Below are 55620 nucleotides of genomic sequence, written 5' to 3' on the forward strand. Positions count from 1 at the left end.
GCAGAGGAAGACGCCGACCCCAAATCACGCACCGTGCCAGCAGAGGAAGACGCCGACCCCAAATCACGCACCGTGCCAGCAGAGGAAGACGCCGACCCCAAATCACGCACCGTGCCAGCAGAGGAAGACGCCGACCCCAAATCACGCACCGTGCCAGCAGAGGAAGGCGCCGCGCCGGAGTCACGCATCGTGCCAGCGGGCGAAGGGTCCACGCCGTCACGCGGATCGGACGCGGGAACTGCCACCCCACGCGACGCGACAGCCGCTTGGACGGCCGCCGGTGCTGCCCAATCACCGGTGAGTGCGGGCAGGTCGAGGGTGTCGATCCGGCCGTCCGGCGAGACCAGGAGCGCGAATCCGGGCGTACCGGGAAAGAGATAAACGAGTGCGTCCGCACCCACCGAACGCAGCGCCGCTCCGACCTGCTCGACCGTTGGCGGCTCGAACAGCGTGGCCTCACGCGCGAGCACCTGCAGGGCCCGGCGACGCGCATCACTGGGCATGACCGGCGTTCCCGTACGCCAGTCGCCGCCCGCCGCCGGGGCAGGGTCGGCGCTCCACTCGTCGGCGAGGTCACCCGCGTCCGCCGCCCGCAGCAGGTCGGGCACCGTGCCGGCGACCGTCGCCGCGTGCAGCACCAGCCCGCGCCCGGTCTCCAGGGCCTGCCACGCCCCGGCCCGGTCCCCGGCGTTCAACGCGGCCCGCGCGACCTGCAACGCGTCGGCCGAGCTGCGCCGGGCGGTTGTCATCGCGTCGTGCGTACCGGATTGCAGCAGCACCTGCCAGGCCCGCGCCCGCAACGCCAGCCGCCCGGTCTCGGCCGCGGCGGCCGGGTCGCCGTCGGCCGCTTGCAGCGCGGCGAGCGCGATCCCGATCTCGGCGGCCCCGCGCTGGCCCGGCTGGGCGGCGGCGATGTTGAGGGCTTCACGCAGGGCGGCGACCGCCCGGCCGAGGTCCCCGGGCTGTGGGGCGTGCTCGTACAGCGCGGCCAGTCCCATGCCGTACTGGGCGAGGTGGCGGCCCCGCAGCATCTCGCCGGCCGGTTCCCGCATGGCGACCGCGATCAGGTCGACGCCCTCGCGCACCATGTCGAAGCGGTCGACGGCCCGGCCGGCCAGCACAAGCGTGCTGCCCGCGCTCATCCGCATCATCGCCGCGATCGGCTCGCCCGCCCGCCACGCGACCACCACGTCGCGCGCGTAGCCGGCCGCCTTCAGCCAATGCTGCCGCGCGCCGCCGCGCAGGGCGAGCAGCGCGTGGGCGGCGGCGAGGCTGCGCAGGATCTGCACCCGGGCGGGCTCGCCGGGACGGGTCATGGCCAGCGCGTCGCCGAGGATCGCCGGGGTGTCGGCGGGCAGTGCCGCGTCGGTGATCTCGGCCCACATGAGCCGGGCCTGGGCCAGGCTGAGCAGCAGCTCGTACCGGTTCGGGTCGTCGGCGGCCTCGTGCCGCGCGTCCCGCAGCAGGTCGAGGCTCCAGCGCAGATCGGCCAGGTCGCCCCGCATCTCGAACCGCATCATCAGCGCGGTCGCGACCGACGCGGCCAGCGCGACCCGGTTCATGTCGTCGAGGCCGGTCTCCTCGAGCGCGTCGTGGGCCAGGGTGATGGCCCGGTCGAGCTGGGCCGGGTCGCCTCCTCGATAGTGCAGGCGCCAGACGATCGAGGTGGCCAGCTGGGCGGCCGCCGCGGCGCGCACCTTCGGGGTGGCGGCCGGATCGGTGACCACCTCGTCCAGGAGGTCGATCGCGGTGTCGGCCTGCTCCCGGCTCATCAGCTGGAACGCCAGGTGATAGGTCACTTCGGCGCGCTCGGCCGAGCCGCGGGGCAGGTGCTCGAGCGCTCGCCGTGCGAATGCCTCGGCCTTGTCGGCGTCACTGCGATTTCCCGTACGCCGGGCCCGCTCGGCCAGCATCCGGGTGAGCTGGGCGTAGGCGATCCGGCGCGACCCCGGGTTCAGCAACGGCAGGGCGGCCTCGATGTCGGCGATGATCTCGTCGATGGGCGCCATCCGCTCGTTGGTTCGCGACGCGTGTTCCAGCCGCGCGCTTGCCCGCACCCAGCGCGCCTCGGCCCGCATCGCCGGCTCGAGGCCCGGCTGCGCGACGAGCCGGTCCGCCGCTCGTACGGTGGCCTCGGTCTCGTGCCGCCGGAACTGCACCACCATCGTGAGGTAGTGGTACTGCTCCAGCATCGGCGCGGGCAGCTGACCGAGGTCCGCCCCGGCCAGGATGCCGGCCGCCGCGTCCAGGTCGTCCGTCGTCGGCTCGGCGCCGGAGTTGACGACAGCATCGGCGAACGAGACCGCCAGCAACGGATACCGCGACCCCTCGGCCCACCCCGCGCGCAAAATCTCCAGCGCCCGCCGGTGATCGCCGGGATCGCCCCGATGCCGGAACCGTTGCTCGTACAGCGAGCCGTGTCGGTGCCAGAGCGAGGGCCGGTCGGACTGGTCGGTGGCCAGCACGGTCAGCACGGCCCGCTCGGTCGCGGCGAAGTCGTCGTCGCGATGCTCCTTGCAGTAACGGGCGAGGTATCGATGACCCAGCTCGTTCATGGCCTGCGTCCACTCCGCCGAGCCGGGCGGGAAGCGCCGCGCGGCCTCCCGCATGACGTCGATCGCCCGGTCGAGGTCGTCGCCCCGGTCCCGCATCGTCAGCGCCTCGGCCACGATCTGCAGCACCGCCGATTCGAGCTCCGGGGCCCCGCCCTCCCACTGGCGGAGCAGGCTGAGCGTCTTCTCGCCGGCCCGGACCGCCTCGTCCAGGTCGCCGGGGGCCGACCACCGTCCCGGCATCATCACCGCCTGCGCCGCCCGCAGCACGTGCAGCATGGCCCAGATGTAGAGCATCTCCTCCTCCGCGTCCCGCGGGAGCGGAGTCATCCTGGCGATGGCCGAGTCGATCACCTCGGGCGGCGTGTCGATCCCCAGGTCGTCCAGCCCGTCCAGCCAGTCGTCACTCATGTCCAGTTCTGACGGACAGCAGCCCGCCCACTTCGGTACGCGACGAGACGCCCAGCTTGCGCAGGATGTTGGACACGTGCACGGCCGCCGTCTTCGGCGAGATGTAGAGGCGGCGGGCCAGCTCCGCGTTGGTCAGGCCCTCGCCGATCAGCACGGCCACCTCGCGTTCGCGTGGAGTGAGCGCCTCGGGCCCGGTCGGCGCGTCGGCGGTCAGTCCGAGCCGGGCCCGCAGCTGCTCGAGCTGGGCCACCCGCCAGCCCAGCCAGCCGGCGAGCAACGGCGTGGCCAGGGCGGCCTGCTCGGCGGCCTCGGCCGGGCGGTCGGTCGCGAGCAGGCAGCGGGCGGCCCCGACCCGTACGGTGCCCTGGGTGGCCGGACCCAGGATGTGGGCGTCGACGATGGACAGGTAACCCTCGAGCGCCTCGGCGGGCCGGCCGTGCGCCTCCGCGAGCTGGGCGCCGACCAGGATGCGATAGGCGTCCCACACCTCCGCGTCGAGCAGGTCGGCCGCCAGCGCGTCGAGGCGGTCGAGCGGCAGGCCCAGGTCGAGGGCGGCCGAGACCAGGTCGTGGGCTTGTTCCCCGCTGCGCCAGGCCTGCTCGGCCAGCTCGGTGACGAACTGCGCGAGGGTGGCCTCGGCCCGGGGCAGGTCGGCGCGGCGGCAGGCGACGTGGAACTCGAGGCCGGAGATGACGGCGGGCGGGTTGTTGGGCAGCGCGGCGAGGTCGGCGGTCACCTGGTCGACCCGGTCGAGCTCGCCCGCCTCGAGATAGAGCCCGGCCAGGAAGACGCCGTGGTAGTCGGCCCAGCGGCCCCGGCGGCGATAGTTGCGATCCTGGTCGCGGCCCTCCTCGAGCGCGGCGATGGCGGCCCGCAGGTCGCCCTTGCGCACGGCGAGCCGGGCCCGGCCCTGGAAATACGTGGCGACCGAGAGCGACTCGAAGCCGGCCCGTTCGGCGTCGACCCGCATCCGTTCGAGGGTCTCGGCGTGCTCCTCGGGCGAGGCCGGCTGCTCGCCGTAGAACAGGTTGTTGAGGGCGCGCGCGGCCAGCACCCACTCCCCCGCCTTCTCGGCCTCGTCGACCAGCGCGGTCAGGATCTCGCGGCCCTCGGCGGCGGTGGCCGGGCGCTCGGTGAGGGCGCCGCCCTTCTCCATCAGCGCGGCCAGCCGCACCGCGGGCAGGTCGAACTCGTCGGCCAGGGCCAGGGCCCGGTCGGACCAGAGCACGGCCGTGTCGAGCTCGTCGCGCATGTTCTCCGACTGCGCGATCGCGGTCATGGCGCGGGCCTGGTCGGCGCCGCGGGGCAGCTCGGCGATCATGGTTTCGATGTCGTCGGTCAGGGCCCGCATCTCGTCGAACTCGCGGGACTCCCACGACAGCCGGACCAGCAGGTAGAGCGCCTCGGCCCGGTCGCTCGTGGCGGCGGCCAGGTCACGCCAGCGGCGGCCGTAGCGCAGCGCGTCGTCGAGCAGGCCGGCCAGCCAGGCCGCGCGGGCCGCCCCGGCCAGCAGCTCGGTGTCGTCGGGCACCTCGTCGAGGCCCATCTCGGCCAGTTGCAGGGCCTGATAGGCCGAGCCGATCGATAGATAGAGCGCGGTGCCCCGGCGGGCCGCGGCGACCAGGTCGTCGTAGCGGCCCGCGCCCCGGGCGTGATGCGCGACCATCGCCGGGTCGGAGCCGCCCGCGCCGAGCAAAACGTCGAGCGCCGCCTCGTGCAGCCGGCGGCGCTGACGGCCGAGCATCTGGTCGCCGATCGCCTCGCGCAGCAGCGCGTGCCGGAACGTGAACTCGTCCTCGCCCGACTCGACCAGCACCCCGCCGGTGACCAGGTCGCGCAGCACGGCGATGAGCTCGTCCTCGCCGGTGGCGGTGACCGCGGCCAGCAGGTCGAACGGGATGCGGTGGCCGAGCACGGTGGCCGCCTCGACGATGCGGTGGGTCACCGGGTCGAGGTCGTCGACCTGCCGGCGCAGCACGTCAGCCAGGCTCCACGGCAGCGGCTGCTCGACCAGCGCCTCGACGTCGTAGCCGGGCAGCGCGCGCAGCAGCTCCTCGAGGAAGAACGGATTCCCACCCGTACGGGCGTGCAGTGCCGTGGCGGCGCGCAGCGGGGCGGGGGCGCCGGTGGCCGCCGCGAGCAGTGCCGCCGTCTGCGAGGGGGTCAGGCGATCCAGCCGTACGTGGGTGACGGCGTGCCGGCGCTCCGTGCGGGCGAGCAGGCCCGCGACCGGCTGGCGGCGGGTCACCTCGTCGGGCCGGTAGGTGCCGATGAGCAGCCGCGGGCCGCGCTGGTCGGCGATCCGCTCGAACAGGGCCGCGCTCTCGGAGTCGGCCCAGTGCAGATCCTCGAAGACGACGACCGCGGGCGCGTCCCCGATCAGCTCGTCGAGGATGGCCAGGCCGGTGTGCAGCCGCTCGACGGGACTGCGGGTGGCGTCGGCCAGCTCGGCCAGCCGGGCCTCGCCGACCTCGGTACGGTCGTCGATGGCGTCGAGCAGCACCTCGTACGGCCGGGAGAGGGAACCGGGCTCGGCGTGACCGACCAGCACGACCGTGGTGGCCGGCAGCGTGCTCAGCAGCTCGTGGACCAGGCGCGTCTTGCCGATGCCGGGCTCGCCCGCGATGATCGCGACCGCCGGCTCACGCGCGGAAGCGAGCCGCGCCAGGCGGCGCAGCTCGCTCTCTCGGCCGATCATCACCGGGCCGGCGCCGCCACGGAAGGGTCGTATGCCGACAGGCTACCGGTCGGGCGTCCGCGGGCCGCCAGGTTTTTCGCCGCCCTGCGGGCCTTGCGGGCGGCGCGGGCGCTGGTCAGCAGGCGCTCGCGGTCACGCTCGGCGATCAGCTCGCGGTGGTGCTCGTTGGCCAGGGTCAGCATCAGGTCGGGGTGGATCATCATGACTCGCTCCTCGGTGTTGGCTATGCACCAATCCTCGGCTCCGCAGCGAGTCACCACATCGGAAGCGCCTTCCTATTTCCCCTGGTCGGGGCGCGTCTAGGTATACCTAGAGACGGCCTTCATCAACGTACGCCAGAAGGCCTCGGCCTCGATTCCGACGGCGATCTGGGCGTTGTCGGCCCGGCCCGTACGGTGGTGCAGGTCGACGACCGTGGCGCCGCGTGTGTAGGTGCCGGTGAGCTCGATCGCCAGGGGCGCGGTGACGGTCTGCACCAGCGCGGGGTCGAGCACGCAGGCCACGGCGACCGGGTCGTGCACGGGCGGGTCGGCGAGCCCGAAGTTGCGCAGGTAGGCGCCCGCGAAGAACGTCATCAGCTCGGCGCAGACCCGCCCCGTACGGGAATCAAGGCCGTGGAACTCGCCGATGATCTCGGGAGTGGCCCGGACCTGATGCGTGACGTTGAGGCCGATCATGGTCAGGGGCAGGCCGGAGCGCACGACGATGTCGGCCGCCTCGGGGTCGGTGACGATGTTGAACTCCCCGTACGGGGTCGTGTTGCCGCGCTCGGTCGACCCGCCCATGAACACGATCCGGCGTACGCGGGAGTGCACTTGCGGATGGGTGCGCAGCAGCAGGGCCACGTTGGTCAGCGGGCCCAGCGCGACCAGGGTGACCGGCTCGGCCGACTCCGCGAGCAGCCGCCGCATCAGCTCGATCGCGTGCACGTCGGCCACCGGCGCGACCGGCACGTCCAGGTCGGGGCCGTCGAGCCCGGACGTGCCGTGGATGTCGGCGGCCACGGTCAGCTCTCCCAGCAGCGGCCGGTCGCAGCCCGCGGCCACCGGAACGTCGGTCGCGCCGGCCAGGGCCAGGATCCGCTGCGCGTTGCGGGTCGTCTTGTCGAGGGTCTGATTCCCGGCCACGGTGGTCACACCGAGCAGCCGGAGCCGGGAATCGCCCGCGGCGAGCAGCAGGGCCAGGGCGTCGTCATGCCCCGGGTCGCAGTCGATGATCACGGGGTGGGGCATGGGACTCCCTCGTCGTCGTTACTCCGCTCCGAGGTCGCTGTGCTTGTCGAAGCCGATGTAGAGGCGCGCGGCCGCGTTCGTGCCCAGCGAGCCGAGCGTCTCGAGTTCGCGCAGGCGCAGCAGGGCCGGGTGCTGAGCGTACGCCTCGGCCGCCGCGGCCAGCCGGCGCAACGCGTCGACCTCGGCGTCGGCCCGGATGCGCTTGGCCTCCGCCGCCGCCTCGGCCGCCACCCGCTCGGCACTGGCCTTCGAGTTCGCCTCCAGGGTCTCGCGCTCGGCCCGCGTGCGAGCCTCGACCATCTGGGCCTCGGCCACGCGCTGGGCCGTGAGCACCCGGTTCATGATCTCTTGCAGGTTGCCCGGGAAGACCAGGTCCTTGACGTCGGCCCGGACGATCTGCACGCCGTAGCCGGCCGAGACGCCCTCGACGTCGCGCAGGATGTCCTCGCTGAGCTGGTTGCGGTTGGTCAGGATGGCCTCGAGCGTCATGGAGGCCAGCGAGCGCCGGGCGGCCAGCTGCACGTCGCTGTAGATGCGGTCGGCGTAGTCGGCCACCTGCTCGACGGCGGCCCGCGGATCGACCACCCGGAAGTGGGTGACGATGTTGACCCGGACGGCCACCTTGTCGGCGGTCAGGATCTCCTGGCCCTTGATGTTGAGCTCGCGCTCGCGCACGTCGATCGGCACGATCCGTACGGTGGGCACGCGCCGGCCGGTGAAGCGGCCGCGCTTGGGCAGCTCGTAACGGCCCGGCTCGAGCACCTCGTCGAACCGGCCGTCGCTGTAGCGCAGGCCGCGGAATCCGCTGTGGACGATCACCTCGGGAGTGTTGGACATGGTTTCACCTCTGAAAAAGCGTTGGGGTGGCCCCGGAGCGGATCCGATGGGAAGGATCGGTCGCCAGGAGGGCAGCGAATCAGCGTGGTTTGATCGCCAATGCATCCGCTGCGGAGGCGCTTTCTTCTGAGCCCGCCGGGGCCAAGATCAGAGTGACACCGATCGCGGTGCGCCACAACGCATTTTCAGCGCTCCCCCGCGTAGCGCATGACCGCGTCGATCAGCCGGGCGGTCGAATCGTCGGTCAGCGAATAGAACAGATAGCGGCCCTGGCGACGCCGGCGCAGCAGGCCCGCATCGACCAGGTTGCGCAGGTGGTGAGCGACGGCCGACTGGTGGGCGCCGATCGCCTCGGCCAGCGCGGTCGGCGTCTTCTCGCCGTCGCGCAGCAAAGTCATGATCTGCAACCGGCTCCCGTACGCCAACCCGCGCAACGCATCGACCGCGCGATCCAGCGCCCCCGCAGGGAGGCCACCACCTGGCCCATCCAGCGCCGGCTCCTCCTCCGCGCGCCCGGGCACGGCCGTCAGGCGGGTTTCGGTCATGCCGGGACCCGCTTTAGCCCCGCTCGCATGCGCAGCCGCGTGCCCATCCAGGACACCAGCAGAATCCCGGTCGCCGTCAGCGAGATGCTCGCCCCCGCGGCCACGTTCCACTGCGTCGACACCCACAACCCGGCCACCCCGCTGCCGATCCCGAACAGCACCGCCAGCGCCGTGATCACCGCCAACCGATCCGACCACAACCGGGCCGCCGCGGCGGGCGCGACGATCAGCGACAGCGCCAGGATCGTCCCCACCGCGGGCACCAGCGTGACCACCACGACCTCGATGGTCAGCAGCAGCACGATGTCCCACGCCCCGAGCGACACCCCGGAAGCCTGCGCCCCCGCCCGGTCGAAGGCGATCTGGGTCAGCGGCCGGGCCCCGGCCAGCAGCACCAGCGCCACCACGGCCAGCACGAGAGCGGTGGTCAGCAGATCTTGCGGGCTCACGGTCAGGATCGAGCCGACCAGGAACGAGGACAGGTCACGGCTGAACCCGCTCTGCGTGGCGACCAGCGCCGCCCCCAGCGCGAACCCGGCCGACAGCAGCACCCCGGTGGCGGCGGCCGCGTCCTGGCCCCGGCGGCGGGTCAGCGCGGCCACCCCGAGCGCGACGACCGCCCCCGCCACCACGCCGCCCAGCATGATGTTGACGCCGATGATGGACGCGGCGACCACGCCCGGGAACGTCGCGTGGGTCAGCGCCATCGTGAAGAACGACAACCGGCGCAGCACGACCTGCACCCCGATCAGCCCGCCGAGCGCACCGGCCAGCACCACCTCGGCGGTCGCGCGGTGCAACGCGTCGTCCCACCAGTTCATGTGCGTGCTCCTGCCGAGCGGATCAGCCGTACGGGAATCAACAACAGGTAGAAAGCGACCAGCAGCAGCACGACCGAGGAGGCCGACGTCAGCGCGACGCCGTATTCGAGCGAGGCCGTCCAGCTCAGCAGCAGGCCCGCATAGCCGGCGCCGGCGATCAGCACGGTGCCCAGGACGGCCATCACGGCCAGCCGGTCGGACACCATGCGGGCGGCGGCGGCCGGGACGATCAGCAGCGCGACCACCAGGATCGTGCCGACCGCGCGGACGGCGGCCACGACGACGAGGGCGACGATCACGTTGAGCCACAGGTCGATCCACGCGATCCGGTAACCGGCGGCCGCGGCGCCCGCCGGGTCGAACGTACGGAAAATCATCACCCGCGCGCCGATCAGCAACGCCACCAGAACGACGGCGGCCAGCACCGCGGTCTCGGCGAGCTGCTGCGGTGTCACGGTGAGCAGCCGCCCGAACAGGAAGGACGTCAGGTCCGAGGTGTACGAGGACCGGCGCGAGACCAGCACGACGCCGATCGAGAACATGGCCGTGAGCACGACGGCCGTCGCGGCGTCGTCGCTGATGCGGGCGCCGCGGGTCAGCACGGTCAGCACGACCGCGGTGAGCAGCGCGGCGACCAGCGCCCCGAGGAACACGCCCTCCAGGCCACCGGCGACGAAACCGATGACGGCGCCCGGGAAGACCGTGTGCGTGAGCGCGTCGGAGACGAAGGACAGGCGGCGGGCGTACACGAAAACGCTGACGGGACCGCAGATCAGGGCCAGCAGCGCGATCTCGGCCAGCGCCCGGCCCATGAAGGGCAGCTGGAACGGCTCGATCACAGCACTGCTCTTTCCCCGTACGCCTTCCGCAGCGGCCCGGCCGTCAGGGTCTCGTCCGGTGGACCGGCCGCCCATTGCCGCCCGTTGACCAGGCACACGAGGTCGGCCAGCTCACCCGCCATGGTCAGGTCGTGGGTGCTGATGACCAGGGCGGTCCCCTCGGCGCTGAGCTCGCGCAGCACCCGGACGATGGCCTCCTGGCTCAGCACGTCGACCCCGTTGAACGGCTCGTCGAGCAGCAGCAGCCGGGGCTCGGCGGCGATGGCCCGGGCCAGCAGCACCCGCTGCTGCTGGCCGCCGGAGAGCGTGCCGAACCGGTGACCGGCCTTGTCCGTCAGGCCGACCCGATCGAGCGCGTCGGCGACGGCCCGGCGGTCCTCGGCGCGGGCGGGTCGCCACCAGCCGATCCGGCGGTAGCGACCCATCATGACGACGCGGCGGACGCTGATCGGGAAGTCGGCGTCGAGGCTGTCGGTCTGCGGCACATAGCCGGCCCGCCCGCGGGCCGACTTCGGGTCGCTGCCGAACACCGCGGCGTCACCGTGGAGAACGTCGACCAGCCCCAGCATCGACTTGATCAGCGTCGACTTGCCCGCGCCGTTCGGTCCGACCAGAGCCAGCCGCTGCCCAGGGTGCAATGTGACGTCGACGTCGGTCAGGGCCGGCTTGCCCTGATAGCCCAGGCTGACCCCGCGATACTCCACCGCCGTGCTCATGCTCAGCCGCCCAGACCCGCGACGATCACCTCGGTGTTGTGCCGCTCGGCGCCCAGATAGGTGCCCTCCGGCGTGCCCGGCTCACCCAGGCTGTCGCCGTACAGGGCGTCCTCGCCGCCGATCACCTTGACGCCGGCCTGCTGCGCGATGGCCTCCACGGTCTTGGGCGGCAGCGAGCTCTCGGTGAAGATGGCCTTCGTCCCGGTCGCCTTGATCCTTGCCACGAGGTCGCTCAGCTGCTTGGCCGAGAGCTCGGCCGAGGTGTCCAGGCTCGGAATGGCCGACCCGACGAACTCCAGCTTGTATCGATCGATGTAATACCCGAGCGCGTCGTGGTTGGTCACCAGCTTGCGATCGGCCGCCGGCAGCTTGGCGAAGGCGGCCTCGTTGTCGGCGTCCAGCTTGTCCAGTTCTTTCCCGTACGAGGTGAGGTTGCTCGCGAACGCACTGGCCTGGCTCGGGTCGGCCGCGGCCAGCCCCTTCTCGATGTTGGTAACCATGATCTTGGCGTTCCGCGGATCGTGCCAGATGTGCGGATCGTGCTCATGCCCGTCCTCCTCGGCGTGCTCCTCCTCGCCTTCTTCGTGCTCGTGGCCGCCCTCACGCAATTTCACGCCCGCGCTGGAATCGACGACGTCGCCCTGGAATCCGGACGCCTCCACGGTGCGGTCGAGCCATTCCTCGAGCCCCACGCCGTTCTTGACGACGACCTTGGCCTCGGCGATGGCCTTGATGTCGGCCGGGGTCGGCTCGAAGTCGTGCGGGTCGACATTCGGCTTGATGATCTGCGTCACCGAAACCGCGTCCCCGCCGATGTTGCGCACGAAGTCGGCCACCTCGGGAGTGGTCGCCACGACGGCCAGTTTCGGCGCTGCGCTGGCCTCGGTGGCTCCCGCCTCGGCTCCGTCGCCGGACCCGCAGCCCGCCAGGACGACAGCGCCCGCCGCCGCTACGGCGATTCCCAGCAGGCTCTTCCGGTTCTTCATCATTCCGCTCCCGTCGCTCAGGAGCAAAACGATAATCGTTTCCACTATTTATGCCCTAATGGCGAGATGGCCATTCGTGCATGGTTCCCGGACCCGTTTCAGTGGGGCGGGGCCAGGTCGGCCAGAAAATACTTCTGCATCATGTGCCAGTCCTCGGGATGCGCGGCGATACCTTCCGCGTACGCGTCGGCCAGCGCCTGCGTCATCGCCGCGATCTTCTCCCGCCGGGTGCCCTCGGCCGGCACCGGAATCTCCGGGTGCACCCTGATCCCCATCCGCCCCGGAGCCGTGAACCACAGGTTCACCGGATGCAACGCGCAGCCGGTCAGCACGGCCAGCGCGGCCGGCCCGGCGGCGATCCGGGTCGTCTCGCCGAAGAAATCCACCGGCACCCCCGAGGCGCTGAGATCCCGATCGGCGACGAGGCAGACCGTACGGCCCGCCCGCAGCCGCCGGGCCAAGGTCCCGACCACGGATGCTCCACCGTCGTGTGGCAGCACTTCCATCCCGAGCCTGCGCCGATAGTCCCAGAACCGCTCGGCGACCGCCGCGGGCTTGAGATTCTCGGCCACCGTGGTGAACTCGATCGAGAAGGCCGCGACAAGCCACGCCCCCGCATGGTCGTAGTTCCCGGTGTGACCGAGCGCCATCACGGCCCCCCGCTCCGACCCGATCGCGGCGGCGAGGCGCGCCCGGTCCTCGTCCGCGATGTCGACACTGTCCACGATGCGGCTCCGGTCCCACCTGTTCAGCCGGAAGGCCTCGCAGTAATACCGCATCGCCGACCGCATCCCCCTGCGCGACATCGCCGCCAGCGCCTCCGGCGGCGTGTCCTTGCCCAGCACCCGCAGCAGATTCGCCTCCAACTGCCGGACCCGCGCGCCGCGCCGCTTCCACAGCCGATCGGCGACGCGGTCGAACAGCCAGTAGGCCGCCCGCTCCGGCATGGCCCCGATCAGCGACCAGGCAGCCCCGTAGCCCCACACAAGGGCCCGGTCCCTAACGTTCATGCGGATACTGAACCAGTTCGGGCAGCGAGGAGCGAGTGGTCTCTTGAGCGTGATTCAGATCGCCGACTACGACCCCGCCTGGCCGGCGCCCTTCGCCGAGCCCCTGCAGGAGCTGGGTTTCGTCTTCCGGCGGGACAATCCCGAGCTGACCAAGCGCTACTTCCGCGAACCGCCGGGCACCCCGCGCACCCACGTGCACGTGCGACGGCTGGGCAGCTTCAGCCAGCAGTTCGCCTTGCTGTTCCGCGACTACCTCCGGGAGCATCCCGCGGCGGCGCGGGCCTACGCGGCCGAGAAGCGGCGGCTGGCCGACGAGTTCCGCGACGACCGGCACGGCTACACCGATGCGAAGGACCCGTTCATCTGGCGCACGATCCAGCAGGCGGACCGCTGGGCCCAACGCGTGGGATGGCGCGAGGGGCCCAGCGACGCCTGAGCTAAGGGTTGAGCCTGCGGAAGACCGCGCCGCAGACGTCGACGCAGTGGGCCAGCACCACGTCGGCGGTCAGCCGTTCGCCGAGGGTGAAGGCGAAGACCTCGCGCTCGACCCGTTCGACCGAGTCGACCCACTCCGCGGCCGCCAACTGCTGCTCGAACAGGTCGCTGCCGGGGTGGGACAGGTCGAAGACGGAGAGCATCCCGTCGTCGAAGCCGAGCGTCCAGTCCTCGCCGTCGCGGGTGGCCAGCGAGAGGTATTCCGGCAGGTCGGTCAGGGCGGGATCCTGGGGCAGGCGCGCGACGGCCGAGGCCACCGCGGCCTGCCCGGCCAGGATCTCACCCGGATAGCTGTAGGCGCCGTTGCTGCCGCGGTTCGGCACGACGCCCTTCACCTCAAACGACCGGCTCATACGCCCATTCTCCGGCGAAGGGCCAGAACGCCCCGGTCGACGCGTGGATCTGGAACGGGATCCGGTTGCGGCGCAGGCAGTCCAGCAGGTCCTGCGGGATCCCCTGCGACCCGTTGGCGTGCGGCAGGAAGTGCCACAGCACGTTGTCGACCTCGCCGGTGTCGAGCAGGCTCCGGTCCTGGTCGCATTGCTTGAGATACGACTCGGGGTGGCCCGGTTCGCCGGTCTTGACCTCGTGCAGGTTCGTCGGCGGGCCGGTCTCGAGGAAGTCCGGCTCGCGGGCCGAGTTCGGCCTGGGCCGCCCCGGCATCGGGATCCGCGCCGCCTTGCCGCGCGTGCCCTGGCGACCGGCCATGATCACGGTGGCGAAGTAGTCCTCGCCGGCCTCCCAGCCGCGCAGCCACGGTGTCGCCGCCGCGCCCGGCACCGCGTCGGTGAGCGCGTCGGCCAGCCGCTTGAGGCTGTTGCTGCTCTTGCGGGCCATCCGCAGGATCACCGCGTCGGACATGCCGGCCGCGGTCAGCTTGCCGTAGTCGCCCAGCATGATCGCGCGGATGGTCAGCGTCTTCACGCTGTCGGCGATCTTGTCGTACTTGGCGACGAACGTGATCACCTTGTCCAGCCGGTGCAGATACCGCAGGACGAACTTGGCCGCCTTGCCGGGAATGGCGACGGCGTCACCCACGTACGGGACCAGGCCCATGATGCTCAGCCCGGCGCCGACCCAGTCCGACTTGATCAGGGCCGCGATGGTGTCCCGCAGGTCGGCCAGCCCGCCCAGCACCCAGCCGACGACCGGGATCAGGCTCAGCCCGCCCGAGCACAGATAGCCGGCCAGCCACGCCATCGAGTCGCGGGGCGAGAAGTCACCGGCGATCAGGCCGACGACAAAATCGGTCACGTACGTCCACTTGCTCACCCGTTCGTCCGCGACCACCGGGTCCAGGCCCTGGTCCTCGGCGTGGGCGACCTCGTAGCCGTCGGCGATCCCGTCGCCGTCGGTGTCGGCCCGGACGGGGTTGGTCAGGTGCTCGCTGATCTCGGCGCCGTCACTGAGGCCGTCCCCGTCGGTGTCGGCGTTGGCCGGGTCGGTCTCGCTGTCGTCGGTCTCGGTGCCGTCCGGGATGCCGTCGCCGTCCGTGTCGACGTCCGTCGGCGTGGTCTCCACCGGCGCGGTGGGCTCGCTGACCGGCGGGGGCGGGTTGTCCGCGACCAGCGGGTCACGGCCCTGCGCGACCTCGGCCCCGTCGGCCAGGCCGTCGCCGTCGGTGTCGGGATCGGTCAGCCTGGTGCCCAGCTCCTGCTCGCGCAGGTTGGTCAGCCCGTCCCCGTCGGTGTCCTCGGCTCCGTCGACGACGCCGTCGCCGTCCGAGTCGGGGTTGTTGGGCCGGGTGTCGGTGGCCAGCCGCTCGATCTCGGTCTTGTCGGTCAGCCCGTCACCGTCGGAGTCGGCGATCAGCGGGCTGGCCCCGAACCGCAGCTCGGTCAGGTCGGCCACCCCGTCGGCGTCGTGATCGCCGGCGTAGGTCAGCCCGAACCGGCCCAGCACCGCGAACCCGTGCTTGCGGGCCTGCGCGGCGGCCTCGGTGGCGTCCTCCGGGTCGGCCTCACGCAGCTGCGCGTCGGCTTCCTTGAGCGCGCTCTGGGCCTTCTTGATGTCGTCGAGCGCCGCGGTCAGTCCGGCCGGCGCGGGCGGCGCCGGCTTGATGATCTTCCACGGGTTGACGATGGCGTCGGCGTCCTGGATCGACGCGTCGGCCAGCAGCCGTACGCCGGTGAGCGTGCCGACGAGCGCGTCCAGGAACGGCTGCTTCTCGTCGGCGTCGTCCTCGAGCTCGTCGAGCAGCGGCTCGAGATGCCCGTACGTGGCCTTGGCGTCGATGTCGCTCTTGAGGCGCGCGCCGTCGAAGTAGCGCGCGTCCAGGTCGTCCACGACCGGCTGGAGGATCTCGCGCACGTCCTCGCCGTCGAGGTACGGGCGCACGCGCTCGGCGGCCTGGCGGATGTAGGTGGGTGCGTCCCGGGTGTACTTGGCGGCCGGGATCTTCTTGACCGCGGCCTCCCAGTCGAGGTCGCTCGCGTAAGCGGGCGTGGCGACCAGGAACGTGGAAACCATCAGCGCGGCGGTGCCGGCGACTGCCGATCTTCGGGCACGACTCATCAGAAACCTCCCCGTGGTTGCCGGGAAGGCTATCGATGCTCATCACTACAAGCAATGGATTGTCGTCTATGTTTACTTCTGCTGCACCGGCGGGTGAGCACGGCCAGGAACAGCCCGATCCCGGCCGGCCCCAGTGCCTCCACCCCGCAACCCGGGCCGGCCGTGAGCAGCACCGCGACCAGGCACCAGGCGGAGACGGCCCAAGCCGGCGCCCCCGACCACCGCAGCCGGTTCTGCTGCGCCGCCGAGAGCATCCAGCCCCGCCGCACAAGCCGGGCCCCGGCCGCCCGCGCGGACCAGCCTGTGCCGGAGCAGCGCGGTCAGTCCGGTGTAGACGACCAATCGGTGGCCGCCCTTCAGATAGGCCACCTCGACCGGGCGGGCCGTGTGGTCGCGGTTGGCTCCGCGGCGGATCCGCCACCGGGCGACGCCGATCACGCCGAGCGAGGCGAGCGCCAGGGCCAGATGAAGCAGCAACTCCTGCGCCGCGGACAGCCCGGTCATTCCGCCGTCGTCGCAAGATTCTGCAACGGTCAGCCGCGGGCCCGGAGCCGGCCCAGCTCGATCGCGCCCAGCAACTCGGCTCGCGGGCCCAGCGTGCTCTCGACGACGGTCATGTTGTCGGCCACGGCCGGGGGTGACTGCACGGCCAGCACCTCGCGGATGCCCGCCACCACGTGCGCGGCGGCCGGGCCCAGGGTGCCGCCGACGAGCAGCAGCTCGGGGTCGAGGAACGTGCACAGGTGAGCCAGCGGGCCGCCGAGCGCCCGGCCGACGTCGCCCAGCATCCGCGCCGCGCCCGGGTCGCCGGCGGTGGCCAGGCGGGGCAGGTCGGCGAACGTGATGGGCGCGGCATACGCGGCCTGGGCCGAGGCGACGACCCGATCCCGTACGCGGAAAACCAGACAGCCCCGGCCCCCGCACGCGCACAGCGGCCCCTCACGGTCGACCTGCAGGTGCGGCAGCTCGCCCGCGAAACCCCGGGCACCCCGGGCCAGGGCGCCGTTGACGATCAGGGCGCTGCCGAAGCCGTGACCGGTAACGATCAGCGACACCGCGTCGGCTCGCCCGCGCAGCGCACCCCGGTACAACTCGCCCAGCGCCCACACGTTCGCGTCGTTCTCGAGCACCACCGGCAGCCCGTACTCGGCCGACAGCACCGCCGCCAGGTCGCCCGGCTCGGTGATCAGGAAGCTGGGCGCGTCCCCGTCGGCGAGCGACCGCCGCTGCGGGGCGCCGCGTCCGGTCAGATAGGGGGCGGGGACGCTCATCACCACCGTACGGAGGAAGTGGTCCTCGCAGCCGTCGGCGATCGCGATCACCTGCTCGATCGCGCGGCGCGGATCGGGCTCGGCCAACGCGACGTCGCCCATGACCGTGCCCTCGACGTCGGCGCAGGTGGCCCGCAACCCGACGCCGTCCCAGCTCACCATGCCGACGAGGGTGGGCGGGCCGCTCAGCCGGAGCACCCTCGGACGGCGGCCGGCGCTCGCCCGGGCCCGGGTCACCTCGGTCTCGACCAGGTCGCCCGCGGCCAGCAACCGCCGCACGGCGCTGACCACGGTCGGCGCGGGCAGCCCGAGCGCCTTCGCCAGTTCGCCGCGGTCGGTGCCGGGCGAATAGGCGACGTACTCGCGGACCCGCTGTTCGGTATCCATTACCGGCATCCTCTGCTTACACTCGGCAAAGAGCCAGGAAATACAGATGATTTCATCGCTATTGGCCCCGCGGACCGCGCAGCCCCGGCTGGCCGCCCTGCTGCTGGTCACCGGCACGGCCGCGCTGTCGACGGACACCTACATCGCCGCGCTGCCGTCGATGCAGGCGTCACTGCAGACCTCGGCCTCGGTCGTCCAGCTCACGTTGACCTTCTTCATCGCCGGCATGGCGGTCGGCCAGTTGTTGTCGGGCCCGGTCAGCGACGCGCGCGGGCGACGGGCCATCGTGCTCGGCGCGTGCGTCGTCTTCACGATCATGTCGATACTGTGCGCGATCGCGCCGACCGGCGGGCTGCTGGTCGCCGTACGGGCCGTGCAGGGCGCCGCGGCCGGGGTGGCCACGGCGGTCGGGCGGGCCGTGGTGACCGATATCTATCGTGGTCGCGAGGCGGCGGCGCTGTTCGGCACGTTGTCGGCCGTCGGCCTGCTCGCCCCGGTCCTGGCCCCCGCCATCGGCGGCGTGCTGCTGACCTTCGGCGACTGGCGGGTCGTCTTCTGGTTCCTGACCCTGGTCGGGGTGGCCATGACCGTCGCCGCCACCGTCGCCCTGCCCGAGTCGTTGCCGCCCGAGCGCCGGCATCCCGGCGGCCTGGCCAACCTGCTGCGCCGCTCTCGTGACCTGCTGACCGACCCGCACTTCGCCGTGCCGGTGCTCGTGCAGTGCCTGACGGTGGCGGGCTTCTTCGTCTACATCGGCGGCTCGTCGTTCGTGCTGCAGGAGGACCTGGGGCTGAGCGCGCGCGAATACACGATGCTGTTCACGGTCAACGCCCTGACCATGGTCACCACCAGCGTGATCTTCCGGCTGCTGGTCAAGCGTACGGGCGCGGTTGTCCTGCGCCGCTGCGCCGTGGTGCTGCAGACCGCCGCGGTGCTCGTCCTGTTCCTGATCACCCTGCTGGCCGCCGGCCACCGGCCCCCGCTCACCGTCGTCTGGACCGCGCTGGCCCTGATGACCGCGGGCCTGGGCCTCTACTTCCCGTCCAACGCCGCCATCGCCCAGAACGCGGGCCGCCGCTTCTCCGGCACCGCCTCAGCCCTCAGCGGCGGCCTGCCGTTCCTCACCGGCGCCCTGACAACCCCGCTGACCGGCGCCTTAGGCAGCCAGACGGTGATGACGATGGCGCTGTGCATGGCGACCGGCTTCCTCCTGGCTGCCGTCGTGGCCGCGCTGGGCCGCCGCTACACGGTCGAACCGGTGGACTGAGTCGCTGTCCGTCAGGTTCTCACCGATGGACGAGATCCGGCGGCTCCAAGCGGAACTGTACCGAGCGTTCGTGGAGCGCGACCTGGCCACGCTGGCCGCCATGCCGGCCCGCGTCGCCGAGTTGCGCTCCCGGCTGCCCGCGGAACTGGCCGGCAGCGACGAGTTCGCGCACCTCGAGGGGACGGCCGACCTGGGTGCCGCGGTGGCCACCGGCCGCGCCGAGCGGGTCGACACCGAACTGGCGCGGCTGATCGACGGCGGGGTCTTTCCGGGCCTCTCCAGCAACACCCTGCGCCGGCTGCACCTGCACGCGGTCGGCGGCCGGATGACCCCGGCTCAGCGGGCGGCCCTCTTCACCTGGCTCGCCGTCGCCACACACGACCATTCCGAGACCGCGGAACACCTGCTCCCGTACGCGGTTGAGCACGCGCGCGCCGCGGTTCGCGTGGCCCCGGACGGCGACGTCCACCTCCCCCAATACCTGGTGCTGCTGGCCACCCTCCTGCTCGACAGCGCCGACCGCACCCGGACGGCTCCCGGCTGGCGCAAGTGGCTGGTGCGCCCGTCGATCCGCCCGCTCGCCGGAGCCGACGCCGACCAGGCCGAAGCCGTGACCGTGCTGGAGCGCGCGGTCGCCGAGGCCGCCGAACCCGGCCACGCCTACTGGGCCATGGCCGGCATCGAGCTGGCCCGCCTCTACCGCCGCCTGGGCCGCGACAGCGATTCCCGTACGGCGGGTCTGACCGCTCTTCGCGGCCACGCCTGGCGCGTGCTCCTCCAGTCACACACCCCCGCCGCGGCAGCGGCAGTGGGCCGGGCCGTCACCGACGCCATGCTGGTCGCCCGCTGGCATTGCGAGGACGGCGACGCCGAGGGCGCGGCCCTGGCCCTGGACGCCTGCCGCGGCCTGATCCTGCACTCCGCCAACGAGTTCCGCGACGTGCCCACGCGACTGACCGCAGCCGGCGCCACCGACCTGGCCCAGGCCTGGCGCGAGCACCCCGGCCGCCTCGACGACGTCCCCACCGCTCTGCGCCGCGCCACCCTGGACCACCTGACGGGCCCCCGCCGGCTGTTGGATCCCCCGCCACTGCCCGAGGTCCGGACGGCACTGCGAACCCTCGGCGCCGACGCGCTGATCTACCTCATTCCCGGCACCGCGGTGCTGCTCCCCGCCTCGGGCCCGGCCCGGATCGTGCCCCTGCCCGAGCTGGGCACCCCGCCCTCCCCCGGCACCGACTGGCCGGAGGCGGCAACGCGGGACCTCGGCGCACCCGGCGGCTCACCCGTCCTGGATGCTGTCTGCGACTGGGCCTGGCCCGCCTTCGCCGCCCCGATCCTGACCCGTTTCGCGGACCTGGACCGCCCGCCCCGCCTGATCCTGGTTCCGATGGGCGATCTGGCCCGCGTTCCCTGGCACGCCGCCCACCACGAGTCCGACGGCTACGCCTTGGAAAGAGCAGTCTTCTCGTACGCCCCCTCGGCTCGACTGCTGTGCAGTGTCGCCGCCCGCCTCCGCCCGCAACCCGATCCGGCGCCGGTGCTGCTGGTCGCCGACCCGCCGACCTCCGCCCCGCCCCTGCCCGCCGCCCGCGCCGAGGCCCAAGCCCTGCTGGCCCTCTATCCCGAAGCCCACCGCCTGGGCCGCCTGCCCTCCCCCGACGGCCTCGGCCGCCCCCAGGAGATCCTCGACTGGCTGGCCACCCATCCCGGCGGCCGGCTCCACCTGGGCTGCCACGGCACAGTGGTCCTGGACGCCCCCGAGGAGTCGTCCTACCTGCTGCTGGCCGCCGACGAGCGGCTGACCGCCGAACACCTCCTGACCGCCCCCGCGATCAACCCGGCCATGGTCGTCCTGGCCGCGTGCAACACCGCAGTCTCCGGCCGCGGCTACGACGAGGCGTTCAGCCTGAGCACCACGTTCCTGACCGCCGGCGCCGCCACGGTGATCGCCGCCCAGTGGAACCTCCCCGACGAGGCCACGGCGACGCTGATGCTCCGCTTCCACGAGGCCCTGCGCACCGAGCCCCCGGCCGACGCCCTCCGCACAGCCCAACTGCAGCTGCTCGACCACCCCCTCACCCACTGGGCCGGCGTCATCCACCTGGGCCGCTAAATTGCCGCGGTGACCTTCCTCGATCGTTACCTGCGCGGCGACCACGAGCAGGTGTGGGCCGACCTCCGCGAGCTCGGCCCAGAGGCGCGCACCGACGACGCCCGCGCGGTAGCCATCGAGACCATGCGCCGTGTCCGGCGCAACGTGGAGGCCGTACGGGCTCGCCTCGACGCGGCCGGGTACGCCTTTCAGGAGCCCGATCAGGCGCACGTTCCGCCAACGCCCGAAGCCGATGCCGAACTCGACGTCTTCGAACAGCAGCACGGCCCGCTCCCGCTGTCGCTGCGTGCCTTCTACGAGATCGTGGGGACGGTCAACTTCATCCAGTCCTGGGATCAGCTGGTTCAGCAGCGCCGGCGCGAGCAGTCGGCCGATCCGGTGCCCGAGATCCTCTACGCCGGCGAATTCGATCCCCTCGCCGTCGAGGCGCCTGTGTGTGCGTACGCGAAATGGAAGTCGCCATTCAACCGGCGAGCCTGGCCGTTGGCGTTGGACGAGTGTCACAAGGCCAACTACAGCGGCGGCGAGAACTATGCGGTGCTGCTGCCCGACGCCGGCGCCGACTTTCGCATTTACGGGATGATCTCGAACGAGGAGGACATGTTCGGCGACTGGTTCGTCGACTATCTGCGGGAGACTTTCCGGGGCGGTGGCTTTCGCGGGACGGTTGACGGCGACGAATTCGGGATCGTCGGGCGGAGGCTGCCCGAGCTGCGGATCACCCGGGAGCTGGCGGAGGGGCTGGACTCGTTGTGAGTCCAGCCCCTCGGTGATGCGTACGGGCTAAGCGATCTTCTTCTTGTAGGCCATCATCGCGAAGGCGTAGGCGACGAGCAGGAGGCCCACACACCAGGCGAGGGCGACCCAGATGTCGTTGCCGACCGGTTGCTGGTCGAACAGGGCCCGGATCGAGTTGACGATCGCGGTCACCGGCTGGTTCTCGGCGAAGGCGCGCACCGGGCCGGGCATCGTCTCCGTGGGGACGAAAGCCGAGCTGAGGAAGGGCAGGAAGATGATCGGGTAGGAGAAGGCGGAAGCGCCGTCGGGGGTCGACGCGGTCAGGCCGGCGATGATCGCGAGCCAGGTCAGGGCCAGCGTGAAGATGGCCAGGATGCCGGCCACGGCCAGCCAGTTGAGGATGCCGGCCGAGGTGCGGAAGCCGATGCCCAGCCCGACCAGCAGGATCACCACGACCGAGATGGCGTTGGAGACCAGCGAGGTCAGCACGTGGCCCCACAGCACCGATGAGCGGGCGATCGGCATCGAGTGGAAGCGTTCGAAGATGCCGCTCTTCATGTCGTTGAAGAGCCGGTACCCGGTGTACGAGATGCCGCTGGCGATCGCGATGACCAGTACGCCGGGCATCAGGTAGTTCACATAGTTGTCGGTGTTGGCCTCGATCGCCCCGCCGAACACGTATCTGAACAGCAGCAGGAAGGACAGCGGCATGATCGTGACCGTGATGATCGTGTCGAGGCTGCGCGTGACGTGCTTGATGGAGCGGCCGAGCATCACGCTGGTGTCGCCGAGAACGTGGGTGGTCATGGTCAGGCCTGCTTTCCGACGACGGAGAGGAACACTTCCTCGAGGGTGGGCTGCCGCTCGACGTATTCGACCTTCGCGGGCGGCAGCAGCTTGCGCAGGTCGGCCAGGGTGCCGGAGACGATGATCGTGCCCTCGTGCAGGATCGCGATGCGGTCGGCCAGCTTCTCCGCCTCCTCCAGGTATTGCGTGGTCAGCAGCACTGTCGTGCCGCCGCCGGCCAGCTTCTGGATCTCGTTCCAGACTTCGATGCGGGCCTCCGGGTCGAGCCCGGTGGTGGGCTCGTCGAGGAAGATCACCGGTGGGTCGCCGATCAGGCTCATCGCGATGTCGAGCCGGCGCCGCATGCCGCCGGAGTAGGTGCCCACGCGGCGCCCGCTCGCCTCGGTCAGGCTGAACCGGGCGAGCAGGTCGTCGGCGACCCGCTGCGGGTTCTTCACCCGCCGCAGCTTGCCCAGCAGGATCAGGTTCTCACGGCCGGTGAGGATCTCGTCGACCGCCGCGAACTGGCCGGTCAGGCTGATCGCGCCACGCACTTGGGCCGGCTGCTTCACGACGTCGTAGCCGTTGACGGTCGCGCTGCCGTCATCGGGCTTGAGCAAAGTCGACAGGATCCGTACGACGGTGGTCTTGCCCGCGCCGTTCGAGCCGAGCAGCGCGAAGATGCTGCCCCGGGCGACGTCGAAGTCCACGCCCTTGAGCACGTCGAGTTTCCCGTACGACTTACGCAGGCCGTTGACGCTGATGACAGGGTTCATGAGGGATGCTCCGTTCTCAGGAGTGGTGGATGACGATGTCCCCGTACGAGGTGCGGCCGCGCACCTCGACGGTCTGGCCGGCCTCGTCGGGGGCGACGGCGTTCTCCATCTGGTTGCGCACGTGCCCGTACGAGGTGTTGACCTCGAGCCAGGCCGCGGTGCCGGGGGCGATGCCGATGTCGAGGCCGCCCATGGCCGTGCCGAGGACGACCGACCCCCGTACGGCCTCGCCCAGGCGGATGTCGCCCGCGGAGGTCTTGGCGTCGACGCCCGCGCCGGCCCGCCCGATGTCGATGCGGCCGTTGGCGTTGCGCACCCGCACGTCACCGGTGACCGCGTCGATGCTCGTCTCGCCGTTGGAGTTCTTGGCCACGACCGTCCCGTCGACCCGGCCCAGCTGAATCGTCCCGGTGCCGGTGGAGACGTCGGCGTCCCCGGCGACGGTGCCCGCCGTGATGTGGCCGACGCCGGTGTGCAGGCGCAGCGGCCCGGTGTGGTCGAGCGAGACGTCGCCGGTGGTCTTGAGCCGGCACTCGCCGAGCCGACCGGCGGTGCGGATGCCGCCCATCTGGAAGTGCGCCGACAGCGACGAGCCGGTGGGCAGTTCGACGGTCACGTCGACCGAGCGGGTCTTCTTGCTGAAGTCGAACATCCGCTTGGGGCCGGTGATCCGCAGCTGGCCGTTGCTCAGGTCGACCTTGATCTGCTGGGCGGCCTCGACGTCGGACTGGTCGTTCTCGTCGCTCGGCCGGACCTCGACGACGGTGTCGGTGCGGTCGGTGGCGGTGACCCGCAGGCTGCCGACGTTGAACTCGGCGGTGACGGCGATCGGTTCCGGGGTGTCGAAAACAGGCATGGTGGTCCCCACTTCATGGGTCGGTGAGTCGTCCCCGCAGGTCAGGGACGCGGAAGGAAAACGGAGGGAGAGGGGGTCAGCGCACCCAGCCGGTGAAGCCCTGCGCGGAGCGCTTCACGGCGGCGCGGGTGTCGGGACGCTGATCGGGGCGCTGCAGGCCGGTGGCGGCGGCCCGGACGAGCCAGGCGTTGACCGAGCGGCCCTCCTTGGCCGCGGCCTCCTCGATGGCGATCTTGAGCTGCTCGGGCATGCGGACGTTGATGCGGGCGGCCGGGCCGTCCTCGGCGAAGGGCAGGTCGTCGGCGGGGGTGGCGTTGTCGCCGGCGGCCGGCGCCGGGGCCTCGGCCGGCGGCGCGGTCACCACGAACTCGGGGTCGCGGCCGCGCAGCCGCAGCTCGACCGAGCCGGGCGCCAGGTCGCGGGTGATCTCGTCGGCGGCGGCCGACAGCGCATCCAACAGGGTCATCCGAATGGCCGACTCGAGCGAGCCGGTCAGGCGCTCGACCAGCGCACGCGACTCCTCTCCACCGGCTTCGGCCAGCGTCGCGAACTCGCGTCCGAGGTTGCTCACATACGAGGTCAGGTCCATGGCACCACTATGGCACACGCGTGGCACCACGTGCAATCGATGTGGCACACAAGTGGCACCACCTGGCACCGCGTGGCACCACGGCGCTGTCCGTCAGGTATCGGCGTGGAGATCTGCGAGTGGGTGCGGCAGGTCGTCGGCCGATCGCGGGCCGAGCCGGAGCCGGTCACGGGCAAGGTGCACGCCGTCCTGGTGCCGGCCGGGCTGGTCGAGGTCGGCGGCGTGGTCGAGCCGGCGGTCTGGGCCGGGCCGGGCGATCCACCGGGCCGCGGCGGTCGCGTGTCCGTCACCTATGACTCAGAGGGCGGCGCGTGGACGGCCGCGCCCCTCGACCGGGAGGACGCGCGCTGATGACCGACGGCATCGGATTCGGCTTCGAGCCTGACGACGACCTGGACGACTTCGAGCCCAACGAGGAGAGCCACCGCCGCCGGCTGGTTCTGCTGCTGTTCGACCTGTCCGGCTCGATGGGGGTCACCCGCAACGCCGTACGGCCGGTGGACTCGCTCAACACGCACATCGAGCGGTGGCTGCCCCAGGTGCACGAGCGCGGCGCCGACGAGCTGCGCAACGTCGAGTTCGCGGTGCTCACCTTCGGCAGCAAGACGGTCCGCCTGCACGCCCCGGGCGGCCGGGTCGAGTTCGGCGAGGACGGCGCGGCCACGACGGGCCAGGTGCCGCAGGACGGCGGGTTCATGCCCGCGGCCAAGCTGCGGATCGACCGGTTCACCGCGGGCGGCACCACCCCGATGGTGTCGGCCCTGCGGGTCGCGCTGCGCCTCGGCGACGAGCGGGCCGCCGCGCTGGGCGCCGCTGGGGTGACCACCGGACCCGTACGGCTGATTCTGTTCACCGACGGCAGCCCCAACGACAAGAACCTGCCCCGCGACGCCTGGCACGAGGTCGCGGCCGACCTCGCCGAGAGGCGCGAGAAACGCCGTACGCACCTGCTGGCCTTCGGCGTGCCGGAGAGCGACGACCGGGTGCTGCGGGCGCTGGCCGGCGATCGGGGCTACTTCCCGCTGTCCGGGTTCGACTTCGGCAAGCTCCTCGAGCTGATCACGATCGCTTCCTCGGCCCACGACCCGTACGACGGCCTGCGCTCGCTGTTCGAGGACGAGCAGGCCTGATGGGACAGCGCTGGCGGGTGACCGGGGCGGCCGTCCCCGGGCTGCAGCACGTCCGGGCGACGACCGACTGCCAGGACGCGTTCGCCGTCCGCGCCGGCGACGACCGCCTGGTGATCGCGGTCGCGGACGGCGGCAGCAGCGCCGCGCTGGCCGCGGTCGGGGCGCACGCGGCGGCCGCCCTCGCGGCCGAGACGGCGTGGACCCGGCTCGACCCCACCCCGCCGGACGGCCCCGCCTGGGCGGCCTGGCTCGACGGCGTGCTCAGCACCGTGCTCGGCGCGTTCGCCGGGCTGGCCCGCGACGCCTCGACCGCGATCCTCGGCCGGCCCGACCCGGCCGCGCTGGGCACCACGCTCACGCTGGTCGTGCTGGCCGAGCCGTGGGTGGCCGCGCTCGCGGTCGGCGACGGCTTCGCGGTGGCCCGGCGCGGCGGCCACCTCGACCTGCTGCTGGCGCCGGACGAGCCGCACCCGCCCGACCCGGGCGCCGACCTCGGCCGCACGGTCTTCGTCACCAGCGGCAACGCGCACGGCCGAGCTCGTACGCTGGTCGCCCGGCTGCCCGGCCTGGACGGCCTGGCGGTCAGCACGGACGGTTTGAGCGAGGTCGGCCTGACGTACGCCGGCTCGGTCGCCCAGCGCCCGCATCCGCCGTTCTTCGACCCGGTCTTCGCCAAGGCCACCGGCGACGACGAGACCCTGCTCGTCCGGCTGCTCGCCTCGGAACGGATCAGCCGGCTCACCGGCGACGACAAGACCCTGGTCGTGGCGGTGGCGCAGTGAGACGGTTCGTGCTGGAGAGCGACGGCCGCCGCCGTACGGTGTCGCTCGGCGCCCGGGTCGGGACGGTCGGCGCGCAGGGCGACGTGTGGCGGATCGTCGACGCCCCCGGCCACGTCGCCAAGATCCTCCGGTCGTCGCACCGGGACCGCCTCGACGAACGCCTCGACGCCCTGGCCGCCCTGCGCCCGACGGACCCCGACCGGGTCGCGTGGCCGGTGGCCCGGGTGCTCAGCCCCGGCGACGAGGCGCTGGTCGGGCTGGCGATGCCGTATCTGTCGCCGGCCACCCATCGCCCGTTGACCGATGTGCTGCGCGGCCCCCGCAAGGGACCGGACCGCACGTTCGCCACGGCCGCGGCCGACCTGGCAGGCACGCTGGCCCGGCTGCACCGGGCCGGGGTGGTCGTCGGCGACCTGGCCCCGGCCAACGTCCTCACCACCCGGCAGGCCCGGCTCACGCTGATCGACGCCGACGGCTGGCAGCTGCCGGGCCGGCCCGGACGGCCGCCGCTGCCGTGCCCGTTCTCGCGTGACGAGTACAAGGCGCCGGAGCTGCTGGGCCGCCCGCCCGGGGTGGCCCGCACGGATTTCAGCGACCGGTGGGCGCTGGCCGTGATCGTGGCCGAGCTGCTGGTCGGGCTGCACCCGTTCGCCGGGGTCGCGCCGGACGCCCCGCCCCCGTACGACGAGGTCGCCAACGTCGAGGCGGGACGGTGCTGGCTGCTCGGTCATCCGATGACGCTGCCCGACGCCGGCCCGCCGCCGAAGCCTCCCGCCTCCGTCCAGCGGCTGTTCGAGGCCTGTTTCGGGCCCGGCCGCACCGATCCACGCCACCGGCCGACCGCATCGGCCTGGGCGTACGCACTCAGCGAGGCCGCCGCATGAACCTCTCCGTCAGCCGCATCGCCGACCGCACCGAGGTGCTCGGACCCGGCATCCGGGCCGCGCTGTGGGTGCGCGGCTGCCCCCTCAACTGCACCGGCTGCATCTCCGCCGAGGACATCCCGTTCGAGGGCGGCACGCCGTGGTCCGTCGACGACCTGGCGGCCCGCTTCCTGAGCCTGCCCGACGAGGTCACCGGGATCACCTTCTCCGGCGGGGAGCCGATGGCCCAGGCCGCCGGGCTGGCCGCCCTGACCGACCGCATTCGCGCCGTACGGGACTGGTCGGTCATGGCGTACTCCGGGTTCACGCTGACCCACCTGCGCCGGCACGGCAGCGACGACCAGCGGGCGCTGCTGTCCCGGCTCGACGTGCTCGTCGACGGCCCGTACGTGCGGGCGCAGCACGCCCCGCTGCGCTGGCGCGGCTCCCGCAACCAGGGGCTGCACTACCTGACCGACCGGCACCGGCCCGACGAGCGTGACGACTTCGCCGGGCTCGAGTTCGCCGTCGACGACGGCCGGATCAGCTGGATCGGCGTGCCGCCGGTCGCCGGTTTCCGCTCGAACTTCGAGAACGCCATGCGGACGCAGGGCGTCAACTTCTCCGTGGAGGGACCAGATGTCTCGTAGCCCGAAATACACGAGCGCCCAGCTGGCCGAGGCCCAGGAGGCCGAGATCCGCCGGCGGCAGCAGGAGCGCGAGCGGATCCGCGCCCAGCAGGAGCACGAGGCCCGGATGCGGCGGCTGGCCGCGATGCGCGACGACCTGGCCGGCCGGGCCGACGCGCTGACCGACCGGGCCCGGCGGCTGAGCGCCGACGCGGCCGACACCGGGTTCGCGGCCCGCCTCGACGAGGTGACCCGCGAGCTGGCCGCCGTCCGCGAGGCCGCCACCCGGGCGACCGACGAGTCGCTCGGGGCCCAGGTGGCGCAGCGGGTGGCCGCCGCCGAGGCCGCCCTGCAGCAGGTCACCGCGAAGGTCAACGACGTGCTGGCCCGCCGCCGCCGCGATCAGGCGCTGGTCCTCGTGCGGGCCGGCCTGGCCACCGAGCCCGACCGGCACGAGCTCGACCCGGCCGACCGGGGCCGGGTCGACGCGCTGCTCGAGCAGACCACGGCGGCGGCGGGCGACGAGGCGGCCTTCGACCGGCTCTATCCGGAGCTGGCCCGCGCGGTCGACGAGCACCTGACCCGGGCCCGGGCCCGCCGGATCGAGCTGGCCGAGATGCGCGCGGCCGCGACCGTGGCCACCGGCACCCTGCGGCGGCTGCTCGACGAGATCACCAAGGCCGAGGCGGCCGCCGATGTGGACGGTTTCACCGCGGCCGAGGACGTTTTGCGGCGGCTGCGGGCGGCGGCGGACGCGGGCGACGTGCCGTCCGCGCGGGGGCTGACCGCGGACGCCGAGCGGGCCGCGGCGCAGGTCACCGCGACCTTCGACCGCTGGCAGGTCGAGCAGGACCGCACCACCGAGATCTTCAAGGCCATGCAGAAGGCGCTGCCGGAGGCCGGGCTCCAGGTCGACAACGGATCGCTGGAGTTCGTGGGCTCGGGAACCCGGTTCACCGCGCACGACGCCGGCCGTCACCCCGTACGGATCGCGGTGACCCACAACGAGGAGGGCGCGCGGATCACCTATCACGCCGACGGGCACGACTTCACCGTCGAGCACACCGCGGAGGGCGACGTGGCGGTCTGCGACCTCACCTCGGCGATGCTGGAGCGGTTCCACGCCGAGCTGGCCAAGAACGACGTCGAGACCGGCGAGCTGATGTGGCAGGACAAGGACCCCCTGCGGGTCAACCAGACCAGCAAGCAGCTGCCCGGGGGGCGCCACGAGGACCGGCGGGACGGCCGATGAGCAGCAACCAGCGGATCGGCCGCTCGGCGGGGTGGGTGCGGCGGTTCTTCGCCGACGCCGTCCGCGGGCGGCACATCATCCTGCACGGCAACGTGCACGACTCGGTGCTGTGGAACAACCGGTTCGTGCCGTTGCGCGAGGCGCTGCCCGAGATGCTGACCTCGCTGCGCTACCGCCTGATCGGCTCGTACGACCAGGTGGACGGGCTCACGTTCGCCTCGCCGGACGGCGCCGAGCGGCTGCACACGCTGCTCGGCGGGGGCACCCCACCGGCGCCGCCCGGCGACCCGGCGGAACCGGCCGGCGAGGGACCCGCGGAGGCCGCGCGCAGCCGCCGCGAGGCGATGCGGGCCAGCATGGCCGCCGGGGCGGCGACCCCGGTCACGTACGCGACCCCCGAGCAGGCGCTGGCCGCGATCCGGGGCGCGCTGGCCCAGGACCGGGAGCCGGCCGCGTTCCTGGTCGACTTCGCCGAGCTGCTGCTGACCGACGCCGAGCACGCCGACCGGCCCAACCGCGACCTGCTGGTGCTGGTCAAGAAGGCGATGCTGGAGGCGGCCGAGGTGGAGAACGGGCTGGCCCGCAACCAGCTCGTGCTGATCACCCCGGAGCTGTCGGCGGTGCCGTCCTGGCTCTACCGCAACGAGCCGTTCGTGGTGCCGCTCGAGGTGTCCCGGCCGACGTTCCGCGAACGCCAGGTCTTCCTGTCCCGCGACGCCGACAGCTTCTTCCGCACCGCCCCGGCCGCCACCTCCGACCAGGTCAACCAGTCCGTACGGACGTTGGCCAACCTGACCGAGGGCATGAGCATCACCGACCTCGGCGGGCTGCGCCGCACCAGCGTCCTGGAGCGGGTCCCGCTGACCGAGCCACGCGAACTGGTCAACCGGACGCTGTTCGGGGCGCGCGAGGATCCGTGGGCGCGGCTGTCCGGGCGTACGGCCGACGGCGCCGAGCGGCTGGGCCGGCGGGTGATCGGCCAGGACGCCGCCGTGCGGCAGGTGAGCCGGGCGCTGACGACCGCGACGAGCGGGCTCGGCTTCGTCGCCGACCCGTTCAGCCTGGAGGCCAGGCCCAAGGGCATCTTCCTGTTCACGGGCCCGACCGGCACCGGCAAGACCGAGCTGGCCAAGGCGCTGTCCGAGCTGATCTTCTCCGACGAGAGCGCGATGATCCGGTTCGACATGTCCACGTTCGCCGAGAAGCATTCGGCCGAGCGGCTCACCGGCGCCCCGCCCGGCTTCGTCGGCCACGAGAACGGCGGCGAGCTGACCAACGCGGTCAACGCCCGGCCGTTCAGCGTGCTGCTGTTCGACGAGATCGAGAAGGCCGACTCGCGGGTGCTGGACAAGTTCCTGCAGATCTTCGAGGACGGCCGGCTGACCGACGGGCTCGGGCAGACCACGTACTTCTCCCAGACCCTGATCATCCTGACCTCGAACATCGGCGCCCAGCAGGTCGCCGGCTGGCTCAAACCGGGTCAGGAGCTGCCCACGTACGAGCAGGTCAGCGAGCACTTCCAGAACGCCGTACGGGACCACTTCAACAACGTGCTGCACCGCCCCGAACTGCTGGGCCGCATCGGCAACGGCATCGTCCCGTTCGACGTGCTCCGGCCCCAGCACGTCGACGCGATCGCCACCAAGTTCCTCGGCCAGCTGGTCGCCTCGGCCGACCGGGTCGGCACCACCGTGAACATCGACACCGACTCGGTGCTCGAACTGATCCGCACCGAGATGGCCGACCCCCGCTCGTTGCAACTGGGCGGCCGCATGATCCGGCCCGCCCTCGACCGGGTGGTGCTGGAACCCCTGGCGGAGGCGATCGACCGCAAGGGGCGCGACCACATCTTCGAGGTCTTCGTGGAGCCGGGCGCCCGCATCGCCACGGTCTCCTGACCAACCCAGAAAGGACCCCCCGATGGAATCGACATGGCCAGTGGTCGCGGCGATCGACTTCGGCACCCACGGCACCGGGTACGCCTGGTGCGAGGTCACGGAAGCCAACCGGGACACGAGCCAGCGCCGGCTGGTCCTCCGGGAGCGGTGGCCCGGCTCGGGCATGCGTTACCCGAAGAACCTGACCGCGCTGCTCCTCGACGCGGAGGGTGAGGTCACCGAATACGGACACCTCGCCCGGCAGCGCTGGCTCGATCTGTCGCAGGACCGCGCACACGATCAGTACACCTACGTCAGTGGCTTCAAGATGGCCCTCAAACCCGACTCGTATCAGGGGATGAGCCCGCCCGGCATCGGTGCCCGCACGATCGACTCGCCCCGCGACGCCTACCCGCTCGTGGTCGCCTACCTGCGTTACATGTACGGCATCGCGATGGACGAGATCGGCCGCAGCGGTTACCTCGACGATCAGGTGCGCTGGTGCATCACGATCCCGGCGATCTGGGACGAGCAGGAGAAGCAGCTGATGCGGGACGCGGCCGAGGAGGCCGGCCTGCCCAAGGATCCGGACCGGTTGCTGCTCGCGATCGAGCCCGAGGTGGCCGCGCTGCACTGCCTGATTCATCTGACCCGGGTGCTGGGCACGCAGAACGACGTCGACATCACGGCCGACAACCAGCGGTTCACCGTGGTGGACTGCGGTGGCGGCACGGTCGACATCACTTCGTATCGGGTGAACCGGTCGGGCGCCGACAACCGGCCCCGGCTGGCCCAGATCGCCCGGGCCGCCGGCGGCAAACTCGGCTCGGAGTACATCAACCAGGCGTTCGTCGAAGAGGTGCTGGGCGAACGGTTCGGCGGCCCCGAGGTCATGGCCCGGATCCAGCAGGAGTGCCCGCACGCGCTGGCCGCGATGGTCGACGCGTGGGAGTCCTTCAAAGTGACCGCCGAGGCCGAAATCGGGCCGGACGGCGAGCCGGTGTTCCAGCGCCCGGTCTTCCTGCCCATCCCGGGTGAGATCAACGAGCTGCTCAGCGAGGAGGTGAAGGAGCGGCTGGCCGGGCTCCCGGGCGGCGCGCACCGGCTCGCCGTGCAGCCCGACGAGTGCCGCCGACTGTTCGACTCGGTCGTGATCAGCATCATCGAGCTGGTCGAGGAGCAGATCCAGGAAGTGCGGGAGAAGGACGGCCCGGCCGGCGGATCGGAGCGATTGCTGCTCGTCGGCGGGCTGTCCGCGGCGTCCTACCTGCAACTGCGGCTGCAGAACCACTTCGGCGCGAACGCGACGCTGATGGTGCCGACCGATCCTGCCGGGGCCGTGCTGCTCGGCGCCGCCCACTACGGCTACGACCCGTCGATGATCCGGTCGCGGCTGGCCCGCTACACCTACGGCTGCGACTCGGCGATGGCGTTCCGGCCCAACGTCGACCCGCAGACCAAGCGGTGGCTCGACCACAACGGCAAGGCGTGGTGCACCGGCCGCTATCAGATCTTCATCCGCAACGGGGATTCGGCCGAGCTGGACGACATGGTCAACCACTCCTTCTCGCCGCTGGACCCGGAGCAGACCTCCCTCAGCTTCACCTTCTACCGCACGGTGCCGCGGGATCCGGTCTACGTCGACGAGACGGCCGCCGAATCGATCGGCAACCTCACGGTGCAGCTCGGCGACGCGATGAGCCTGCCGCTCGAACAACGCAGCGTCCGGGTCATGTTCCGGTTCGGCAACACCGAGATCGAGGTGGAGGCCGTCAACGAGCACACCGGCGAACAGATGACCTGCACCCTGCGGTTCGACACGGCCTACTGACACTTCTCGCGAACGGACTCCACAGAGATGGAAGCAGACATGGGCATTCTTGAATATCTCGGCCTTGCCGGCAAGGCCGCCGAGAAGGAGATCAAAGAGCTCCGGGACGAGGTCAAACGGCTGCGCACCGATCTCGACCACGCGGCCAAGGACTACTACGGTTTCCGGCAGGTGGTCAGCGACGTGCTGACCAACCCCGCGGCCCCGGACGCGGTGCGTCAGCAGACCGCGCTGGAGCAGATGCTGGTCCGCCACGACCTGCGCATCAGCAAGCTCAGCCAGGAGATGACCCGGCAGCGCAACGACCTGGTGTCCGCCGACCACCTGCAGCACCAGGAGATCTTGCCGCGGCTCAAGCAATTCATCCAGCAGGACCTGGTGTTCGCGGTCTCCGGGCTGGCCAAGACTGAGCACCACCGCGCCTTGATCATGCAGAACCTGTCACGGCTGCTGTTCGATCGCGCCTATGACCTCCAGCCGTCCGAAGAATTGCTGGCGGACCTGCAACAGCACCACATCACGATCGCGCCGGCCGAGTTCAGCCGGCTCCGCGACGCGGCCACCGACCTCAAGGACCGGGCGAACGCGACCGGGCACGGTCACGCATGGACGCTCGACTGTGTCGAGGGCGCGGCGATCGACGACAGCAGTCAACAGCTCTGGGACGGAGCGGACCGGGACCAGGCGGTGTCGGTGGTGGTCGCACCCGGCTACCGCGTCGGCGACAAAATCTATGCCAAGCAGTGGGTCTTCACCCAGCCGCTGCCCGAGAAGACCCCCGGACGCCACTCCGACGGACCCGTCGCGCCCGCACGCGCCGGGAAGACGCCGTCGCCGCGCGCCAGAGATGAGGAGACGGCCGGCCACCAGGCGCCCGAATGAGCCCGAAGGGGCTACTGGGCCGCCTGCGGCAACGTCGTCTCGACCACCGGGCCGCGGCGCGATCGCCTCGGACACGGCGGCCGTGCTGCTGGAGCACGGCGAGCGCGCCGGCACAGACGCCTCGGCCGACGCGCTCGCGGCGCTGGAACAGGGGCGCACCCTGCTGCTGGACGGTCCGCGACTTCTACGCGGGCCGACCGGCCGAGGACCCGGCGCGGGAGCTGCACCGGGCCGTGCTGCGCGCCCGGAAGCGTGACCCGGGGCATCCGACCGCCTGGGCCCAGTTCGTGCACGTCGGACCCTGATGGGGCCGCGGGGTTTGAGTGGGGGTGGGACGGGCATCCCGTGCGGTGACGACACGATCAGCAAGGAAGTGATGAACGATGTCTGGCGCGGCACCTGCGCGCAACCGTACGCGAGTTCGTGAGCTGCAGTCCGGCACCGCCTGGTACGGCGTGAACCGCCGCCGTGTGCCGCCCGGCCTCGACAATCGCGGCAAGCACCGATGGGACGAGCTCGAGAACGAGCCCCCAGATCAATCCACCAGCGCCACGTAGAGCGGGGAGCCCAGCAGCACCCGCTCGCCTTCCGGGCCCGGCTCGTCCATCAGGCGCTTGGCGATGAACTCCATGTTTTGCTCCGGGCCGCGCAGGGCGTCGGTCGCCGCGCGGACGGCCTCGGGGGCGTCGGCGCCGTCGACCCGGGTGATGCCCTCCAGCAGCGACGGCAGCATCGACCGGCCGACCGGCAGCACCTGCTGGTCGGGGCCGGGCGGGGCGCCGAAGACGTGGGCCCGGGAGCCGCCCAGGCCCAGGATCGTCTTGCCCGCGCGGCCGCCGAAATAGATCATCGGGAAGCCGTCGGCTCCGACGGTCGGGCCCCAGCGCAGCGGGAGCAGGCCCCAGAAGAACTGGCCCGGCTCGTCGATCGTGCCCAGGTCACCGAAGTCGGTAAGGTGCCGCACGACCCGCTCGAGCCGCGCCGTGCGTTCCGCCCCGGCCAGGGTCTCGCCGGCCCGCTTGGCCGTGAGGAATTGCAACCCCAGCCCGACCTCCGACGTGTGCTTGCGCAGGGCGCCGGGCTCGATCTGCTGCAGCAGCATCTCCACTTTGGCATCGCTGATGTAGACGAAATACCGGAACGACATCCATCCCCCTCGGCGGCGACCCCGAGTATCCCATTCCCTGTCGACCCTCTTGGCCGCCGCCGGAGGAGAGCTGTCAGTCCAGGCTCATGTAGAGCCGCCGGCCGGCCGGCCGATAGCCGACCCGCTCGTAGACCCGCCACGAGTCCTCGCCGGACGCCTCCAGCCAGGCCAAATCCGCGCCCGCGGCGAACAGCCGCTCGGTGACGGCCGCGGTGATCGCCCCTGCCAGCCCCCGGCGCCGGTACGCCGGACGAACGCCGATGCCGCCGACCTCGCTGACCCCGTCGTTCGGGGCGACCGCGGTGCCACCGCCGGCGCAGGTGCCGTCGGCCGCGACGGCCATGATCGCCACCCCGCCCCGGGACTGCGAGCGCAGCACCCGGGCAGCATCCTCGTCGGTGGCCGTCGGCTCGCCGCCGAAGGCCTCGTTCTGCGCGGCGACCATCGCCACCCGCTCCGGGTCGGCGTCCGGCTCGCGCACGGCGAACCCCGCCGGCACGACCGGGAGCGTCAGCGTGCCGGCCTCGCAGACGAGATATTCGTGCTGCTCCTCGACGCCGAACCCGGCCGCGGCCAGGAGCGCCTCGAGGCCCGGGGCGCAGTTGACGACATATTCCAGACGCGGCCGCCGACCGGCCGCGCGGAACGCCGCCACCAGCTCGGTGACGTCGGCTTCGGTGACGGCCGCGCCGGGCCGCGGGCTGGCGTAGTTGATGTGCGGGCTGTCGGTGCTCGGGTCGAGCCCGAAGACGAACGGCCCGACCTCGGCCGCCGCCGGTCGACCGGACAGATTGGCCACGACGGACTGCTGAATACGAGAATCCAAGTTCAAGCTAGTGAGAACCCTCTGTGCGTTCGCGGACGAGACAAACGTCGGGCCGCCGCACCTGGCACCAAGTCAGGCGGCCGCTGGGTCCACCGAGATCACAGGCGTCATTCCCTCGAACAGAGCGCCGCACCCACCGTGCGGCCCCTGGAGGCTACCAGAACTTGGCCCATCCCCCTTCCGTTCGAGGAGAACACTGTGGACGAACGTCACGGGGAGGAGTTGCGATGAAACGCGTGTTCGAGGCTGTCCGGCCTGGGCCGACGCGGTCGAGGGACCTTCGCGAAGGCGATCCTGGCCGCGTACGGGGAACTGGTTGTGACCTTGGTCGATCTGCCCGAGGTGGCGGCGGCGGTCGGGGGTGGCGGGCCGGCTGGGTGAGACCGGCTGGCGCTGCCCCGCCGTCGGGTGTCATCGAGGCGGTTCCGGCGTGAGCGGCTCGGCGGTGTACCAGTCGAACGCGGCCGTGCCGGCGGTGACATAGAGGCCGATCACGCGGCCCGTGAAGCCGGTGGCCACCTCGGTCGACAAATAACGGCCGTCCAGCTCGGCCAGGGGCGGGCCGTCGGCGACCCGGAACGCGATCAGATCCGGGGCCTGAAGCGCGTCGGCGGTGCGGGTCTCGACGGTCAGGTCGATCGGGCCGGGCGGCACCGGCTGCTCAGCCACGACCTGACGCAACGGGCCGATCCGGGCCACCACCCGGGCCCGGCCGTCCGAGAGCTCCAGATCGTAGTGGTGGGCCTCGTCCAGGCGTACGGAGAGACCGGCCGTGGCCGTCCCCGGGTCGAGCCGGGTCGTGACGCGGGTGTCGTGATGCTGCTGGCGGCGGCCGAGGAACGTGCAGCCGGGCCGGTCCAGGGTGTCACCGGTGGCGTGCAGGGTGAGCCAGCCGGGACGGTCCGTGAGCGACCATGAGTCGTCCGGCCGCCGGCGGGGAGAGACCCACTGCGGGGCCAGGGCAGCGGAGTCGAAGTCGTCGCGTTCCGCGGCCGGGGGCGGCCCGCTCGGCGACCCCACCTCGCCCATCTGGGGCCAGCCGTCGACCCACTGCACGCGGGCCAGGAACGTCTCGCGGCCGAGCACGTGGAAGGCGGGCGTCTTGCCCCTGGGCCGGGTGGCGAGCAGCACCATCCACCAAGTGCCTTCCGGATCCCGTACGAGGTCGGCATGGCCTGTGCTTTGGATCGGCTTGTCGGTGCTGCGGTGGGTGACCAACGGGTTGGCGGGGGCGGGCTCCCACGGGCCGAGCGGGGTGCGCGCCCGGGCCATGGCGACGGTGTGACCGCGCTCGGTGCCGCCCTCGGCGATCAGCAGATACCACCAGCCGCCGACCCGGTAGAGGTGCGGCGCCTCCGGATATTGCAGGCCGGTGCCCGCCCACGCCGGGAACGGGCCGTCGAGCACCTTGCCCGCGACGGGGTCGATCCGCGCGATCTGCGTGCCCGAGACCGCCGCCCAGCAGGTGCCGTCGTCGCCCCAGGCCAGGTCGGGGTCGATGCCGGGCAGATCGATCCAGACCGGCTCACTCCACGGGCCCTCGGGCCGCTCGGCCGTGACGATGAAATTGCCGCCGCCCGACACGTTGGTCGTGATGATCCAGAACCGGCCGTCGTGGTGCCGCAACGTCGGCGCGTAGATGCCGCCCGACGCCTCGGTGTCGTCGGGCAGCGGCAGCTGGGACGGCCGGTCGAGGGCATTGCCGATCTGCCGCCAGTTGATCAGGTCGCGGCTGTGGAACACCGGCACGCCCGGGAAGTATTCGAAACTGGAGCAGACCAGGTAGTAGTCCTCCCCCACCCGGCACACGCTCGGGTCCGGGTGGAAGCCCGGCAGGACAGGGCGGCCCATCAGAGCCGGCCGCGCAGGAACTCCAGGGCGCGGGCCTCGTCGAGGATGCCGCCGCCCTCGTGGCCGTTGAACTCCCAGACCTCGATCTCCTTCTCGCCCCCGTATTCGTGGAAGGCGCCGAACACGGTGGACGGCGGGCACACGGTGTCGCGCAGCGCGGCCGAGAACAGGGCGGGCGCGGCCGCGCGGGCGGCGAAGTTCACGCCGTCGAAGAAGGCCAGCGTGCGGCGTACGGGCTCGACCTCTGTCCGGTGCACGACGAGATAGTCGATGATTTCCTTGTACGGATACGACTCCGTCACCTGCAGCGCGCGCGGGAAGTCGCACAGGAACGGCACGAACGCGACCGCCGCGGCCAGGTCGTCCCGCAACCCGGCGACGGCGAGCGCGTTGCCGCCGCCCTGACTGCCACCGAGCACCGCGATCCGGGAATTGTCGACCACGTCGAGGCTGCGCGCGGCGTCCACGGCCCGGACGGCGTCGGTGAACATGCGCCGGTAGTAGTAGGTGGCCGGGTCGAGGATGCCGCGCGTCATGACACCCGGAACCTGCGGCTGCGAGGGCGCCTCGTCCGGGGTGTCGCCGAGGCTCCAGCCCGAGCCCTGGCCCCGCGTGTCCATCTGCAGATGCGCGAACCCGGCCGAGGCCCAAAGCAGGTTTTCCAGGGCGTGGCCGCGACCACCGCCGTACCCGACGAACTGGACCACGGCGGGCAGCGGACCGGTGGCGTGGGCGGGCACCCGCAGCCAGGCCCGCACATCCTGACCCGCGAAGCCCCGGAACGTCACGTCGTACGTGGTGATGGTCTCGAGGTTAGTGGCGACCTCTTGCAGGCGCACGTCGACATCGTGCTTGGCCGCCTCGGCGAGGGTCTCGGCCCAGAACTCGTCAAACCCGTCGGGGGCTTTCTGGCTGCTGCGATAGGTGGCGAGCTGATCCGGGGAGAGGTCGGTGAGCACAGTGATCGTTCCTCCGTGGGGTCCGGCAGACGAGCGGGTGATCGCCCGGCTCGATCCTGGCACGGCTCAGCGCTCGGGGGTGTCACCGTTTCCCGACAAGCGGCCCCCGTACGACTCAGCGTCGTCGAGCCAACCCGGCTGATCCGCAGTCGGCGCGTCCCATTCCATCGCTCTCGCCGCGCGGTGGCCCGCCGCGCCCCATCTGGCCGCGGGTCCCCACGCGTCACCGTTACTCGGCCCGCTGTAGTGACGGAAGCCGGACATCGCCGTCCACCGCCGTCGCCGTCCGCCGAGTCCTGACGTGATCCCGGGCCGCCCTCTTCCGGCATCCTAGGAGGCTAGTCTGGTTCGCTTTGGGCCGCCGCACAGACGCGAGTGCTAAAGGCGTCCTCCGCAGGAGGTCACGGCGCCTCGCGGCCGCCGGGCAGGGGCTCTCTCACCACTCGGGACGGGGAAACCGGGGATCGACGGGTCTTGGTTAGCGTTCGGACATGAGAGTGGCTGTGGTGGGTGGCGGCGTGGTCGGGCTGTCGACGACGTTGGCGCTGGTCGAGCGTGGGATCGACGTGACGTGCTTCGAGCCGGCGGCGCCGATGGCGAAACGGTCGGCCGGGGAGACGCGCATCTTTCGGCACGCCCACGCCTATCCCGACATGGTCGAGCTGGCGACCGAGTCGGGGCGGCTCTACGCGGGGTGGAGCGAGCGGGCCGGCGTGCCGTTGATCGACGTGGTCAGCACCGTCGTGAGTGGCGGGCCCGTCGAGGCGTGGGCCGCCGCCATGGCTGAGGTGGGCGCCCTGCATGAGGTAGTCGACAAACAGCCGGAGCAGCTTCGGTTGCCGGCCGCCCGGATCGATGGGCCGTCGCTCGTGGATCCGGCGGGTGGGGCGATTCGGGTCGACCGGATCCGGACGTTTCTGCTCGACGCGATCGGCAACCGCGTGCGGCGAGCCACGGTCGAAAGCGTCGAAGAATCCGGCGGCCGAGTCCGGGTCCGCTTCAGCGCGAACGACCTCGCCGATTCACTCGGCACGGCCTCGGACGCCGGCGTGGACGAGTTCGATGCGGTGGTTGTTTGTGCGGGGGCGGGGACAGCCGGGCTCACCGCAGGGCTGGGGCTGGCGGTTCCCGATCGGCTGGAGCATCACGTGCGGTTCAGTTTTCCGGTGCGGGCCGACATGAAGGGGCCGATGCCTTGCTGGATCAACTCGGACTCCTATCAGCATCTGACCACGGCGGGTACGTGGGCGGTCGGCTATGACGTCGAGGCAGCGGACGTTGCCTGGGAGTTGGGGACGGAGGTGGCCGAGCGGAATTCGCGGGCGGCGGTCGTCGACTACGTGACCCGGGAGCTGCCGGGGCTCGAGCCGCGGATCGTGGATCGGCTCTACTGCAGCAACAATCTCGGGCTGAGTGACGGCTTCCGCTTTTTGCGCAGCGGGGCGGTCCTCACCGCGTACGGGGAAAATCTCTTCAAGTTTGCCCCGCTGCTCGGCGAGTGGTTGGCGAAGGCCGCGATCGACGGATCCACCCCGGCTCATGCGGGTCCCTAATCCCTACGAGGTGAGTAGGGTTGGGTCATGAGTGTGACCGACGAACTTCTGGTTAATGCGGAGCACTACGCCGCGGCGTTCGACAAAGGGGAACTGCCGCTGCCGCCGGCCAAGCACGTCGCCGTCGTAGCGTGCATGGATGCGCGGCTCAACCCGTACGGGCTGCTCGGTCTGGCCGAGGGGGACGCCCATGTGATCCGCAACGCGGGCGGGGTGATCACGGCCGATCAGTTGCGGAGCCTGGCCATCAGTCAGCGGCTGCTGGGCACGACCGAGATCATTCTGATTCATCACACCGGGTGCGGGATGCTGACCTTCACCGACGACGAGTTCAAGGCGGCGATCCAGGCCGAGACCGGGATCAAGCCCGCGTGGGCGGCCGAGGCGTTCCCCGATCTCGACGAGGACGTACGGCAGTCGGTGCGCCGGATCCTCGACGATCCGTTCATTCCGGTGAAGGACTCGGTGCGCGGGTTCGTCTACGAGGTCGAGACCGGGCGGCTGCGCGAGGTCAAGCAGGGCTGATTCCGGCGACCGTCAGGTGCAGGAGGCGGTCGGCCTCGGTGGCGGCGTGCGGGTGGTGTTCGGTGGCCAGGGCGATGCCGGTGACCAGGTTGAGCAGGTCGGTGATGGTGACGCCGGGGGTCAGACAGGGCGCCGCTCGGTGGGTCAGGGGGGTGCCGGCCGCGGTCAGGCGGGCTGTGGCGCAGTGTTCGTGCGGTTCGCCGGGGGCCGCGGTGTGGTCGCGGTTGAGGGCCTCGGCCAGGCCGCGCGTGGTGGCGGCGAACCGCAGCACGCCGCCCAGCCAGTCGAGCAGGGCGGCCCGGGCGTCGGGGTGTTCGGCCAGGTCGCGGGCGTGGTCGGCGAGCGTGTCTATCTGCTTGCGGAAGACCGCCTCGAGCAGGGCATGCCGGGTCGGGAAGTGCCGGCGAGCGGTGCCCGAGCCGACCCCGGCCGTGCGCGCGATCTGTTCCAGGGACGCGTCGGCGCCCTCGGCGGCGATCGCCTCCTCGGCCACGGCCAGCAGCAACGCGTAGTTGCGGCGGGCGTCGGCGCGCTGGCCGGTCATCACGTCTCCTCACGGTTGCCAAGTGGCGGGGTCCGCCGTATCTTAGCGGCACGGAAACGGCGGGGGTCGCCGTTTGGGGAGGCGAGAGATGACCGCGCCGGTTCTGGTGGTGGGCTCCACGGGTCAGCAGGGTGGGGCGGCCGCTCGCGCGCTGCTGCTGGCAAACATTCCCGTACGGGCGTTGGTGCGTGATCCGGCGACGGAGCGGGCGCGGGCCGTCGCCGAACTGGGGGCCGAGCTTGTCACCGGCGACCTGAAGGACCGTGACTCGCTGCTCGCGGCGGCGCGCGGGGCTCGAGCCGTCTTCTCGGTGCAGATGGCCGAAATCGTCGACGGAGCCTTCGACTTCGACGGCGAATTGCGGCAGGCCGTCAATCTCATCGGGGCCGCCCGAGCCGCGGAGGTGCCGCAATTCGTGCACACGTCGGTGTCGGGATCGGATCGGCTCGCTACCGCGCCGGGGCACGAAACGGGACGGTGGAAGGCGCTCGAACCGTACTACGCGGCCAAGAAAGGCATCGAGGACCGCGTACGGGAAGCGGGTTTTCCACGTTGGACGCTCATCAAGCCGGGATTCTTCATGGAGAACTTCCGGCTCGACGCGTCCTATCTGATGCCGCGCGGGGTGGCGGGCGGCATCGTGACGGTGCTCAAGCCGTCGACCCGGTTGTCGCTGGTGGCGGTGCACGACATCGGCGTCACGGCGGCGGCGGCCGTGGCCGAGCCGGAGCGGTTCCATCGGGTCGAGCTCGAACTGGCCAGTGATTATCTGCCGATGACGGCGATTGCCGAGACGCTGGGAAGGGCGCTCGGTGCCCCGCTGAGCGCGCCCGACATGACCGAGGCGGAGGCGCTCGAGGCGGGAATGCCGGCGTACGCGGGGCTTTCGATGGAATTGATGAATCTGGCGGGGCAGCCGGCCCGGCCCGAATTCGCGCGGGCGCTCGGCATTCCGCTCACGTCGTTCGAGGCGTGGACGCGGAACGGGCTGTGAGATAACGGCCTCCCCCGCCTACGACCGAATCGAGTCGCAGGCGGGGTCGCCGTTGGGTCATGCGGGCAGGGTCACCCGCACCGGGGCGGTCCGCGCGGTCGTGGTGCCGTCGCCGACCTGCGCGTTGTCGTTATTGCCCCAGCACCACAGGCTTTCGTCCGTACGGATCCCGCACGTGTGATGCCCGGCCGAGGCGTTGCCCGTCCAGCTCGTGGCGTCGCCGATCCGCACGGGAGCGTAGCGGTGCGTGGTGGTGCCGTCGGCGAGCTGACCGGATGCGTTGTTGCCCCAGCACCACAGGCTGCCGTCGGCCCGGGTCGCGCACGCCGTGTCGAAGCTGGCGACGACCCCGGCCCACGTGGTCACGCTGCCGACCTGCACCGGCGCGGCCTGGTAGGTGCCGCTGACACCCAGCTGCCCGTAGCCGTTCTCGCCCCAGCACCACAGCGACCTGTCGGTGCGGACCCCGCAGGTGAACAGGTAGCCGGCCGTCACGCCGGCCCAGTTGGTGCCGGTGCCGACCTGGGCCGGCGTGGTGCGGTAGCCGAGGACGCCGACGCCGAGCTGCCCGGTCGAGCTGTCGCCCCAGCACCACAGCGAACCGTCCGTACGGGTGGCGCAGGTGTGGGCGTAACCGGCCGTGACGCTGGCCCAGTTACTCGCGGTGCCGACCTGCAGCGGCGCGGACGCGGTGTAAACGGCCGCGCCGTCACCGAGCTGCCCGAAGCGGTTGAAGCCCCAGCACCACAGAGTTCCCTCCGTACGAATGGCGCACGTGTGACTGTCGCCGGCGCTCACACTGGCCCAGCCGGCCGATGTGCCGACCTGCACCGGGGTGGTCTGCCGGGTGGTCGCGCCGTTGCCGAGCTGCCCTCGCGTGTTCCCGCCCCAGCACCAGAGCGTTCCCCCCGTACGGATGCCGCACGTGAAGCTCGTGCCACCGTCGACGCTCGTCCAAGTGGCGGTGCCGACCCGTACGGGCGAGGTCTTGGCCACGATCGTGCCGTCGCCGAGCTGGCCGCTGTAGTTGCCGCCCCAGCAATACAGGTTGCCGTCGTCGATCGTGCAGGTGTGGCCGTAGCCGGTGGCGATCGTGGTGGTCGCGGGCGGGGCAGCTTGGGCCGGGGTGGCGATGAACATGGCGATCAGGGCCGCCACGAGGGCGGCGATCGTCCTTTTTGTCACGTAAGGACTCCTCAATCTCACTCGCCGAACCCCGGCGTGGGGATGCGGGTCGGCTGCATGGGGGAATTCGGGCCGCTCAGAGGTTCCTCCGGCACCGGCGTATTGATGAGCATCGTGACATGGGAGCGCTCCCATTGCAACGCCGTGTCCGTCGCGTGAAAACCGGGCCACGACCTGCCGAGACTGATCAACCAACGCTCGCGCGGTGAAGCAGCGGATCAGAGTCACAGGCGCGGACCGCACCGCAGGGGCCGGGCCGACGGGCCGACGGGCGGTGATGCGACGGGCGGTGGACGATGAGCTGTGGGGGTCCCGAGCGGCGGGCCAATGAGCCGTGGGATCCGCGGGCGGCGGGATCGGCGGGCCGAGGAGCGGTGGCGTCGTTCGCCTGCCGGAATGGGGGATCCGTCGCGGCTGGTTGAGAGCCGGGCAATCTGTCAGCTGACGAAACGGCGAGTCGGACATTCGCGAACTGACCGGCAAGCCGTCGGCCGGTCCGCGGGATGGTCAGTCGATCAGCGAGTCGAAGAAGGCGGACTTTTCACGCTCGTATGCCGGCGGATCATCGCAGTGTCGGAGCTTGACGGCGTTGTAGGCGGCAACCAGCGCCGGGTCTGCGGACAGGAGTTGCCAGGTGCGGGTGAAGCGGAGGTCGTGTGCCGAGCCGATCGGCGTTAAGGCAACGCCGATCGGCAGGTCCGGGGCACCGGCGTCCGGCCGGGATGGAGGGGTCGCGGCCACCCCGGGCGAAACAACTGTTGCCGAACCCGGCGGAGGCACAGTGATCGGGCCATGCGAAGCCGGCTCGGGCGTGGCCGCGGCTGGCGACTCAGGGTGAGGTGCTGCGGTCGGGACGGCGAACGTTGCCAGCGTGGACTGCCAGATCTCGGCATGGACCTTTGTGTAGATCTTGCTCAGTGCGGCTATCACGGCGGGGAAGTCCTGGTCGGGGACGCGTAGGTGGAGGTCGACGTCGCCCTTGGTCAGGGTGTTGGGCAGGGAGCTGCCGCCGACCAGGAGAAGTTCGTGGCGGGCGGTGAGCAGGGTGGCCAGGCGTCGGCGTTCCGCGAGCAGGATCGTTTGGGCTGCGGCGTGGAAGTCGGCGCCGGGGCGCAGTGTGGACACGGGTTGAGCGTGCCGGAAACCGGCTGTTCACACCATTGAATTGGGAGCGCTCCCATGTAACGATGACGGTCAATCCCCGAGGAGATGCCCATGAAAGCCCGTGCCCTCCTGGCTGTCCTTGTTCTCGGCCTTGTCTGGCTCGCCGCGCCCGGCGGTGCGGCGGCGGCCCCTACCGGAACCGCTGCGGCCCGGGCGGGAGCGGCGGCACCCGGCGGGGCAACTGCGGCCCGGGCGGGAGCGGCGGCACCCGGCAAAGCGACCGCGGGTCAAGCGGCAATGGGTCAGGCGGGAGCGGCCGCGGCGCCCGCCTACAGCTACGGCGAGGCGCTGCAGAAGTCGCTGTTCTTCTATGAGGCGCAGGTTTCCGGCAAGAAGCCGGCGTGGAATCGGGTTTCCTGGCGGGGTGACTCGGCGATGCGGGACGGGCAGGATGTCGGGCTGGATCTGACCGGGGGCTGGTTCGACGCGGGCGATCACGTCAAGTTCGGGTTGCCCATGGCGTTCACGACCACGATGCTGGCCTGGGGTGCGATCGAGAACCGGGCCGCCTACTCGAATTCCGGGCAGCTGACCCACCTGCTCAACAACCTGCGGGTGCCCAACGACTACTTCATCAAGGCGCATCCCTCGGCCAACGTGCTCTACGGCCAGGTCGGCAAGGGCGATGACGACCACAAGTGGTGGGGCCCGGCCGAGGTCATGCCCATGGCGCGGCCTGCTTACAAGATCGATGCCAGTTGTGGCGGTACGGAACTCGCGGCGGAGACGGCGGCGGCCATGGCGGCGAGCTCGATGGTCTTCCGGGCGACCGATCCCTCGTACGCGGAAACGCTTTTGACTCATGCGAAGCAGCTCTACACCTTCGCCGACACGGTGCGGAAGAGCTATCACGAGTGCATCACCGACGCGACGTCGTTCTACCGGTCGTGGAGCGGTTACGCCGACGAGCTGGTGTGGGGCGCGATCTGGCTGCACCGGGCCACCGGTGACGCGGCCTATCTGGCCAAGGCCGAGGCCGGCTACGACGCGCAGGGCAACGAGAACCAGACGAGCACGAAGATGTACAAGTGGACGATCTCGTGGGACAACAAGCAGTACGGCAACTACGTGCTGCTGGCCAAGCTGACCGGCAAGCAGAAGTACGTGGACGACGCGAACCGCTGGCTCGACTGGTTCACGGTCGGCGTCAACGGTGAGAAGGTGCGCACCTCCCCCGGCGGCATGGTCGTCGTCGACACGTGGGGCGCGCTGCGGTATGCCGCGAACACCGCGTTCGTCGCGCTCGTCTACAGCGACGCGATCACCGACGCGACGCGCAAGCAGCGCTACCACGACTTCGCCGTACGGCAGATCGACTACGCCCTGGGTGCCAACCCGCGCAACTCCAGCTATGTGATCGGGTTCGGGGCCAACGCTCCGCAGAACCCCCACCACCGTACGGCTCATGGGTCGTGGTGGGACAGCCAGCAGGTGCCCGAGCAGACCCGCCACGTGCTCTACGGCGCCCTGGTCGGCGGCCCGTCGGCGCCGGACGACAAATACACCGACAGCCGGGGCGACTACGTGATGAACGAGGTCGCCACCGACTACAACGCCGGGTTCACGTCGGCGCTGGCCCGGCTGTACGGCGAGTTCGGCGGCCCCGCGCTGGCCGGCTTCCCGCAGGCCGAGCAGCCCGACATCCCCGAGCTGTCGGTCGAGACCACGATCATGCAGAACGAGACCCGGTCCACCGGCGTCAAGGCGATCGTCTACAACAAGTCGGCGTTCCCGGCCCGCGCGCTGACGGCCGGCAAGTTCCGCTACTACTTCACCCGGGACAGCGACGCCGCCCTGGTCGTGAGCTCGCCCTACACGCAGGGCTGCCCGGGGCCGACGAGCGCGAAGCAGTTCTCGGGCGCCGTCTGGTACGTCGAGGTCGACTGCACCGGCTATTCGATCGCCCCGGCCGGTCAGTCCGCCCACCGCATGGAGGTCCAGCTCAAGATCGGCGTCGCCGAGGGCGGCACGTGGAACCCGGCCAACGACCCGTCCTACCAGGCGGCCGCCGGCCTCAACCGCGGCGTGACGCTCTACGACGGCAACACGCTGGTCTGGGGCGCCGAGCCGGACGGCACCCCCACTCCCGAACCGACGCCGACGCCCACGCTGAGCCCGAGCCCGAGCCCGACGCCCACCCCCACTCAGCCCGCCGGATGCCGGGTCGCCTACTCGACCAACGACTGGGGCAGCGGCTTCACCGGCTCGGTCACCATCACCAACGGCCCCACCCCGGTCACCGCCTGGTCCCTCGTCTTCCCGTACGCCGCGGGTCAGCGGATCACCCAGGCCTGGTCGGCCACGGTGACCCAATCCGGCACTCAAGTCACCGCGACCAACACCTCCTGGAACGGCACCCTCGCCCCCGGCGCGACCGTCACGTTCGGCTTCAACGCCACCCACACCGGCAGCAACCCCCGCCCGTCCTCGTTCACCCTCAACGGCACCCCCTGCACTTCGTCGTAGCGACGCACGCCGGTGTCAGGCGCGTCGAAGCGGCGCGCACCTGACACCGGCGGCCACCCGGCAAGCGGTTGGCACGATCCCGCCGGCCGTGCAGAGTGACGGCATGACATGCATCGTCGGGATCACGGACGGCCGCACAGTCACCGTCGGCGGCGACTCGGCCGGCAGCGACGGCTGGCATGTCGCGGTGCGCTCCGACTCCAAGGTGTTCCAGGTCGGGCCCTACCTGATGGGCTTCACCACCAGCTATCGGATGGGTCAGCTGCTGCGCTACTCGCTGGACGTCGGGGAGCCCGACACCTGGGACGTCGACCGGTTCATGGCCACCACGTTCATCGACGCCGTGCGCGAGTGCCTCACCAAGGGCGGCTACGCGCGGACGGAGGACGGCCAGGAACAGGGCGGGCAGTTCCTCGTCGGCATCCACGGCCGCCTCTACGTCGTCGGCGACGACTACCAGATCGGCCACACGATCTCGGGTTATGCCGCGGTGGGCTCGGGCTATCTGGTCGCCCTGGGCTCCCTGCACTCCACGGCGAAGTCGGCCGTCAGCAGCCGCGACCGCGCGGTGATGGCGCTGGAGGCGGCGGCCGAACTCACCGAGGGCGTGCGTCCGCCCTTCACCGTGGTGCAGTCGGAGTAGAGCGGTCATTGGGCCACGGCCTCGTATTCGTAGCGTGGGCGGGCCAGGATTGCGGCCAGGGCGATCACCGCGAAGCCGTACAGCGGTAGCTGCTGGAAGTCGCTCGGCGTGAGATACCACCCCTCGCCCATGTCGTAGACGCGCATGAAGTCGAGGGTCGGGCCGAAGGCGAACCCCTGGGCGTGCACCAGGCCGCCCGTGCCCAGGGGGTCGGCCACGGTCAGGTAGCTCCACAGGGAGGCCACGAAACCCACCGCCGACGGGGCGACCAGCGCCAGCCCCATGGTGAGCAGCACCCCGCTGCGCAGCGGGCGGCGGGCGGCCTGGATGCGATGGGCCAGCGCGACCCCGGCGAGCCAGCCGGCGAGCAGCCCGAGCAGGGTGCCGGCGATCGTCAGCGGCACGTACGACGCGGGGCGGGTGGGCCAGCCGGCGACCGTGACGGTGCCCAGGCTGGGATACGCGTAGACGTCGAGGCGCACGCCACCCTGTTCCGCGGCGAAGTGGACGTTGGTCAGGACGCCCTCGCGGGACCCGATCGGGCCGGGTCGCCAGCCGTCGGCGGCCAGCGCTCGGCGGCTCTGCTCCACGGCGTAGGCGGCGTCGGCCCCGGACGGGAAAGCGGCCTCGGCCCACAGATAGCGGTCGGCCACGTTGACGTGGGTCATCTTCTCGCCGACCGGGATGGTGGCAGGCAGCTCGGCATAGCTCAGCGTGCCCAGCCAGGACCCGGCCGCGGCGCCGAGGGCCCCGCCCACCAGCAGGGCGAACACGGCGGCGAGCAGGGCCATCGGGCGGCGGCGGACCGGCGGCCGGAACCGCTCGCGCAGGCCGTCGAGCACGAGACGCGTGCGGTCGGACATAGGCGGGCGGCCGTCAGTCATCTCGACCAGGGTCGCGATCAGCTCGTCGCCGTGTTTGCGGCGCAGCCGCGCCGGATAGGCCACCAGCAGGCGGTTCATGCGGCACCCCCGGCGGGACCGGGGCGCAGGCCCAGCTGGCGTTCGGCCAGGGCGGCCCGGCTGCGCAGCCGCTCCGCCTGCGAGGCCAGGACGACCGCGCCGTGATCGCTGAGCCGGTAATACCGCCGGAGCCGGCCGTCGACCTGCTCCTCGCGGTCGACGGCGATCAGGCCCTGCTGATCGAGCCGGTCGAGCGCGCCGTAGAGCGTGCCGGGGCGCAGCTTCACCTCCCCGTCGGAGAGCGTGGCGACGGACTGGACGATGCCGTAACCGTGCAACGGCTGGGCCGCCAGCGCGGTCAGGATGAGGAAGGTCGGCTCTTGCACGGCGCCGATAGTACGGCGGCGAAGGTATACCGTCAACCAAGCTATAGCCGGGGCAGTGTGAGCCGGAAACAGGCGCCCTGACCGGCCTCCGTCGCGAGCTCGACGTCGCCGCCGTGCGCCCGGGCCAGCGAGCGGGCGATGGCCAGCCCCAGTCCCGCGCTGGCCCCACCCGTACGGCTGCGGGACCGATCCGTGCGATAGAACCGGTCGAACACCCGCCCGGCCTGCTCGGCCGTCATGCCCGGCCCGCTGTCGGCCACCTCGAGCACGGCCCGCCCGTCCACCGTGCCCACACCGACCCGTACGGATGTGCCGGGCGGGGTGTGCGCGATCGCGTTGCCGACGAGGTTCGTCACCACCTGCCGCAGCCGGGCCTCGTCCGCGTCGACCGGCGCCGGTCCCGGCGGGCCCGCACCGCCCGGCCCGGTCACCGAGATCGGGCGCGACGGGTCGAGGGCGTGCAGGTCGTGCCGGGCGTCGGTGGCCAGCGTGCGCAGGTCCATCGGGGCCCGGTCGAGCTGGCTCTCGGGGGCGTCGTCGAGCTGGGCCAGCAGCAGCAGGTCCTCGGTGAGCGCGGTCAGCCGGGTCGCCTCGCGCTCGATCCGGCGCATCGCGTCGTCCACGTCGGACGGCTGGGCCAGCGCGCCCATCCGGTGCAGGTCGGTCGAGCCCTTGATGACGAACAGCGGCGTGCGCAGCTCGTGGCTGACGTCGGAGACGAACGTCCGCATCCGCGCCTCGGACGCGGCCCGGTCGGCGAACGCGCGCTCGAGCTGGCCCAGCATGGTGTTGAGCGAGCCCGCGAGATGCCCGAGCTCGGTGCCCGTACGGGCCAGGACCGGCACCCGCCGCGACAGGTCGCCGGCCGCGATCGCCGCCGCGGTGTGCTCGATCCGGCGCAGCGGCCGCAGCCCCCGGCCCAGGGCGAACCAGCCCAGCCCGGTCAGCACGACCAGCAGCACTCCCCCGCCGGCCAGGCTGGTCAGGCGCAGCTGGGCCACGGTGGCGTCGGCCTCGGCCATCGGGGACGCGGCCACGACGGTGCCGTCCCAGCCGGCCGTCCGGGCGACGACGGCCCGCCAGCGCTCCGAGCCGTCGGCGGCCGGCAGGAAGGCGCCCGTGCCGTCGATGGGCAGGGCCAGCAGGTCGGCCGCGGACGGCAACACCGACGGCTCCAGCCGCGACGAGCTGGCACCCCGCAGTACCGTCCCGTCGGGGTCCAGATAGACGAGGTACGGGGCGCCGATCAGGTCGAGCGCGGGATCCAGCACCGCGGGGTCGGCGGCCGGGCGGGGCTGCACCGCGGGCACGCGCGCGAGCAGCTGGGTGAGCGAGCGGAGCTGGGTGTCGAGACGGTCGACCTGGTAGTGCGACAGCCGGCCGGAGACGACCGTGCCGAACAGCCCCAGGCCGGCCAGCAGCAGGGCGGCGGTGATGAGCAGGAGGCGTACGCGAAGGCTCATTGGCGTGGCTCCCGCAGCACGTAGCCCACGCCGTGCACGGTCTGGATCAGCCGGGGCTCCCCAATGTCGACCTTGCGGCGCAGATAGGAGATGTATGTGTCGACGATGCTGGCGTCCCCGCCGAAGTCGTAGTTCCAGACCCGGTCGAGGATCTGCGCCTTGGTCACGACCCGGCCCGCGTTCTCCATCAGGTAGCGCAGCAGCCGGAACTCGGTCGGCGAGACCTTGACCGGCCGGCCGTCGCGCGTCACCTGATGCCCCTCGGTGTCCAGCGCCAGCGCGCCGACGGTGATTTCGCCGGTGTACGAGCCGCCCGTACGACGCAGGATCGCGCGGATCCGGGCGATCAGCTCCTCCAGGTCGAACGGCTTGGTCACGTAGTCGTCGGCGCCCAGCGACAGCCCGGTCACCTTGTCGGCCTGCCGGTCGCGCGCGGTCAGGAACAGCACCGGCACCGGGCCGCCACGGCCACCCGTACGCTGTTCGCGCAGCCGCCGCACCACCTCGAAGCCGTCTATGTCGGGCAGCATGACGTCGAGCAGCACGAGGTCGGGCGGCTCCGCGGTGGCCGCGCTGATCGCCTCGGCGGCGGTTCCGGCCGAGCTCACCCGGAAACCGGCGAACCGCAGCGTCGCCGAGAGCAATTCCCGTACGGTCGCCTCGTCGTCCACGACCAGCAGGTGTTCGGCGTCAGCGCGCGATGTCATGCCGTCAGCCTATGAAAAGCGTCGACCAGCAGGCTCGCCACCGAACCCACAACCAGGCCGACGAGCAGCGCGATCCCGGGGTTCACGGTCAGCCGCACGTCGAGCAGGGGCAAAGCGAAGATCAGCGCCCGTACGCCGAGAGCGGCCGACACCGAGGCCCCGAAGGCGATCGCGGCCAGGGCCAGCCCGGCCGCCAGCGCGACACCGGCAGCTCGCCGGAAAGGGCGGCCGGGGCTGACGTGACGAGCCGCGACGGCCACGATCACGCAAACCGCCAGGAGGACGATGACACCGGCGAGATGCACCGGGATCGGAGTCGTGCGGCCTTCCAGCGCGCAGGCGAGCATACCGTCGGCGTGCAGCGACGAGGGCAGGGCCAGCCCGAGGGGCAGCGCGAGCAGGAGCCCGCCGGCCGCCGGGGGGCCGACGACGACCGCCGCGGCCGACAGGCCGACGGCCATGATCCCGAGGGCCGGCCACCGCAGGGCCCGAACCCCGGCCCGTGCGGCCGGGAACCGCAGGATGACCCAGCACAAGGCGGCGACGGCAAGTGCCAGCATCGCGGCGCCACCCACCGCGGGGCCGACGCTGACGGTGAAGCCCGCGTCCAGAGCCCCGCGGCCGGGCAGCCCCGGCGCAGCAGCGCCGCGGCCGAACAGCCCCGGCAAGCCGGCCCCGCCGCCGGCGGACAGGCCGGGCAGACCTGTCGCGTCAGACGGGCAAGCCCGCAGTTCAGCGACGTCTGCTCCGGCGCCCGCCGGCAGCGTCAATGCGCCCCGCGCGAACCAGGCGACCATCCCGGCGCCACCGGCGAACACCGCAACTGCCGTCCCGCCGCGCAAGAGCAAGCCCGCCCGGCCGCCGCGGGCGAGAAGCACGCCGAGCACGACCATCCCGGCCAGGGTCACGCCCAGCGGCATCACGTCGAGGCGACCGCTCACGGCCACCGGCAGCCCACCCGACGGCACGGCGCCGACCTGCAGCGGAGCGCCTGCCGCCAGCCCGACCACCGCCGCGGCGAGCCGGTCGAGGCGACCCACCCGCCCGGCGTCGAGCAGCAGCAGCCCGGCGAGCGCGACGCCGCTCATGGCGAGCAGCGCCGCGGCCGCCGCGCGGGCACCGGCGTACGGGTGCCGGAAGGTCTTGGCCGCCGGGGGCATCAGACGACGTCACGCCGGCGGAAGACGAGGAACGCGGCCACCAGCACCCCGGCCACGGCGAGGCACATCCCGGCCAGGTTGACCCACGGGTGCGGGTAGTCCGGGTCGGGCACGACGTTGAGCGCGGCCGCCCCGCCGAGGGTCGGCCAGAAGTCGAAGATCCCCCGTAGCCACGACGGGAACAGCCCGGCCAGCGCGGGCACCAGGAAGACGATCCCGACCAGCGTGGCCAGCGCTCCCGCCGTGGCCCGCAGCAGGGCGCCCAGACCGACGGCCAGCAGACCGATGGCCGCGAGGTAGAGCCCGCCCGCGAGCACTGCCTTCAGCACACCGGGGTCACCGAGCGCGGCGCTGGGCACTCCTTGACGGGAGATCAGCGGCTGCCCGATCAGGAAGGCGCCGAACATCAGCGCCTCGCCCGCGACGAGGGCGACCACCGCGGCCAGGGCCACCTTGGCCGCCAGCACCCGGGTGCGGCGCGGGGTGGCGGTCAGCGTGGTGCTCATCAGCCCGGTCGCGAACTCCGAGGTGACCACGAGGATGCCGAGCACCCCGACGATGAGCTGGGCGACGATGTACGCGGTCAGGCTGTGCCCGGTCGGGTCCCACACCTGCCGGTCGGCCGCGGTGGCCTCGGCCCAGATGTCCCCGGTGGCGTTGGCCGCCAGCGCGGTGATGCCCAGCCCGACGACGAAGAGACAGGCCAGCGTGAGCCACGTCGACCGCAGGCTGCGCAGCTTGATCCATTCCGAGTGGAGCGTCTTCATGCCGCCACCCCCTGGAACTCGACGCTGTCGCGGGTGAGCGCCATGAAGGCGTCCTCCAGCGAGGCCCGCTGCGGGGTCAGCTCGCTGAGCACGATCCCGTGGAAGGCGGCCAGCTTGCCGATGTCACCGGCGGAGATGCCCGCGACGATCAGCGACGACTCGAGCCCCTCGTGCACCGTCGCGCCGGCCTCGGTCAGCCTGCGGGTCAGCCCGCCGGGGTCGCCCGCGCGGACCAGCACCGTGCCCGCCCCGCTCGTCCGGGTCAGCTCGCTGATGGTGGTGTCGGCGATGAGCCGGCCCCGGCCGATGACGATCAGGTGGTCGGCGGTCTGGGCCATCTCGCTCATCAGGTGGCTGGAGACCAGCACGGCCCGGCCCTCGGCGGCCAGCGAGCGCATCAGGTCGCGCACCCAGCGGATGCCCTCGGGGTCGAGCCCGTTGACCGGCTCGTCGAAGATCAGCACGCGGGGGTCGCCGAGCAGGGCGGCCGCGATGCCGAGCCGCTGCCGCATGCCGAGGGAGAAGCTGCCCGCGCGCTTGGCGGCGACGCTTTCCATCCCCGTACGGGAAAGGACCTCGCCGACCCTCGTGCGGGGCAGGCCGTTGCTCACCGCGAGGGCCAGCAGGTGGTCGTGGGCCGTACGGCCGCCGTGCACCGCGCCCGCGTCGAGCAGCGCGCCCACCTCGAGCAGCGGCACCGGCAGCTCCCGATAGCGGCGCCCGCCGACCGTGACCGTGCCGCGGTCCGGCGCGACCAGCCCGATGATCATGCGCATGGTGGTGGACTTGCCGGCGCCGTTGGGGCCGAGGAACCCGGTCACCTGGCCCGGTTCGACCGTGAAACTGAGATCGTCGACCACCGTCGCGGGCCCGTAGCGTTTGGTCAGGCCCCGTACGTCAATCATGCTCATGGCCCGATGCTGGGGGCCGCGGCTGGCCGGTTCCGCAGAGGTTCTGAGCGAGTTCTGTGAGATTCCGCGGCCGCGGCGGGGTCCGCGGCCCGGTGTCACAGGAAACCCCCATGATGGGCAGGTGGAAAGGCACCAGGTCACGATCTATCTGTCGGCGATCGCCGTCGGCGTCACTCTGGGCCTGCTGGTGCCGGGCGCCGGTCTCGAGCCCGCGATCAACCCGCTGCTCGGAGCCCTGCTCTACGTCACGTTCCTCCAAGTGCCGATGAGGGACCTGGTTCGATCGTGGCGCGATACCCGGTTCCTGGCCGCCGCCCTCGTGGTCAACTTCGTCGTGGTGCCGCTCGTGGTGGCCGCGATGTTCGCTTTCCTGCCGTCGGATCAGGCCGCACGGGTGGGGTTCCTGCTCGTGCTGCTGGCGCCCTGCGTCGACTACGTCATCGTGTTCAGCGGGCTGGCCGGGGGCAGCAGCGACCGTCTGCTCGCGGCCACTCCGCTGCTGCTGATCGCCCAGATGGTGCTGCTGCCGTTGTACCTGCTGGCGTTCCTCGGCTCGGACCTGGCCGACGTGGTCGAGGCCGGCCCGTTCCTCGAGGCGTTCCTGGTGCTGATCGTCATCCCGCTCGCGCTGGCCTGGGCCACCCAGACGTGGGGCCGCCGTTTCGCGCCGGCCCTGGGCACCACCATGGTCCCGCTGATGGCCGCGAGTCTGCTCGTCGTGGTCGCCTCGCAAACACCCCGGCTGACCGCCGACGTGTTCGGCGTGATCCCCTTCTACGTCCTGTTCCTGCTGGTCATGGCGTTCGCCGGGCTCGGCGTGGCCCGCCTGTTCCGCCTCGACGGGCCCGCCAGCCGGGCGATCGTGTTCACCGGCGCGACCCGCAACTCGCTGGTCGTGCTGCCGCTGGCCCTCGCCCTGCCCGAGGCCCTGTCCCTGGCGGCCGCCGTCGTCGTCACGCAGACGCTGGTCGAGGTGATCGGCATGGTCGTCTACGTCCGCGCGGTGCCCCGCTTACTACCCGCTGCGCCATCCTCGGCCGCATAGGCACGCAGCATGACCAGTGCGCCGTCGAGCACGGCCGCGAGGGGCTCGATGTCGTCCTGCGACTGCATCACCAGCAGGCCGCCCTGCAGCGAGGCGAATACGGTCAGGGCCAGCCGCTCGGGGTCGGCCGAGGGTCGCAGGAGGCCACCGTCGCGCATCCGCCGCAGGCCCGCGGCCAGGTCCTCGCGCCACTGATCGGCATACGCGGAAACCTGCGCGGCCAGCTCCGGTTCAGTCGGGGCGACGTCGTTGACCAGCGCGGTCACCGAGCAGTATTTGTGGGTGAGGTTGCTGTAGTACGCGACGACAGCGTCCCGCCAGCCCTGCCACGATTCCCATGAGTCGAGTCTTTCGAGCCACGGCTGCTGGGCCGCCATCACCCGGGAATTCTGATATCCGGCGATCGCGCCGACCAGCTCGCTCTTGCCGCCCGGGAAATAGTGGAACAGCTGACTCTTGCTGGTGCGGGTGCCCACCCGGATCTCGTCGAGCGTCATGCCGGTGACCCCGCGGTCCAGGATCAGCTCGGTGGCGGCCCGCACGATCCGGTCCCGCGTGGCCGCCCCCTTGCTGGTCAGTCCAGTCATGGGCCAGACCCTACTGCCGTACGGCGTTGAAGACCGGCTCGTGGTAGCCGGCCGGCTTGTCGCCGATGCCCAGGCCGGGGCTGACGATCCAGTTCTGATATTCCGGCGTGAACATCGCGTAGGGCAGGGCCGGCGGGATCGCGCTCG

General features: G+C 71.7%; 54 protein-coding genes (1 of these 54 only partly in view). 19 read left to right on the top strand and 35 right to left on the bottom strand.

What is annotated here, in order from left to right; translation table 11 throughout:
• From JKJ07_RS00005 to JKJ07_RS00055, 11 genes are all read right to left on the bottom strand, one after another.
• Positions 1-2963: hypothetical protein (locus JKJ07_RS00005; protein WP_202989048.1), on the bottom strand; the 2963-nt coding region annotated here is incomplete at its 3' end.
• Complete coding sequence (locus tag JKJ07_RS00010; RefSeq protein ID WP_202989049.1) at positions 2956-5661, bottom strand: helix-turn-helix transcriptional regulator; 2706 nt, start codon at positions 5659-5661, stop codon at positions 2956-2958. The genes JKJ07_RS00010 and JKJ07_RS00005, both read right to left, overlap by 8 nt.
• Positions 5661-5864, bottom strand: a complete 204-nt coding sequence (locus JKJ07_RS00015; RefSeq protein ID WP_202989050.1) for a hypothetical protein — start codon at positions 5862-5864, stop codon at positions 5661-5663. Before JKJ07_RS00015 ends, JKJ07_RS00010 begins: the two co-directional genes overlap by 1 nt.
• 96 nt (positions 5865-5960) lie before the next feature.
• Entirely contained in the window at positions 5961-6893 is a 933-nt protein-coding gene (locus JKJ07_RS00020) for a nucleoside hydrolase (RefSeq protein ID WP_236028133.1), read from the bottom strand.
• 18 nt (positions 6894-6911) lie between these two features.
• A complete protein-coding gene (locus tag JKJ07_RS00025; RefSeq protein ID WP_202989051.1) occupies positions 6912-7730 on the bottom strand; it encodes a slipin family protein in 819 nt (272 codons plus the stop codon).
• A 185-nt stretch (positions 7731-7915) separates the two neighbouring features.
• Positions 7916-8275, bottom strand: coding sequence for an ArsR/SmtB family transcription factor (locus tag JKJ07_RS00030; protein WP_202989052.1), 360 nt, complete (start codon positions 8273-8275; stop codon positions 7916-7918).
• Positions 8272-9096: a metal ABC transporter permease gene (locus JKJ07_RS00035; RefSeq protein ID WP_202989053.1), complete on the bottom strand. Its 825-nt coding sequence runs from the start codon at positions 9094-9096 to the stop codon at positions 8272-8274. Before JKJ07_RS00035 ends, JKJ07_RS00030 begins: the two co-directional genes overlap by 4 nt.
• Positions 9093-9935 (bottom strand): metal ABC transporter permease, encoded by an 843-nt coding sequence (locus JKJ07_RS00040; RefSeq protein WP_202989054.1) that lies wholly within the window; start codon positions 9933-9935, stop codon positions 9093-9095. Before JKJ07_RS00040 ends, JKJ07_RS00035 begins: the two co-directional genes overlap by 4 nt.
• The gene (locus tag JKJ07_RS00045; protein ID WP_202989055.1) at positions 9932-10651 is read right to left on the bottom strand and encodes a metal ABC transporter ATP-binding protein; all 720 of its coding nucleotides are present in this window, start codon (positions 10649-10651) and stop codon (positions 9932-9934) included. The genes JKJ07_RS00040 and JKJ07_RS00045 overlap by 4 nt, the downstream gene beginning before the upstream one ends.
• 2 nt (positions 10652-10653) lie before the next feature.
• Positions 10654-11637, bottom strand: coding sequence for a metal ABC transporter substrate-binding protein (locus tag JKJ07_RS00050; RefSeq protein WP_202989056.1), 984 nt, complete (start codon positions 11635-11637; stop codon positions 10654-10656).
• A gap of 98 nt (positions 11638-11735) precedes the next feature.
• The gene (locus tag JKJ07_RS00055; protein WP_202989057.1) at positions 11736-12647 is read right to left on the bottom strand and encodes a phosphatidylinositol mannoside acyltransferase; all 912 of its coding nucleotides are present in this window, start codon (positions 12645-12647) and stop codon (positions 11736-11738) included.
• A gap of 49 nt (positions 12648-12696) precedes the next feature.
• Here JKJ07_RS00055 and JKJ07_RS00060 point away from each other — a divergent pair, with 49 nt between their 5' ends.
• The gene (locus JKJ07_RS00060; protein WP_307834116.1) at positions 12697-13083 is read left to right on the top strand and encodes a GrpB family protein; all 387 of its coding nucleotides are present in this window, start codon (positions 12697-12699) and stop codon (positions 13081-13083) included.
• 1 nt (position 13084) lies between these two features.
• Here the strand turns inward: JKJ07_RS00060 and JKJ07_RS00065 are convergent, their stop codons facing one another.
• The 4 genes from JKJ07_RS00065 to JKJ07_RS00080 form a co-directional block, all read right to left on the bottom strand.
• The gene (locus JKJ07_RS00065; protein ID WP_202989059.1) at positions 13085-13495 is read right to left on the bottom strand and encodes a hypothetical protein; all 411 of its coding nucleotides are present in this window, start codon (positions 13493-13495) and stop codon (positions 13085-13087) included.
• Positions 13479-15656 (bottom strand): hypothetical protein, encoded by a 2178-nt coding sequence (locus tag JKJ07_RS00070; RefSeq protein WP_202989060.1) that lies wholly within the window; start codon positions 15654-15656, stop codon positions 13479-13481. The genes JKJ07_RS00065 and JKJ07_RS00070 overlap by 17 nt, the downstream gene beginning before the upstream one ends.
• A gap of 72 nt (positions 15657-15728) precedes the next feature.
• Positions 15729-16160, bottom strand: a complete 432-nt coding sequence (locus JKJ07_RS00075; protein WP_202989061.1) for a hypothetical protein — start codon at positions 16158-16160, stop codon at positions 15729-15731.
• 29 nt (positions 16161-16189) lie between these two features.
• On the bottom strand, positions 16190-17314 hold the full coding sequence (locus JKJ07_RS00080) for an ROK family protein (RefSeq protein ID WP_202989062.1): 1125 nt from the start codon (positions 17312-17314) through the stop codon (positions 16190-16192).
• A gap of 46 nt (positions 17315-17360) precedes the next feature.
• Here JKJ07_RS00080 and JKJ07_RS00085 point away from each other — a divergent pair, with 46 nt between their 5' ends.
• The 3 genes from JKJ07_RS00085 to JKJ07_RS00095 are packed head-to-tail and all read left to right on the top strand — an operon-like array spanning position 17361 to position 21453.
• The gene (locus JKJ07_RS00085; protein WP_202989063.1) at positions 17361-18581 is read left to right on the top strand and encodes a Bcr/CflA family efflux MFS transporter; all 1221 of its coding nucleotides are present in this window, start codon (positions 17361-17363) and stop codon (positions 18579-18581) included.
• Between the two features lie 25 nt (positions 18582-18606).
• The gene (locus tag JKJ07_RS00090; protein ID WP_202989064.1) at positions 18607-20697 is read left to right on the top strand and encodes a CHAT domain-containing protein; all 2091 of its coding nucleotides are present in this window, start codon (positions 18607-18609) and stop codon (positions 20695-20697) included.
• A 9-nt stretch (positions 20698-20706) separates the two neighbouring features.
• The gene (locus JKJ07_RS00095; protein WP_202989065.1) at positions 20707-21453 is read left to right on the top strand and encodes a hypothetical protein; all 747 of its coding nucleotides are present in this window, start codon (positions 20707-20709) and stop codon (positions 21451-21453) included.
• A gap of 27 nt (positions 21454-21480) precedes the next feature.
• On the opposite strand, the gene JKJ07_RS00100 is transcribed toward JKJ07_RS00095, so the two are convergent.
• The 4 genes from JKJ07_RS00100 to JKJ07_RS00115 form a co-directional block, all read right to left on the bottom strand.
• Positions 21481-22242, bottom strand: a complete 762-nt coding sequence (locus JKJ07_RS00100; protein ID WP_202989066.1) for an ABC transporter permease — start codon at positions 22240-22242, stop codon at positions 21481-21483.
• A 2-nt stretch (positions 22243-22244) separates the two neighbouring features.
• Entirely contained in the window at positions 22245-22997 is a 753-nt protein-coding gene (locus tag JKJ07_RS00105) for an ABC transporter ATP-binding protein (protein ID WP_202989067.1), read from the bottom strand.
• Positions 22998-23013: 16 nt separating this feature from the next.
• On the bottom strand, positions 23014-23853 hold the full coding sequence (locus tag JKJ07_RS00110) for a DUF4097 family beta strand repeat-containing protein (protein WP_202989068.1): 840 nt from the start codon (positions 23851-23853) through the stop codon (positions 23014-23016).
• A 76-nt stretch (positions 23854-23929) separates the two neighbouring features.
• The gene (locus tag JKJ07_RS00115; protein WP_202989069.1) at positions 23930-24442 is read right to left on the bottom strand and encodes a hypothetical protein; all 513 of its coding nucleotides are present in this window, start codon (positions 24440-24442) and stop codon (positions 23930-23932) included.
• Positions 24443-24547: 105 nt separating this feature from the next.
• Between JKJ07_RS00115 and JKJ07_RS00120 the strand changes: the two genes are divergently transcribed.
• The 9 genes from JKJ07_RS00120 to JKJ07_RS00160 are packed head-to-tail and all read left to right on the top strand — an operon-like array spanning position 24548 to position 33688.
• A complete protein-coding gene (locus JKJ07_RS00120) occupies positions 24548-24793 on the top strand; it encodes a hypothetical protein (protein WP_202989070.1) in 246 nt (81 codons plus the stop codon).
• Positions 24793-25572, top strand: a complete 780-nt coding sequence (locus tag JKJ07_RS00125; protein ID WP_202989071.1) for a vWA domain-containing protein — start codon at positions 24793-24795, stop codon at positions 25570-25572. The genes JKJ07_RS00120 and JKJ07_RS00125 overlap by 1 nt, the downstream gene beginning before the upstream one ends.
• Positions 25572-26354 (top strand): protein phosphatase 2C domain-containing protein, encoded by a 783-nt coding sequence (locus JKJ07_RS00130; RefSeq protein ID WP_202989072.1) that lies wholly within the window; start codon positions 25572-25574, stop codon positions 26352-26354. Before JKJ07_RS00125 ends, JKJ07_RS00130 begins: the two co-directional genes overlap by 1 nt.
• On the top strand, positions 26351-27238 hold the full coding sequence (locus JKJ07_RS00135; protein ID WP_202989073.1) for a protein kinase domain-containing protein: 888 nt from the start codon (positions 26351-26353) through the stop codon (positions 27236-27238). Before JKJ07_RS00130 ends, JKJ07_RS00135 begins: the two co-directional genes overlap by 4 nt.
• Entirely contained in the window at positions 27235-27867 is a 633-nt protein-coding gene (locus JKJ07_RS00140) for a 4Fe-4S single cluster domain-containing protein (RefSeq protein WP_202989074.1), read from the top strand. The genes JKJ07_RS00135 and JKJ07_RS00140 overlap by 4 nt, the downstream gene beginning before the upstream one ends.
• Positions 27857-29098 (top strand): coiled-coil domain-containing protein, encoded by a 1242-nt coding sequence (locus tag JKJ07_RS00145; RefSeq protein WP_202989075.1) that lies wholly within the window; start codon positions 27857-27859, stop codon positions 29096-29098. Before JKJ07_RS00140 ends, JKJ07_RS00145 begins: the two co-directional genes overlap by 11 nt.
• Positions 29095-30996 carry an AAA family ATPase gene (locus JKJ07_RS00150; RefSeq protein ID WP_202989076.1) on the top strand — a complete coding sequence of 634 codons (1902 nt, stop codon included), beginning with the start codon at positions 29095-29097 and terminating at the stop codon, positions 30994-30996. Before JKJ07_RS00145 ends, JKJ07_RS00150 begins: the two co-directional genes overlap by 4 nt.
• 22 nt (positions 30997-31018) lie before the next feature.
• The gene (locus JKJ07_RS00155) at positions 31019-32806 is read left to right on the top strand and encodes an Hsp70 family protein (protein ID WP_202989077.1); all 1788 of its coding nucleotides are present in this window, start codon (positions 31019-31021) and stop codon (positions 32804-32806) included.
• A 39-nt stretch (positions 32807-32845) separates the two neighbouring features.
• Positions 32846-33688: a hypothetical protein gene (locus JKJ07_RS00160; protein ID WP_202989078.1), complete on the top strand. Its 843-nt coding sequence runs from the start codon at positions 32846-32848 to the stop codon at positions 33686-33688.
• A gap of 535 nt (positions 33689-34223) precedes the next feature.
• On the opposite strand, the gene JKJ07_RS00165 is transcribed toward JKJ07_RS00160, so the two are convergent.
• The 4 genes from JKJ07_RS00165 to JKJ07_RS00180 form a co-directional block, all read right to left on the bottom strand.
• Complete coding sequence (locus JKJ07_RS00165; protein ID WP_202989079.1) at positions 34224-34835, bottom strand: DUF7019 family protein; 612 nt, start codon at positions 34833-34835, stop codon at positions 34224-34226.
• A 73-nt stretch (positions 34836-34908) separates the two neighbouring features.
• The gene (locus JKJ07_RS00170; RefSeq protein ID WP_307834067.1) at positions 34909-35634 is read right to left on the bottom strand and encodes a GNAT family N-acetyltransferase; all 726 of its coding nucleotides are present in this window, start codon (positions 35632-35634) and stop codon (positions 34909-34911) included.
• Positions 35635-36072: 438 nt separating this feature from the next.
• Positions 36073-37512, bottom strand: a complete 1440-nt coding sequence (locus tag JKJ07_RS00175) for a glycoside hydrolase family 43 protein (RefSeq protein WP_202989080.1) — start codon at positions 37510-37512, stop codon at positions 36073-36075.
• On the bottom strand, positions 37512-38471 hold the full coding sequence (locus JKJ07_RS00180; protein ID WP_202989081.1) for an acetylxylan esterase: 960 nt from the start codon (positions 38469-38471) through the stop codon (positions 37512-37514). The genes JKJ07_RS00175 and JKJ07_RS00180 overlap by 1 nt, the downstream gene beginning before the upstream one ends.
• A gap of 491 nt (positions 38472-38962) precedes the next feature.
• Between JKJ07_RS00180 and JKJ07_RS00185 the strand changes: the two genes are divergently transcribed.
• Both JKJ07_RS00185 and JKJ07_RS00190 read left to right on the top strand, forming a co-directional pair.
• Entirely contained in the window at positions 38963-40024 is a 1062-nt protein-coding gene (locus JKJ07_RS00185) for an NAD(P)/FAD-dependent oxidoreductase (protein WP_202989082.1), read from the top strand.
• A gap of 27 nt (positions 40025-40051) precedes the next feature.
• On the top strand, positions 40052-40549 hold the full coding sequence (locus tag JKJ07_RS00190; protein WP_202989083.1) for a beta-class carbonic anhydrase: 498 nt from the start codon (positions 40052-40054) through the stop codon (positions 40547-40549).
• On the opposite strand, the gene JKJ07_RS00195 is transcribed toward JKJ07_RS00190, so the two are convergent.
• A complete protein-coding gene (locus JKJ07_RS00195) occupies positions 40536-41093 on the bottom strand; it encodes a TetR/AcrR family transcriptional regulator (protein WP_236028136.1) in 558 nt (185 codons plus the stop codon). The genes JKJ07_RS00190 and JKJ07_RS00195 overlap by 14 nt on opposite strands.
• 88 nt (positions 41094-41181) lie before the next feature.
• On the opposite strand from JKJ07_RS00195, the gene JKJ07_RS00200 reads away from it, so the two are divergent.
• Entirely contained in the window at positions 41182-42087 is a 906-nt protein-coding gene (locus JKJ07_RS00200) for an NmrA family NAD(P)-binding protein (protein WP_202989085.1), read from the top strand.
• Positions 42088-42144: 57 nt separating this feature from the next.
• Here JKJ07_RS00200 and JKJ07_RS00205 read toward each other — a convergent pair whose 3' ends face one another.
• On the bottom strand, positions 42145-43272 hold the full coding sequence (locus tag JKJ07_RS00205; RefSeq protein WP_307834068.1) for an RCC1 domain-containing protein: 1128 nt from the start codon (positions 43270-43272) through the stop codon (positions 42145-42147).
• 507 nt (positions 43273-43779) lie between these two features.
• Entirely contained in the window at positions 43780-44397 is a 618-nt protein-coding gene (locus tag JKJ07_RS00210) for a hypothetical protein (protein ID WP_202989087.1), read from the bottom strand.
• Positions 44398-44673: 276 nt separating this feature from the next.
• On the opposite strand from JKJ07_RS00210, the gene JKJ07_RS00215 reads away from it, so the two are divergent.
• Positions 44674-46902 carry a glycoside hydrolase family 9 protein gene (locus JKJ07_RS00215; protein ID WP_202989088.1) on the top strand — a complete coding sequence of 743 codons (2229 nt, stop codon included), beginning with the start codon at positions 44674-44676 and terminating at the stop codon, positions 46900-46902.
• A gap of 103 nt (positions 46903-47005) precedes the next feature.
• Complete coding sequence (locus JKJ07_RS00220; protein WP_202989089.1) at positions 47006-47545, top strand: hypothetical protein; 540 nt, start codon at positions 47006-47008, stop codon at positions 47543-47545.
• A 5-nt stretch (positions 47546-47550) separates the two neighbouring features.
• Here JKJ07_RS00220 and JKJ07_RS00225 read toward each other — a convergent pair whose 3' ends face one another.
• The 7 genes from JKJ07_RS00225 to JKJ07_RS00255 are packed head-to-tail and all read right to left on the bottom strand — an operon-like array spanning position 47551 to position 53835.
• Positions 47551-48507 carry a hypothetical protein gene (locus JKJ07_RS00225; protein WP_202989090.1) on the bottom strand — a complete coding sequence of 319 codons (957 nt, stop codon included), beginning with the start codon at positions 48505-48507 and terminating at the stop codon, positions 47551-47553.
• Positions 48504-48833 carry a PadR family transcriptional regulator gene (locus tag JKJ07_RS00230; protein ID WP_202989091.1) on the bottom strand — a complete coding sequence of 110 codons (330 nt, stop codon included), beginning with the start codon at positions 48831-48833 and terminating at the stop codon, positions 48504-48506. The genes JKJ07_RS00225 and JKJ07_RS00230 overlap by 4 nt, the downstream gene beginning before the upstream one ends.
• A gap of 41 nt (positions 48834-48874) precedes the next feature.
• Entirely contained in the window at positions 48875-50296 is a 1422-nt protein-coding gene (locus JKJ07_RS00235) for a sensor histidine kinase (protein WP_202989092.1), read from the bottom strand.
• Positions 50293-51003: a response regulator transcription factor gene (locus JKJ07_RS00240; RefSeq protein ID WP_202989093.1), complete on the bottom strand. Its 711-nt coding sequence runs from the start codon at positions 51001-51003 to the stop codon at positions 50293-50295. The genes JKJ07_RS00235 and JKJ07_RS00240 overlap by 4 nt, the downstream gene beginning before the upstream one ends.
• Positions 51000-52163, bottom strand: a complete 1164-nt coding sequence (locus JKJ07_RS00245) for a hypothetical protein (protein WP_202989094.1) — start codon at positions 52161-52163, stop codon at positions 51000-51002. Before JKJ07_RS00245 ends, JKJ07_RS00240 begins: the two co-directional genes overlap by 4 nt.
• Entirely contained in the window at positions 52163-52930 is a 768-nt protein-coding gene (locus JKJ07_RS00250; RefSeq protein WP_202989095.1) for an ABC transporter permease, read from the bottom strand. The genes JKJ07_RS00245 and JKJ07_RS00250 overlap by 1 nt, the downstream gene beginning before the upstream one ends.
• Positions 52927-53835 (bottom strand): ABC transporter ATP-binding protein, encoded by a 909-nt coding sequence (locus JKJ07_RS00255; RefSeq protein ID WP_202989918.1) that lies wholly within the window; start codon positions 53833-53835, stop codon positions 52927-52929. Before JKJ07_RS00255 ends, JKJ07_RS00250 begins: the two co-directional genes overlap by 4 nt.
• Before the next feature lie 127 nt (positions 53836-53962).
• Between JKJ07_RS00255 and JKJ07_RS00260 the strand changes: the two genes are divergently transcribed.
• Positions 53963-54886 carry an arsenic resistance protein gene (locus JKJ07_RS00260; protein WP_307834069.1) on the top strand — a complete coding sequence of 308 codons (924 nt, stop codon included), beginning with the start codon at positions 53963-53965 and terminating at the stop codon, positions 54884-54886.
• Here the strand turns inward: JKJ07_RS00260 and JKJ07_RS00265 are convergent.
• Positions 54832-55473 carry a TetR/AcrR family transcriptional regulator gene (locus tag JKJ07_RS00265; protein ID WP_202989097.1) on the bottom strand — a complete coding sequence of 214 codons (642 nt, stop codon included), beginning with the start codon at positions 55471-55473 and terminating at the stop codon, positions 54832-54834. The two genes, JKJ07_RS00260 and JKJ07_RS00265, sit on opposite strands and share 55 nt — an antisense overlap.
• A 10-nt stretch (positions 55474-55483) precedes the next feature.
• Positions 55484-55620: the end of an aldo/keto reductase gene (locus JKJ07_RS00270; RefSeq protein ID WP_202989098.1), read on the bottom strand. The gene runs 949 nt beyond the window's last position; the window shows 137 of its 1086 coding nt (coding positions 950-1086); the start codon falls outside the window, past its right edge — the gene reads right to left on this strand; the stop codon is at positions 55484-55486.

It is taken from the genome of Paractinoplanes lichenicola, from assembly GCF_016785085.1.
GTDB lineage: Bacteria > Actinomycetota > Actinomycetes > Mycobacteriales > Micromonosporaceae > Actinoplanes > Actinoplanes lichenicola.

Bases quoted from the DNA above. Each gene is read 5' to 3' on its own strand.
- JKJ07_RS00035 (WP_202989053.1), bottom strand. From the start codon at position 9,096: ATGAACTGGTGGGACGACGCGTTGCACCGCGCGACCGCCGAGGTGGTG.
- JKJ07_RS00185 (WP_202989082.1), top strand. From the start codon at position 38,963: ATGAGAGTGGCTGTGGTGGGTGGCGGCGTGGTCGGGCTGTCGACGACG.
- JKJ07_RS00140 (WP_202989074.1), top strand. From the start codon at position 27,235: ATGAACCTCTCCGTCAGCCGCATCGCCGACCGCACCGAGGTGCTCGGA.
- JKJ07_RS00265 (WP_202989097.1), bottom strand. From the start codon at position 55,473: ATGACTGGACTGACCAGCAAGGGGGCGGCCACGCGGGACCGGATCGTG.
- JKJ07_RS00110 (WP_202989068.1), bottom strand. From the start codon at position 23,853: ATGCCTGTTTTCGACACCCCGGAACCGATCGCCGTCACCGCCGAGTTC.
- JKJ07_RS00020 (WP_236028133.1), bottom strand. From the start codon at position 6,893: ATGCCCCACCCCGTGATCATCGACTGCGACCCGGGGCATGACGACGCC.
- JKJ07_RS00055 (WP_202989057.1), bottom strand. From the start codon at position 12,647: ATGAACGTTAGGGACCGGGCCCTTGTGTGGGGCTACGGGGCTGCCTGG.
- JKJ07_RS00145 (WP_202989075.1), top strand. From the start codon at position 27,857: ATGTCTCGTAGCCCGAAATACACGAGCGCCCAGCTGGCCGAGGCCCAG.
- JKJ07_RS00165 (WP_202989079.1), bottom strand. From the start codon at position 34,835: ATGTCGTTCCGGTATTTCGTCTACATCAGCGATGCCAAAGTGGAGATG.
- JKJ07_RS00195 (WP_236028136.1), bottom strand. From the start codon at position 41,093: ATGACCGGCCAGCGCGCCGACGCCCGCCGCAACTACGCGTTGCTGCTG.
- JKJ07_RS00240 (WP_202989093.1), bottom strand. From the start codon at position 51,003: ATGACATCGCGCGCTGACGCCGAACACCTGCTGGTCGTGGACGACGAG.
- JKJ07_RS00175 (WP_202989080.1), bottom strand. From the start codon at position 37,512: ATGGGCCGCCCTGTCCTGCCGGGCTTCCACCCGGACCCGAGCGTGTGC.
- JKJ07_RS00090 (WP_202989064.1), top strand. From the start codon at position 18,607: ATGGACGAGATCCGGCGGCTCCAAGCGGAACTGTACCGAGCGTTCGTG.
- JKJ07_RS00075 (WP_202989061.1), bottom strand. From the start codon at position 16,160: ATGACCGGGCTGTCCGCGGCGCAGGAGTTGCTGCTTCATCTGGCCCTG.
- JKJ07_RS00015 (WP_202989050.1), bottom strand. From the start codon at position 5,864: ATGATGATCCACCCCGACCTGATGCTGACCCTGGCCAACGAGCACCAC.
- JKJ07_RS00160 (WP_202989078.1), top strand. From the start codon at position 32,846: ATGGGCATTCTTGAATATCTCGGCCTTGCCGGCAAGGCCGCCGAGAAG.
- JKJ07_RS00085 (WP_202989063.1), top strand. From the start codon at position 17,361: ATGATTTCATCGCTATTGGCCCCGCGGACCGCGCAGCCCCGGCTGGCC.
- JKJ07_RS00070 (WP_202989060.1), bottom strand. From the start codon at position 15,656: ATGAGTCGTGCCCGAAGATCGGCAGTCGCCGGCACCGCCGCGCTGATG.
- JKJ07_RS00105 (WP_202989067.1), bottom strand. From the start codon at position 22,997: ATGAACCCTGTCATCAGCGTCAACGGCCTGCGTAAGTCGTACGGGAAA.
- JKJ07_RS00025 (WP_202989051.1), bottom strand. From the start codon at position 7,730: ATGTCCAACACTCCCGAGGTGATCGTCCACAGCGGATTCCGCGGCCTG.
- JKJ07_RS00225 (WP_202989090.1), bottom strand. From the start codon at position 48,507: ATGAACCGCCTGCTGGTGGCCTATCCGGCGCGGCTGCGCCGCAAACAC.
- JKJ07_RS00250 (WP_202989095.1), bottom strand. From the start codon at position 52,930: ATGAAGACGCTCCACTCGGAATGGATCAAGCTGCGCAGCCTGCGGTCG.
- JKJ07_RS00190 (WP_202989083.1), top strand. From the start codon at position 40,052: ATGAGTGTGACCGACGAACTTCTGGTTAATGCGGAGCACTACGCCGCG.
- JKJ07_RS00215 (WP_202989088.1), top strand. From the start codon at position 44,674: ATGGGTCAGGCGGGAGCGGCCGCGGCGCCCGCCTACAGCTACGGCGAG.
- JKJ07_RS00115 (WP_202989069.1), bottom strand. From the start codon at position 24,442: ATGGACCTGACCTCGTATGTGAGCAACCTCGGACGCGAGTTCGCGACG.
- JKJ07_RS00010 (WP_202989049.1), bottom strand. From the start codon at position 5,661: ATGATCGGCCGAGAGAGCGAGCTGCGCCGCCTGGCGCGGCTCGCTTCC.
- JKJ07_RS00200 (WP_202989085.1), top strand. From the start codon at position 41,182: ATGACCGCGCCGGTTCTGGTGGTGGGCTCCACGGGTCAGCAGGGTGGG.
- JKJ07_RS00030 (WP_202989052.1), bottom strand. From the start codon at position 8,275: ATGACCGAAACCCGCCTGACGGCCGTGCCCGGGCGCGCGGAGGAGGAG.
- JKJ07_RS00100 (WP_202989066.1), bottom strand. From the start codon at position 22,242: ATGACCACCCACGTTCTCGGCGACACCAGCGTGATGCTCGGCCGCTCC.
- JKJ07_RS00155 (WP_202989077.1), top strand. From the start codon at position 31,019: ATGGAATCGACATGGCCAGTGGTCGCGGCGATCGACTTCGGCACCCAC.
- JKJ07_RS00125 (WP_202989071.1), top strand. From the start codon at position 24,793: ATGACCGACGGCATCGGATTCGGCTTCGAGCCTGACGACGACCTGGAC.
- JKJ07_RS00130 (WP_202989072.1), top strand. From the start codon at position 25,572: ATGGGACAGCGCTGGCGGGTGACCGGGGCGGCCGTCCCCGGGCTGCAG.
- JKJ07_RS00050 (WP_202989056.1), bottom strand. From the start codon at position 11,637: ATGAAGAACCGGAAGAGCCTGCTGGGAATCGCCGTAGCGGCGGCGGGC.
- JKJ07_RS00235 (WP_202989092.1), bottom strand. From the start codon at position 50,296: ATGAGCCTTCGCGTACGCCTCCTGCTCATCACCGCCGCCCTGCTGCTG.
- JKJ07_RS00080 (WP_202989062.1), bottom strand. From the start codon at position 17,314: ATGGATACCGAACAGCGGGTCCGCGAGTACGTCGCCTATTCGCCCGGC.
- JKJ07_RS00045 (WP_202989055.1), bottom strand. From the start codon at position 10,651: ATGAGCACGGCGGTGGAGTATCGCGGGGTCAGCCTGGGCTATCAGGGC.
- JKJ07_RS00255 (WP_202989918.1), bottom strand. From the start codon at position 53,835: ATGATTGACGTACGGGGCCTGACCAAACGCTACGGGCCCGCGACGGTG.
- JKJ07_RS00150 (WP_202989076.1), top strand. From the start codon at position 29,095: ATGAGCAGCAACCAGCGGATCGGCCGCTCGGCGGGGTGGGTGCGGCGG.
- JKJ07_RS00245 (WP_202989094.1), bottom strand. From the start codon at position 52,163: ATGCCCCCGGCGGCCAAGACCTTCCGGCACCCGTACGCCGGTGCCCGC.
- JKJ07_RS00065 (WP_202989059.1), bottom strand. From the start codon at position 13,495: ATGAGCCGGTCGTTTGAGGTGAAGGGCGTCGTGCCGAACCGCGGCAGC.
- JKJ07_RS00220 (WP_202989089.1), top strand. From the start codon at position 47,006: ATGACATGCATCGTCGGGATCACGGACGGCCGCACAGTCACCGTCGGC.